This window comes from Streptomyces sp. NPDC033131 (assembly GCF_055578365.1).
This window is the reverse complement of record NZ_JBVIPA010000037.1, coordinates 57,672-103,289: the sequence shown is the minus strand read 5'-3', so window position 1 is coordinate 103,289 and position 45,618 is coordinate 57,672. Positions and strand designations below refer to the sequence as shown.

At 70.8% G+C, this 45,618-nt stretch carries 32 protein-coding genes (1 of these 32 cut by a window edge); 25 read left to right on the top strand and 7 right to left on the bottom strand.

What is annotated here, in order from left to right; translation table 11 throughout:
• Positions 1-131: 131 nt before the first annotated feature.
• Positions 132-698 carry an NADAR family protein gene (locus tag ACZ5XS_RS35190; RefSeq protein ID WP_468658275.1) on the bottom strand — a complete coding sequence of 189 codons (567 nt, stop codon included), beginning with the start codon at positions 696-698 and terminating at the stop codon, positions 132-134.
• Positions 699-915: 217 nt separating this feature from the next.
• Between ACZ5XS_RS35190 and ACZ5XS_RS35185 the strand changes: the two genes are divergently transcribed.
• The 7 genes from ACZ5XS_RS35185 to ACZ5XS_RS35155 all read left to right on the top strand — a co-directional run bounded on the left by ACZ5XS_RS35185 (position 916) and on the right by ACZ5XS_RS35155 (position 8,670).
• Entirely contained in the window at positions 916-2,451 is a 1,536-nt protein-coding gene (locus ACZ5XS_RS35185; protein ID WP_468658273.1) for a gamma-aminobutyraldehyde dehydrogenase, read from the top strand.
• A 60-nt stretch (positions 2,452-2,511) separates the two neighbouring features.
• The gene (locus ACZ5XS_RS35180; RefSeq protein ID WP_468658271.1) at positions 2,512-3,759 is read left to right on the top strand and encodes a polyamine ABC transporter substrate-binding protein; all 1,248 of its coding nucleotides are present in this window, start codon (positions 2,512-2,514) and stop codon (positions 3,757-3,759) included.
• Positions 3,756-4,919 (top strand): ABC transporter ATP-binding protein, encoded by a 1,164-nt coding sequence (locus ACZ5XS_RS35175; RefSeq protein ID WP_468658269.1) that lies wholly within the window; start codon positions 3,756-3,758, stop codon positions 4,917-4,919. Before ACZ5XS_RS35180 ends, ACZ5XS_RS35175 begins: the two co-directional genes overlap by 4 nt.
• Positions 4,919-5,848: an ABC transporter permease gene (locus tag ACZ5XS_RS35170; RefSeq protein WP_468658267.1), complete on the top strand. Its 930-nt coding sequence runs from the start codon at positions 4,919-4,921 to the stop codon at positions 5,846-5,848. Before ACZ5XS_RS35175 ends, ACZ5XS_RS35170 begins: the two co-directional genes overlap by 1 nt.
• Positions 5,849-6,649, top strand: coding sequence for an ABC transporter permease (locus ACZ5XS_RS35165; RefSeq protein ID WP_468658265.1), 801 nt, complete (start codon positions 5,849-5,851; stop codon positions 6,647-6,649).
• A gap of 29 nt (positions 6,650-6,678) precedes the next feature.
• Entirely contained in the window at positions 6,679-8,097 is a 1,419-nt protein-coding gene (locus ACZ5XS_RS35160) for an NAD(P)/FAD-dependent oxidoreductase (protein ID WP_468658263.1), read from the top strand.
• 120 nt (positions 8,098-8,217) lie between these two features.
• Positions 8,218-8,670 (top strand): bifunctional DNA primase/polymerase, encoded by a 453-nt coding sequence (locus ACZ5XS_RS35155; protein WP_468658261.1) that lies wholly within the window; start codon positions 8,218-8,220, stop codon positions 8,668-8,670.
• 9 nt (positions 8,671-8,679) lie between these two features.
• On the opposite strand, the gene ACZ5XS_RS35150 is transcribed toward ACZ5XS_RS35155, so the two are convergent.
• Both ACZ5XS_RS35150 and gabT read right to left on the bottom strand, forming a co-directional pair.
• On the bottom strand, positions 8,680-9,576 hold the full coding sequence (locus tag ACZ5XS_RS35150) for a phosphatase PAP2 family protein (protein WP_468658259.1): 897 nt from the start codon (positions 9,574-9,576) through the stop codon (positions 8,680-8,682).
• Between the two features lie 187 nt (positions 9,577-9,763).
• Positions 9,764-11,098 (bottom strand): 4-aminobutyrate--2-oxoglutarate transaminase, encoded by a 1,335-nt coding sequence (gabT, locus tag ACZ5XS_RS35145; protein WP_468658257.1) that lies wholly within the window; start codon positions 11,096-11,098, stop codon positions 9,764-9,766.
• A gap of 246 nt (positions 11,099-11,344) precedes the next feature.
• Here gabT and ACZ5XS_RS35140 point away from each other — a divergent pair, with 246 nt between their 5' ends.
• From ACZ5XS_RS35140 to ACZ5XS_RS35130, 3 genes are all read left to right on the top strand, one after another.
• Entirely contained in the window at positions 11,345-13,474 is a 2,130-nt protein-coding gene (locus ACZ5XS_RS35140; RefSeq protein ID WP_468658255.1) for a type IV secretory system conjugative DNA transfer family protein, read from the top strand.
• Positions 13,475-13,592: 118 nt separating this feature from the next.
• Complete coding sequence (locus ACZ5XS_RS35135; protein ID WP_468658253.1) at positions 13,593-15,275, top strand: PucR family transcriptional regulator; 1,683 nt, start codon at positions 13,593-13,595, stop codon at positions 15,273-15,275.
• Positions 15,276-15,456: 181 nt separating this feature from the next.
• Positions 15,457-16,902, top strand: coding sequence for an aldehyde dehydrogenase family protein (locus ACZ5XS_RS35130; RefSeq protein WP_468658251.1), 1,446 nt, complete (start codon positions 15,457-15,459; stop codon positions 16,900-16,902).
• A gap of 97 nt (positions 16,903-16,999) precedes the next feature.
• Here the strand turns inward: ACZ5XS_RS35130 and ACZ5XS_RS35125 are convergent, their stop codons facing one another.
• Positions 17,000-19,837 carry a glycoside hydrolase family 3 C-terminal domain-containing protein gene (locus tag ACZ5XS_RS35125; protein ID WP_468658249.1) on the bottom strand — a complete coding sequence of 946 codons (2,838 nt, stop codon included), beginning with the start codon at positions 19,835-19,837 and terminating at the stop codon, positions 17,000-17,002.
• 342 nt (positions 19,838-20,179) lie between these two features.
• On the opposite strand from ACZ5XS_RS35125, the gene ACZ5XS_RS35120 reads away from it, so the two are divergent.
• The 7 genes from ACZ5XS_RS35120 to ACZ5XS_RS35090 all read left to right on the top strand — a co-directional run bounded on the left by ACZ5XS_RS35120 (position 20,180) and on the right by ACZ5XS_RS35090 (position 31,222).
• A complete protein-coding gene (locus ACZ5XS_RS35120; RefSeq protein WP_468658247.1) occupies positions 20,180-21,868 on the top strand; it encodes an extracellular solute-binding protein in 1,689 nt (562 codons plus the stop codon).
• A 4-nt stretch (positions 21,869-21,872) separates the two neighbouring features.
• Positions 21,873-22,961: an ABC transporter permease gene (locus tag ACZ5XS_RS35115; RefSeq protein WP_468658245.1), complete on the top strand. Its 1,089-nt coding sequence runs from the start codon at positions 21,873-21,875 to the stop codon at positions 22,959-22,961.
• Positions 22,958-23,908 (top strand): carbohydrate ABC transporter permease, encoded by a 951-nt coding sequence (locus ACZ5XS_RS35110; RefSeq protein ID WP_468658243.1) that lies wholly within the window; start codon positions 22,958-22,960, stop codon positions 23,906-23,908. Before ACZ5XS_RS35115 ends, ACZ5XS_RS35110 begins: the two co-directional genes overlap by 4 nt.
• Before the next feature lie 155 nt (positions 23,909-24,063).
• Positions 24,064-26,274 carry a 1,4-beta-glucanase gene (locus ACZ5XS_RS35105; protein WP_468658241.1) on the top strand — a complete coding sequence of 737 codons (2,211 nt, stop codon included), beginning with the start codon at positions 24,064-24,066 and terminating at the stop codon, positions 26,272-26,274.
• Entirely contained in the window at positions 26,274-28,241 is a 1,968-nt protein-coding gene (locus ACZ5XS_RS35100) for a beta-galactosidase (RefSeq protein WP_468658239.1), read from the top strand. The genes ACZ5XS_RS35105 and ACZ5XS_RS35100 overlap by 1 nt, the downstream gene beginning before the upstream one ends.
• Positions 28,238-30,448, top strand: coding sequence for a glycosyl hydrolase family 95 catalytic domain-containing protein (locus ACZ5XS_RS35095; protein WP_468658237.1), 2,211 nt, complete (start codon positions 28,238-28,240; stop codon positions 30,446-30,448). The genes ACZ5XS_RS35100 and ACZ5XS_RS35095 overlap by 4 nt, the downstream gene beginning before the upstream one ends.
• Positions 30,449-30,496: 48 nt before the next feature.
• Positions 30,497-31,222: a glycoside hydrolase family 12 protein gene (locus ACZ5XS_RS35090; RefSeq protein ID WP_468658235.1), complete on the top strand. Its 726-nt coding sequence runs from the start codon at positions 30,497-30,499 to the stop codon at positions 31,220-31,222.
• A gap of 73 nt (positions 31,223-31,295) precedes the next feature.
• Here the strand turns inward: ACZ5XS_RS35090 and ACZ5XS_RS35085 are convergent, their stop codons facing one another.
• The gene (locus tag ACZ5XS_RS35085) at positions 31,296-33,356 is read right to left on the bottom strand and encodes a glycoside hydrolase family 31 protein (protein ID WP_468658233.1); all 2,061 of its coding nucleotides are present in this window, start codon (positions 33,354-33,356) and stop codon (positions 31,296-31,298) included.
• A 70-nt stretch (positions 33,357-33,426) separates the two neighbouring features.
• On the bottom strand, positions 33,427-34,446 hold the full coding sequence (locus ACZ5XS_RS35080) for a LacI family DNA-binding transcriptional regulator (protein WP_468658231.1): 1,020 nt from the start codon (positions 34,444-34,446) through the stop codon (positions 33,427-33,429).
• Between the two features lie 606 nt (positions 34,447-35,052).
• Here ACZ5XS_RS35080 and ACZ5XS_RS35075 point away from each other — a divergent pair.
• The 8 genes from ACZ5XS_RS35075 to ACZ5XS_RS35040 all read left to right on the top strand — a co-directional run bounded on the left by ACZ5XS_RS35075 (position 35,053) and on the right by ACZ5XS_RS35040 (position 44,814).
• Entirely contained in the window at positions 35,053-36,984 is a 1,932-nt protein-coding gene (locus ACZ5XS_RS35075) for an acyl-CoA dehydrogenase family protein (RefSeq protein ID WP_468658229.1), read from the top strand.
• A gap of 97 nt (positions 36,985-37,081) precedes the next feature.
• Positions 37,082-38,338 (top strand): 1-deoxy-D-xylulose-5-phosphate reductoisomerase, encoded by a 1,257-nt coding sequence (gene dxr / locus ACZ5XS_RS35070; protein ID WP_468658227.1) that lies wholly within the window; start codon positions 37,082-37,084, stop codon positions 38,336-38,338.
• A gap of 8 nt (positions 38,339-38,346) precedes the next feature.
• Positions 38,347-39,639 (top strand): M50 family metallopeptidase, encoded by a 1,293-nt coding sequence (locus ACZ5XS_RS35065; RefSeq protein ID WP_468658281.1) that lies wholly within the window; start codon positions 38,347-38,349, stop codon positions 39,637-39,639.
• A gap of 169 nt (positions 39,640-39,808) precedes the next feature.
• A complete protein-coding gene (gene ispG / locus ACZ5XS_RS35060; protein ID WP_217234578.1) occupies positions 39,809-40,966 on the top strand; it encodes a flavodoxin-dependent (E)-4-hydroxy-3-methylbut-2-enyl-diphosphate synthase in 1,158 nt (385 codons plus the stop codon).
• 194 nt (positions 40,967-41,160) lie between these two features.
• On the top strand, positions 41,161-42,009 hold the full coding sequence (locus ACZ5XS_RS35055; RefSeq protein WP_468658225.1) for a GNAT family N-acetyltransferase: 849 nt from the start codon (positions 41,161-41,163) through the stop codon (positions 42,007-42,009).
• A 40-nt stretch (positions 42,010-42,049) separates the two neighbouring features.
• Positions 42,050-42,580, top strand: coding sequence for a GNAT family N-acetyltransferase (locus tag ACZ5XS_RS35050; RefSeq protein ID WP_468658223.1), 531 nt, complete (start codon positions 42,050-42,052; stop codon positions 42,578-42,580).
• 89 nt (positions 42,581-42,669) lie between these two features.
• Complete coding sequence (locus ACZ5XS_RS35045; protein ID WP_468658221.1) at positions 42,670-44,379, top strand: proline--tRNA ligase; 1,710 nt, start codon at positions 42,670-42,672, stop codon at positions 44,377-44,379.
• 231 nt (positions 44,380-44,610) lie between these two features.
• On the top strand, positions 44,611-44,814 hold the full coding sequence (locus tag ACZ5XS_RS35040) for a hypothetical protein (protein WP_468658219.1): 204 nt from the start codon (positions 44,611-44,613) through the stop codon (positions 44,812-44,814).
• A 15-nt stretch (positions 44,815-44,829) separates the two neighbouring features.
• Here ACZ5XS_RS35040 and ACZ5XS_RS35035 read toward each other — a convergent pair whose 3' ends face one another.
• Positions 44,830-45,618 carry the 3' portion of an aminoglycoside phosphotransferase family protein gene (locus tag ACZ5XS_RS35035; protein WP_468658217.1) on the bottom strand. 120 nt of this gene lie beyond the right edge of the window, so the window shows 789 of its 909 coding nt (coding positions 121-909); its start codon lies beyond the right edge, outside the window; its stop codon occupies positions 44,830-44,832.

Here is a 45,618-nt window from a genome sequence, read left to right as displayed (position 1 = left end):
CCCGCGGACGTCGAACTCGCCGCATAACCCCACCAAGACCGAATCACCCCAAACCCGACAGGGGTGCCTTGACGAAGGACATAGAGGCACCCCCCGCCGAACCCGGGACCCGCTCACCCTCGATACGCGCCCTACCCCCGCAGCCGCTCCCGTGCCTCCATCAGCGCGAACCCCAGCAGGTTCGGCCCTCTCCACCGCTCCGGATCCCTCGCCGCCTCGTCGTCCGCGGCGAGGCCGATGCCCCACACCCGGTCCACAGGGCTCGCCTCGACCAGCACGCGCTCGCCCGTGCCCAACAGGAAGCCGCGCAGTTCGGGGGCCGAGGCGAACTTGTGCACGCTGCCCTCGACCACGATCCCGAAGCGCTCGCGCTGCCATATCGCCTCGTCGAAGCCGCGGACCAGCCGCCCCGCCTTCTTCGCCTCGGCGGGATGCCCGGCCGCCAGCACTCGCCGCTCCGCCTCCGCGTCGTCGAAAAGCCGCGCCTTGCCGGCCATCATCCAGTGCTCGGCGGTCGCGTAGGCCACACCGTCCACCACGAACGGTGACGGCCACCACTGGCTCAGACAGCTCGCGCCCACACGCCCGTCGGGCCGCGGCCGGTGGCCCCAGAAATGCAGATACTTGATCTTCGCGCCCGCCCGGGCCTCTCTGACCAGCGCTTCCCGTGAGTCGATCTTCCCCGTGGTTCCTTCCATGCACGCGAGTCTGGCAGCCACCACTGACAGTCCGTCCCTCCTTTTCCATGCCGAATCGACACCTGGTCGACAGATTCCGTCGCGTAACCAAAAGGCAACAACGGAATCACTTGTTGAGTGCCCTCTGCTCTGTCAGGATCGGCACTCAATTCGAGCTGGAGCTACGCCACCCGCCTGCGATGTACGCGGGGCGACGGCGGAGGAGAGCGAGAGCGACATGCACAACCCGGTCAATGCCACCCCGGAACGCTTTCCGGCCCAGGACCGCTTCGCGGACGGCGCGCAGTTCATCGCGGGGCGCCTGGCCAAAGGCACCTCCGGCCTCACGTACGCGGTCGTCGACCCCTCGACCGGCGCGGAGGTGTACACGTACGAGTTGGCGGGCGCCTCGGACGTGGACGCGGCCGTCGCCGCCGCCCGTGCGGCCTTCCCGGGCTGGTCCTCGGCCACCCCGGGCGACCGCTCCGACGCCCTGCACCGCTTCGCCGCCGTGCTCGCCGGCCGCGCGGAGGACTTCGCCCGCGCCGAGTCCCTCCAGTGCGGCAAGCCGCTCAAGCTGACCCGCGAGTTCGACGTCCCGGGGACGGTCGACAACACCGCCTTCTTCGCCGGTGCCGCCCGCCACCTCCAGGGGCAGTCGGCCGGCGAGTACTCCGGCGACCACACCTCGTACGTACGCCGTGAACCCATCGGCGTCGTCGGCTCCATCGCGCCGTGGAACTACCCCCTCCAGATGGCCGCCTGGAAGATCCTCCCGGCGATCGCCGCGGGCAACACGATCGTCCTGAAGCCCGCCGAGCTCACCCCGCTCACCTCCCTGCTCTTCGCCCAGGCCGCCACCGACGCCGGGATCCCGGACGGCGTGATCAACATCGTCTCCGGCACCGGCAAGGAGGCCGGCGAACACCTCGTCGGCCACCCGGACGTGGCGATGGCCTCCTTCACCGGCTCCACCGCCGTCGGCAAGCGGGTCGCCGAGGTCGCCACCGCGACCGTCAAGCGCCTCCACCTGGAGCTCGGCGGCAAGGCGCCCTTCGTGGTCTTCGACGACGCCGACCTGGAGGCCGCCGTCCACGGTGCGGTGGCGGGCGCGCTCATCAACACGGGGCAGGACTGTACGGCCGCCACGCGCGCGTACGTACAGCGGCCCCTCTACGAGGCGTTCGTCGAGCAGACGGCCGCCCTCATGGAGACCGTCCGGCTGGGCGATCCGTTCGCGCCGGGCACCGACCTCGGCCCGTTGATCTCGCACGCCCAGCGCGACCGGGTCGCCGGGTTCGTCGACCGGGCGCGCGGCTCCGCGCGCGTGGTGACCGGAGGGGAGGCTCCGCAGGCGGATCTGAAAAACGGTGCCTACTATCGCCCCACCCTGGTGGCGGACGCCGCCCAGGACAGCGAGATCGTCCAGTCCGAGATCTTCGGCCCGGTCCTGGTCGTCCTGCCGTTCGACAGTGACGACGAGGGCATCCGGCTGGCCAACGACACGCCGTACGGTCTCGCCGCCTCCGCCTGGAGCCGGGACGTCTACCGGGCGAACCGCGCCACCCGGGAGATCAAGGCGGGCTGCGTATGGATCAACGACCACATCCCGATCATCAGCGAGATGCCGCACGGCGGGTACAAGGCATCCGGCTACGGCAAGGACATGTCCGCGTACTCGTTCGAGGAATACACCCAGGTCAAGCACGTCATGTTCGACAACACCGCGATGCCGCGCAAGGACTGGCACCGCACGATCTTCGGGGACCGATAGCCGCATTCGGGCCGCCTGACCCGCGGCCGCCCACCATCCTCCCGAAAGGGCACCACGCGCATGGAGCAGTACGAGCCCGACCGCCTGTCCCCGGCCCAGGTGGCCGCCATGCGGCGCAGCTTCAGGAACGGCAGGGCCGCCCTCACTCGCCGTTCGCTGCTGCGCGCCTCCGCGGGCGGCGCGCTCGCGGCCGGCGGTCTCGGGGCGCTGAGCGCCTGCGGCATCCCCGCCGCGGGCAAGACGCAGGGCGGCGTCTCCGCGGACGACCGCTCGGCGAAGGAGAAGACCGTCGCCTTCTCCAACTGGACCGAGTACATGGACGTCGACGACAGCGGCAAGCACCACCCGACGCTGGAGCAGTTCACGAAGCGGACCGGCATCAAGGTCAAGTACACCGAGGACATCAACGACAACAACGAGTTCTTCGGCAAGATCAAGCCGCAGCTCGCCGCGGGCCAGGACACCGGCCGGGACATCATCGTCCTGACCGACTGGCTGGCCGCCCGCCTCATCCGCCTCGGCTGGGTCCAGAAACTCGACCCGTCGAACCTCCCGCACGCCTACGCCAACCTGTCGGCGCAGTTCCGCGACCCCGACTGGGACCCCGGCCGCGCCTACTCGTACGTCTGGCAGGGCATCTCCACGGTCATCGCCTACAACAAGAAGGCGCTGGACGGCGTCGAGGTGAAGTCGGTCTCCGACCTGCTCGACAACCCCAAGCTCAAGGGGCGGGTCGGCTTCCTGTCGGAGATGCGCGACAGCATCGGGATGACCCTGCTCGACATGGGCAAGGACCCGGCGAACTTCACCGCGGACGACTACGACGCGGTGATCGCCCGGCTCCAGAAGGCCGTCGACAAGGGGCAGATCCGCCGCTTCACAGGCAACGACTACACCTCCGACCTGACCAGCGGTGACTTCGCCGCCTGCATCGCCTGGGCCGGTGACGTCGTCCAGCTGAAGGCGGACAGCCCCGACATCGACTTCATCATCCCGGACAGCGGTTACATGACGTCGACCGACAACCTGCTGGTCCCCAACAAGGCGCGTCACAAGACGAACGCCGAACGGCTCATCGACTTCTACTACGAGCCGAAGCCGGCCGCCGAACTCGCCGCGTACATCAACTACGTGTGTCCCGTCGACGGAGTGAAGGCGGAGCTGGAGAAGATCGACGCGGATGCGGCGAACAACCCGCTGATCATCCCCGACAAGGCCATGGCCGAGAAGTCCCACGCCTTCCGCTCACTGAGCTCGAAGGAAGAGACGGCCTTTGAAGAGAAGTTCGCGAAGCTGACTGGGGCGTGATCACCGTGACGACGAACAAGACGGACCACGGAGGCGACGTCCGCCTCTCGGGAATCAGCAAGACCTACGGCTCCTTCACCGCCGTGCACCCGCTCGACCTGACCGTTCCGCAGGGCTCCTTCTTCGCCCTGCTCGGCGCCTCCGGCTGCGGCAAGACCACCACCCTGCGCATGATCGCGGGCCTGGAGGAACCTTCCTCCGGCACCGTCTTCCTCGGCGACCAGGAAGTCACCCACCTGCCGCCGTACAAGCGGCCGGTGAACACGGTCTTCCAGTCCTACGCCCTCTTCCCGCACCTCGACATCTTCGAGAACGTTGCCTTCGGCCTGCGCCGGCGCGGCATCAGGTCGGTGAAGAAGCAGGTCGAGGAGATGCTCGACCTCGTCCAGCTCGGCGAGCAGGCCCGCAAGAAGCCGCACCAGCTCTCCGGCGGCCAGCAGCAGCGCGTCGCGGTCGCCCGCGCCCTGATCAACACCCCCAAGGTGCTCCTCCTCGACGAACCCCTCGGCGCCCTCGACCTCAAGCTGCGCCGGCAGATGCAGCTGGAGCTCAAGCGCATCCAGACCGAGGTCGGCATCACCTTCGTCCACGTCACGCACGACCAGGAGGAGGCCATGACCATGGCCGACACGGTCGCCGTGATGAACGCGGGCCGCGTCGAACAGCTCGGCTCGCCCACCGACCTCTACGAGAACCCGCACACCACCTTCGTCGCCAACTTCCTGGGGACCTCCAACCTCATCGAGGCCGAGGTCGACTCCAGGAGCGGCGACGAGATCGTGCTGAAGGCGGGCGCCGGCAAGCTGGTCCTCCCCGAGGCGCGGTGTTCGGCGCCCACACAGGCCGGCGGCAAGGTGCTGGTCGGCGTCCGCCCGGAGAAGATCTCCCTCACCCACGCCGACGACGCGGGTGAGATCCCGGCCGGCCGCAACTGCATCACCGGCACGATCGCGAGCAGCAGCTTCATCGGCGTCTCCACGCAGTACGTCGTCGACAGCCCGGTCTGCCCGGAGTTCGAGGTCTACGCGCAGAACATCGACCGCGACACGCGCCTCGTGCCCGGTGCCGACGTCGTCCTGCACTGGAGCCCGGCCCACACCTTCGGCCTGGACGCGGCACAGGACATCGACGCGGGCACCGACGAAGTGGTGGCCGCCTGATGTCGACGCTCACGGAGGCACCCCCGCCTCTCGCCCCTACGGCCCCGGAGAAGAAGCCCCCGCGCAAGCGGGGCCGCCTCACGCCGTACTGGCTTCTGCTGCCCGGCATCCTCTGGCTGCTGATCTTCTTCGCGCTGCCGATGATCTACCAGGCCTCCACGTCCGTGCAGACGGGCTCCCTGGAGGAGGGCTACAAGGTCACCTGGCACTTCGCCACCTACTGGGACGCCCTGTCCGAGTACTGGCCGCAGTTCCTGCGCTCGGTCGCCTACGCCGCCGCCGCGACCGTGCTGTGCCTGCTGCTCGGTTACCCGCTGGCCTACCTCATCGCCTTCCGCGCGGGCCGCTGGCGGAACCTGATCATGATCCTGGTGATCGCGCCGTTCTTCACCAGCTTCCTGATCCGTACGCTCGCCTGGAAGACGATCCTCGCGGACGGCGGCCCGGTCGTCGGCGCCCTCAACACCCTGCACGTCCTGGACGTCACCAGCTGGCTCGGCTGGACCTCCGGCGACCGCGTGCTGGCCACGCCCCTCGCCGTCGTCTGCGGCCTGACGTACAACTTCCTGCCGTTCATGATCCTGCCGCTCTACTCCTCGCTGGAGCGCATCGACGGCCGCCTGCACGAGGCGGCGGGCGACCTGTACGCGCGGCCGGTCACGGTCTTCCGCAAGGTCACCTTCCCGCTGTCGATGCCGGGCGTGGTCTCCGGCACGCTGCTGACCTTCATCCCGGCGGCCGGCGACTACGTCAACGCGGACCTGCTCGGCTCGACCGACACCCGCATGGTCGGAAACGTCATCCAGAGCCAGTTCCTGCGGATCCTCGACTACCCGACGGCCGCGGCACTGTCCTTCATCCTCATGGCCGCGATCCTCGTGATGGTCACGGTCTACATCCGCCGGTCCGGAACGGAGGACCTGGTCTAAATGGCCTTCGTCACCTGGCTCAAGCGCCGTCTCGTCGTCATCGCGGGACTGCTGACGCTCGGATATCTCCTGCTGCCGAACATCGTCGTCACGGTGTTCTCCTTCAACAAACCGAAGGGGCGCTTCAACTACGAATGGCAGCAGTTCTCCACGGACGCCTGGCAGGACCCGTGCGGGGTCTCCGACCTGTGCGGCTCGCTGTCACTCAGCCTTCAGATCGCCTTGTGGGCCACGCTCGGCGCCACCGTCCTCGGCACGGCGATCGCCTTCGCCCTGGTCCGCTACCGCTTCCGGGCGCGGGGTGCCGTGAACTCGCTGATCTTCCTGCCGATGGCGATGCCCGAAGTCGTCATGGCCGCCTCCCTGCTCACCCTGTTCCTCAACATGGGCGCGCAGCTGGGCTTCTGGACGATCCTCATCGCCCACATCATGTTCTGCCTCAGCTTCGTCGTGACGGCGGTCAAGGCACGCGTGATGTCGATGGACCCGAAGCTGGAGCAGGCCGCACAGGACCTGTACGCCGGCCCGTTCCAGACCTTCGTCCGGGTCACCCTGCCGATCGCGGCACCGGGAATCGCGGCGGGCGCGCTGCTCGCCTTCGCGCTGTCCTTCGACGATTTCATCATCACGAATTTCAACGCGGGCTCGACCGTCACCTTCCCCATGTTCGTCTGGGGTTCGGCACAGCGCGGAACACCCGTGCAGATCAACGTCATCGGTACGGCCATGTTCCTGGTCGCCGTACTGCTCGTCCTGACCTCGATGGTCGTAGGAAGCCGCCGCACCAAGCACGAGGCGTAGCCGGCCACACCCTGTAGGGAGTTGACATCATGGCCCCGAGCGCCATGAGCCGTTGGACGAAGTCCCTTTCCGACGTCCAGCCGGTCCCGTACTGGCTGGACGACCCCGGCAAGCCCCACCCCGAACCCGCCCTCACCGGCGCCGAGACCTGTGACCTGCTGGTCGTGGGCGGCGGATACAGCGGACTGTGGACCGCGCTCCTCGCCAAGGAGCGCGACCCGCAGCGTGAGGTCGTCCTGCTGGAGGGCCGCGAGGCGGGCTGGGCCGCCTCGGGCCGCAACGGCGGCTTCTGCGCCGCCTCCCTCACCCACGGTCTGTCCAACGGCCTGACCCGCTGGCCGGACGAGATCCACCGGCTCCAGGAGCTGGGCGCCCGCAACCTCGACGAGATCGAGCGGGCGGTCGCCCGGCACGACCTCGACTGCGACTTCGAACGCACCGGCGAGATCGACGTGGCGACCGAGCCGTACCAGGCACGGGAACTGCGGGACCGGCACGAGGAGATGAAGCGCGCCGGTCTCGCCGACGGCGTGGAGTTCCTGGACACGGAAGCCGTACGCGAGCAGGTGGCCTCACCCACCTTCCGGGCCGGCCTCCACGACCGCCGGGGCGTCGCCCTGCTCAACCCGGCGAAGCTCGCCTGGAACCTGAAGCGGGCGTGCCTGAGGCTCGGCGTCCGCGTCCACGAGCACACTCCCGCCTTCACCCTGAAGCCGTACGGCGCCGGGATGGCCGTACGCACCCCGTACGGCTCGGTCCGCGCCCGCAAGGTCGCGCTCGGCACCAACATCTTCCCGAACCTGGTCCGACGGGTCCGGGCGTACACCGTCCCGGTCTACGACTACGCGCTGATGACCGAGCCGCTGACCGCCGCCCAGTCGGCGTCGATCGGCTGGAAGAACCGACAGGGACTGGGGGACAGCGCCAACCAGTTCCACTACTTCCGCCTCTCCGCGGACAACCGCATCCTCTGGGGCGGCTACGACGCGGTCTATCCGTACGGCGGCCGGGTGCGCGCCGAGTACGACGACCGACCGGAGACCTACGCCAAGCTCGCCGAGCACTTCTTCACCTGCTTCCCGCAACTGGAGGGCGTCCGCTTCACGCACGCGTGGGGCGGCGCGATCGACACCTGCTCGCGCTTCTCGGCGTTCTACGGCACGGCCCACCACGGGAAGGTGGCCTACGCGGCGGGCTACACGGGCCTCGGGGTCGGAGCCACCCGCTTCGGTGCCGAGGTGATGCTCGACCTGCTGGCGGGGCGGACCACGGAGCGCACTTCGCTCGACATGGTCCGCAGGAAGCCGCTGCCCTTCCCGCCGGAGCCCTTCGCGTGGACGGGCATCGCCCTCACCAAGTGGTCGCTGGCGCGGGCGGACGCGCACGGCGGGCGGCGCAACCTGTGGCTGCGGACGATGGACCGGTTCGGGCTGGGCTTCGACAGCTGACCTGCCCCACGCGATCCGGTTCACTCCAACGTGGTGCCGGAACCCGCGTAATGCCGGCCGGGAACCTCCCTCTCTCCAGTGACGCGACCCGCGTCCACGACGAAGCAGGGAGGTCCCTTCATGACCGGGGTGAAATCGGCGGTCGACTGGCTCGCATCCGTGGCGCCGGATCCCGAGGCCTGCCGCTGGGAATGGGAACGCCACCCCCACGGGGTCGCACTACTTCCCGCCGGCAAGGCCTGGGACGTGCTGATCCTGCCGGGTGAGCTCGGCTACCCCACGCTCGACGTCCTCACCCGCATCATCGACCAGCCGGGCCCGGTGCTGGTCGACTTCGGTGACGCCCGGATGGGCTTCTTCGTGCCGCCGGGCACCGCTGCCCGCTGGCTCGGCACCGGTATCCGTACGGCGGGGGCGGGCACCTGGATCGTGGTGCCGTACCCGGGCCGCTCCACCGGCGGAGTGCGCTGGCTGTTCCCTCCGGACGGCTCCGGCACCCTCACGGACCCGGCGCTCCTCGAACTGGCGATGCACGACGCGGCGGCGGGCCTGGTGAGGGACGAGGGCGACTAGGGGCACCAGCTACGCGGTCGTACGCCGCATCCGGTAACTCGCCGTCCGCCGACTCGTCGGCCGCCCGTGCGGCCGACGCGGAAGGCCTCTGCGGACCCTTTGTCCGGGCTCGCCGTCGGGCGTCCCCCGCCCGAGGAACAGCCACAGCGACGAGAGCAGCACCGCACACAGACACCAACTGGCCACGACATCCAGGGGCCAGTGGTAGCCGCGGCGGACCAGGCCGAAACCCACGCCGAGGTTGACGGCCGCGCAGGCGGCGAAGAGCGCACGGCGGGCGCAGGCCGTGCCCAGCCATGGGGCGAGCAGCATGGTCGCGGCGCCGTAGGCGATGGCGGCCGTGGCGGTGTGGCCGGAAGGGTAGTAGCCGGTGCCCGGGGGCATGACCGGGGTGCCCGGGCGGGCCGTGAGTTCCTTGAGCGGGATGATCAGCGCCGGGACCAGAGCCATGAGCACGGCCGCGGCGGTGGCCGGAAGCCACCAGCGGTCTGTACCAATGCGGCGGGCCCGCAGGGCGGCATACCCGAGCACGACGGCGAGGACCGGGACCGCGACCTGGACGTTCCCCAGGTCGGCGAGGAGTCCGGAGACGCGGTCCGGGTGGACCAGGGCACGGCTGACGCGTTCGTCCACGCGCAGCAGCAGGCCGTCGTCGACGACCTGCCAGGTGATCAGCGCGAAGAGGAGGGCCGGAAGCCCGAGGAGGAAGAAGAAGGAGGTCGGCCGCCCCGGAACAGGGGGGGTGGTTCCGGGGCGGCCGATCAGATCGGATGGTCGCGCGCCCCGGGGGGTTTGGGGCGAGCGACTGTCCGATCGGTGAGGAGATCCAGAGCCGGAGGCTCCGGTTGTGTGCGCGAGGGCACGACCAGGTCGAAGCTGGGGAGGCCCCGGCCTGATGTCGCCCACAGTCCCCTGTGGGCGGGGTGTATCTCTCATCTGGGTAGAACCTACGACAGGCGACGGGCCGAAGACAGGCGGAATCGCGTCCTGACAGCCACCTCGCACACCTTCTTCACACGCTCTGCCGCTCCCCACCGCAGCACCGGAATCCGCGGTGAACTCCGGGGGTGGGACAGGTGTGACTCCTGTGACGTCAGATGCGCGCGAAGGCCTGCTCGATGATGTCGAGGCCTTCGTTGAGGAGGTCGTCGCCGATCACCAGCGGGGGCAGGAAGCGCAGCACGTTGCCGTAGGTGCCACAGGTCAGGACCAGCAGGCCCTCCTGGTGGCAGGCCTTGGCGAGCGCGGCGGTCGCCTCCGGGTTCGGCTCCTTGGTGGCACGGTCCTTGACCAGCTCGATGGCGATCATGGCGCCCCGGCCGCGGACGTCGCCGACGATGTCGAACTTCTCGGCCATGGCGGTGAGGCGGGCCTTCATGACGGCCTCGATGTGCTTCGCCCTGGCGTTGAGGTCCAGCTCCTTCATCGTCTCGATCGAGCCGAGCGCACCGGCGCAGGCGACCGGGTTGCCGCCGTAGGTGCCGCCGAGGCCGCCCGCGTGCGCGGCGTCCATGATCTCGGCGCGGCCGGTGACGGCGGCGAGCGGGAGGCCGCCCGCGATGCCCTTGGCGGTGGTGATCAGGTCGGGGACGATGCCCTCGTCCTCGCAGGCGAACCACTGGCCGGTGCGGCAGAAGCCGGACTGGATCTCGTCGGCGACGAAGACGATGCCGTTGTCGGCGGCGAACTCGCTGATGGCCGGAAGGAAGCCCTTCGCCGGCTCGATGAAGCCGCCCTCGCCGAGCACCGGCTCGATGATGATCGCCGCCACGTTCTCCGCGCCGACCTGCTTGGTGATCTGGTCGATGGCCTGCGCGGCGGCCTCGGGGCCGGCGTTCTCCGGACCGGTCGGCCAGCGGTAGCCGTACGCCACCGGAACGCGGTAGACCTCGGGCGCGAACGGGCCGAAGCCGTGCTTGTACGGCATGTTCTTCGCGGTCAGCGCCATCGTGAGGTTGGTGCGCCCGTGGTAGCCGTGGTCGAACACAACGACCGCCTGGCGCTTGGTGTACGCGCGGGCGATCTTGACCGCGTTCTCGACGGCCTCGGCGCCCGAGTTGAACAGCGCGGACTTCTTGGCGTGGTCGCCCGGCGTCAGCTCGGCGAGGGCCTCGGCGACCTCCACGTACCCCTCGTACGGCGTGACCATGAAACAGGTGTGGGTGAAGTCGGCGAGCTGGGCCGCGGCCCGGCGCACGACGGCCTCGGCGGAGGCGCCGACGGACGTGACCGCGATACCCGAGCCGAAGTCGATGAGACGGTTGCCGTCGACGTCCTCGATGATTCCGCCGCCCGCGCGCGCGGTGAACACGGGCAGCACGGAGCCCACACCCTGCGCGACCGCGGCCAGGCGGCGGGCCTGAAGCTCCCGCGACTTCGGGCCGGGGATGGCGGTGACGACGCGTCGCTCCTGCGGAAGTGCGGTCATGGGGGGCTCCTGAGGTGTTGCTCGTGCCGACTGTTGCCTTCTCTTTCCTCGCAGGCTAAGGCGGGGACCGGGGGGCGGGCATGCTCCATGTGGGCGTTGTCGGCCGCCCCGGTTGTCCGCGGTGGACATGGCGTCACGGTCACGGGTCACTGCCCGTCCGGCCGCGTAAGCGGTGAACTCCCCAGGCGAGGGCGTTAGATTGACTCGCTGACGGTGGACGGAACGGCTGGTCAAGGGGCGAGGGCGATGGACAGCGACGGGACGCGGGACGCGCGGGGTACGCATGCGAATCCTGTGCCACGTCCGGCAGGGCCACCCGAGGTCCCGGCGATGCCGCCGCGGCCGACCGCGGCCCCGGCCCCGGGCGTGCCGCCGATGCCGGACGGATCGGCCTTCCTCGCGTGGCTGAGGGCACCCCGGCCGGAGGCGGCACCGGGCGTGTGGCGGTTCGGGCACAGGCCGCGACCGGAGGAGGAGCCCGAGCAGATTCCTACGCGGCAGCTGCTGAGCGGGGCGGTGATCGCGTTCCTCTGCGGATGGCTGCTCTGCTCGCTGCTGTGGAACGGCTACCTGGGCGGCTTCTGGCAGTGGCCGTGGTACGTGTTGGCTCCGGATTCCTGGACGCAGGGACGGTCCGAGCTGGGAGGTTCGCTGTCGTACGTCTACTCCGGTCTGGTGTTCGCGGCGATCTTTGCGGTCTTCGGGAAAGTCGGCCGATGGGACGAGATCTGGCGCCGCTACGGCCCGCCCGCCTGGCGGCGCACCGCGCCGACGGCGACGGAACGGCCGCCCGCCCCCGAGCAGGACCCCGCCGAGTGGCCCCACCTGCGGGCCGCCGGAGCCGTCGACGCCGCCGAGCGGCTCGCCGCCGAGGCCCGGGCCGGACTGATGCGGGACGTCGACCACGCCCGGATCGACCGCGCCTGGCAGGGCGTGCGCAGCGGCCGGCACAGCCTCGCCACCTTCACCGGTGCGGTGCTCGGCGAAGGCGCCGCAGCCTGCGCGCACCCCTCCGGCGAGCGCGACCTGTCGACCCGGCTCGCCCGGCACGACCTGGTCACCGGCCAGGTGCGCCTCGGCACCACGGCCGACGACGCCCGCAACCCGTACGCCTACCGCGGCACCGGCCTCGGTCTCGGCCCCGAGCTGCTCGGCACCTCGCTCCTCGCCGTCGGACCGCCCGGCTCCGGCAAGACCGGCACCGTCGTGAACCCGATCGCCGAGTCGCTGTGCCTGCACGCGCTCGCCGGGCGCGCCGCCGTCGTGGTGGTCGGCGCGGCGGGCGCCGGGCTCGGCCCCGCCGACGCCTACGACGTCGTCGTACGGATCGGGAATCCGGAATCGGTGTACGACCTCGATCTGTACGGCGGGACGACGGACCCGGACGAGGCCGCCGCGGTGCTCGCCGAGGCGCTCGTCGGCGACCTCGCCGAGCCGCACCAGGGCGGGGACACCCGGCGTTCCACGACCGTCCTCGCCCAGCTCCTCGGACCGTTCCACGCGGTCCACGGACGTTTCCCCTCCGTACCGGAGCTGCGGCAGCTGCTCGACGGCGCGCCCGCGCCGCTGGCCGCGCTGCGCAAGGGCCTCGAGGACGCCCGGCAGGAGGCGCTGCTGCGCGAACTGGACGCGCGGGAGCGGCAGCTGGGACACCCGGGGGACGTGGGCGGAGTGCTCGCGGACCGGGTGGCGCTGCTCGACCGGCCGGCCTTCGCGGGGTTCTTCGACACGTCCGGACAGTCGCGGCCCTTCTCGCTGAAGGCCCTGGACCACCCGGTGCGGGTGCGGATCGACCTGCCGCAGCGCGGGCACGCCGACGCCTCGCGGATGCTGGCCCGGCTGGTGCTGGCCCAGTTCACGGCGAGCGTGGCGGTCCGGGAGGACCGGTCGCTGTTCGCCTGCCTGGTGCTGGACGACGCCACCGGCGTGGTGACGCCCGAGGCCGTACGGGGCATCCAGCGGCTGCGGTCGGGCAACGCCGGGGTCGTGCTGACGCTGCGCACCCTGGACGACGTGCCGAGGCCGCTGCGCGGGCCGCTGCTCGGGGCCACCGGGTGCCGGATGGCGTTGTCCGGGCTCACCCCGTGGGACGGGCAGGACTTCGCCGAGGTCTGGGGCAAGGAGTGGATCGAGGCGCGGGACGTCACCGACCGGCAGATCATCGCCGAGACTCCGGCCGGCAAGGTGCTGCACGCGGTACGCCGGGTGATCACCGGCAAGGCGCCGACCGCGCGGGCGGTGACCGTGCGGCAGGTCGAGCGGGAGCGCTGGTCGGCGTCCGAGCTCGCCCACGTGCCGCCGGGGCACGCGGTGCTGTCGCTGACGAGTGTGCGGGGGGAGCACGCGCCGCCGCTGCTGGTGGATCTGCGGCGCTGACGTACGGGGATGACGTCACGGGGTGACCGTACGGTGAGGCAGAATCGGCACAGGCCGTTCATACGGTTCGGCCAAAAGATCACAAAGATCACGACGGTCACACATACCTGAAGGCCTCATGCCCCCCACGCTCGCCTCGCTCGTCCATCACTCCGCACTGAAGCTGACCGTGCGGGCTGGCGGGGACCGCCTGGACGTGCCGGTCCGCTGGGCACACGTCAGCGAGCTCGCCGACCCCGTGCCCTACATGGAGGGCGGGGAACTGCTGCTGATCACCGCCCTGAAGCTGGACGTGGGGGACGCGGAGGCGATGGCACGCTACGTGAAGCGGCTGGTGGAGGCGGGGGTGGTGGGGCTCGGCTTCGCCGTGGGGGTCACCTACGACGAGGTCCCCCAGGCGCTCGTCGACGCCGCCGAACAGGAGGGGCTGCCGCTCCTCGAGGTGCCGCGCCGCACTCCCTTCCTCGCCATCAGCAAGGCCGTGTCCGCGGCGATCGCCGCGGACCAGTACCGGGCGGTGACCGCGGGCTTCGCGGCGCAGAGGGAACTGACCAAGCAGGCACTGACGGACGGCCCGGAGGGGTTGCTGAGTTCACTCGCCTCGCAGGTCGACGGGTGGGCGGCGCTCTACGACGCCTCCGGCGCCGTCGTCGCCACCGCGCCGGAGTGGGCGGGGCGGCGGGCCGCCCGGCTCACCGCGGACGTCGAGCGGCTGCGGGAGCGGCCCGCGCCCGCCTCCTCGGTCGTGGGCGGCCCCGAGCACGAGGACCGGGTCGAGCTGCACTCGCTGGGCACCGGGCGACGGCCGCGGGCTGCGCTGGCCGTGGGGACGGCCGCGACCCTCGGTACGGCCGAGCGGTACGCCGTCCACTCGGCCATCGCCCTGCTGACCCTCACGACGGAACGCTCACGCTCCCTGCACGCGGCCGAGCAGCGGATCGGCACGGCGGTGCTGCGCATGCTGCTCGCCGGGGAACCGGACCACGCGCGGACGGTCGCCGGGGATCTGTACGGCGCTCTGCTGGACGCCCCCTTCCGGATGATCGTCGCCGAGTCGGCCTCCGCGGCGTCGGCCGCGCGAGTGCAGACCGAGGGCCCCGCGCGTGTGCCGCTCGGCAAGCCGACCGCCGCGACGCTCGCCGCGGCCGACACCAACGGTGATCCGCTGGGCGCACTCACCGAGGTCGTGGAGTCGGCCGCGGCCCGCTCCGGAGAGGCCGTACTGGTCGTGCCGGAGAACGAGGGAGGCGAGGGGCAGCGGCTGGTGGTGCTGGCCACGGACGGCGGTGCCGCGGTGGCCGCGTGCTCGGAGTACGCGGCCGCGCTGGAGGCCGCGCGCGCGGGGGTGCGGGAGCAGACGGCCGGCGGTGACGTGGACGAGCTGGTCGTGGGGCTGTCGACGCCGGTCGGGCCGATCGCCGCGGCGGCCGCGTACAAGCAGGCCGAGCAGGCGTTGTCGGTGGCTCGGCGGCGGGGGCGGGTGCTGGTCGAGCACGAGCAGGTGGCGGCGGGGTCCGTGCTGCCGTTGCTCGCGGACGACGCGGTGAAGGCGTTCGCGGACGGGTTGCTCCGGCCGCTGTACGAGCATGACGCGACCGGGCGGGGGGATCTGGTGGCCTCGTTGCGGGCGTGGTTGTCGCGGCACGGCCAGTGGGATGCGGCGGCCGCGGATCTTGGAGTGCACCGGCATACGCTGCGGTATCGGATGCGGCGCGTCGAGGAGATCCTGGGGCGGTCGCTGGACGATCCGGATGTGCGGATGGAGCTGTGGCTGGCGTTGAAGGCGACGTCGGCGGAGTAGGACGGACGCCGGGGTGGTGGTGCGCCGGAGTTCCGCCCCCAGACCCCCGGCCCGCGCCCACCCACCACCCGACTCGCCCCGATGGACGGCGACCCACCCTGCCAATCCGGCGCACCCCCCATCCCCACCACTCCACCCCGGCCAAACACCCTCGACCCTCCCCACCCCTACCGTCGGACACATGACTTCCACCCACGCCTTCTGGCTCGCCGGCCGCCAGGCCACCGGCGAGGACAGCTTCGACGTCACCTCGCCCTGGGACGGTCGCCTCGTCGGCAAGGTCGCCATGCCGAGCGACGCGCAGATCGAGGAGGCCGTGGCCGCCGCGCACGCCGTACGGGACGAGTTCGCCGCCACCCCCGCCCACGTCCGCGCCGCCGCCCTGGACCACGTCAGCAGGCGGCTGGCCGAGCGCACCGAGGAGATCGCCCAGCTCATCTCCGCGGAGAACGGCAAGCCGATCAAGTGGGCCCGCGGCGAGGTCGGCCGGGCCGTCTCCGTGTTCCGGTTCGCCGCCGAGGAGGCCCGCCGGTTCAACGGCGGTGAGGCGCAGCGCCTCGACACGGACGCCGGCGGGCAGGGCCGTCTCGCCCTCACCCGCCGCTTCCCGAAGGGGGTCGTGCTCGGCATCGCGCCGTTCAACTTCCCGCTGAACCTGTGCGCCCACAAGATCGCCCCGGCGATCGCGGCCGGCGCCCCGATCATCCTGAAGCCGGCGCCCGCCACCCCGCTCTCCGGGCTGGTCATCGGCGAGCTGCTCGCCGAGACCGAGCTGCCGGCCGGCTCCTGGAGCATCCTTCCGGTGCCCAACGACCGGATGCCCGCCCTCGTCCAGGACGAGCGTCTGCCGGTCATCTCCTTCACCGGTTCCGAGAAGGTCGGCTACGCGATCATGGACTCGGTGCCGCGCAAGCACTGCACCCTGGAGCTGGGGGGCAACGGCGCCGCGGTCGTCCTCGGGGACTACGCCTCCGACGCCGACCTCGACTGGGCCGCCACCCGCATCGCCGCCTTCTCCAACTACCAGGGCGGCCAGTCCTGCATCTCCGTCCAGCGGGTCGTCGCGGACGCCTCCGTCCACGACCGGCTGCTGCCCCGCGTGGTCGCCGCCGTCGAGGCCCAGGTCACCGGTGACCCGTCCGACGACAAGACCGACGTCGGGCCGCTGGTCAGCGAGGACGCCGCCAAGCGGGTCGAGGCGTGGGTGCGGGAGGCCGTCGAGGCGGGAGCGCGGCTCCACACCGGCGGCGAGCGCGACGGCGCCTCCTACGCGCCGACCGTCCTGACCGACGTACCGGCGAGCACCACCATCTCCTGCGAGGAGGTCTTCGGGCCGGTCCTCACGCTGCAGAAGGTGGACGGCGAGGCCGCGGCCTTCGCCGCCGTCAACGACTCCAAGTACGGCCTGCAGGCAGGCGTGTTCACCCACGACCTCCAGGCCGCCTTCCGTGCCCACCGCGCCCTGGAGGTCGGCGGTGTCGTCATCGGCGACGTGCCCTCCTACCGGGCCGACCAGATGCCGTACGGCGGGGTCAAGCAGTCCGGTGTGGGCCGCGAGGGCGTGAAGTTCGCGATGGACGACTACACGTACGAGCGGGTCCTGGTCCTGACCGGCCTGGCCCTCTAGCTCATGGGAACCATTTTCATATAGGCTCCCCGAAGGGGTCCGGCACCGATGCCTTCCGGTGCCGGACCCCTTCTCTGTGCCGGTCTTCCCCGGACCCTCAACCGGAGAAGCCGACATGCGCGAGCCGCACCGGGCCGCGCAGCCTGAGATGGACGTCGTGCACGCCGTCGGCGACGACGCCGGCGCCGAGCGTGGTGTAGGCGTACGGCCCGGAGTCGGACGCCCCCGACGTCAGGGTGGCGAGCACCGCACCGCCGTCGAGAGAGAACTCGACCACGCCCTCGCCGCACACGGTCACCCGCACCTCCGTGACCCCGGAGCCGAAGTCGCAGCCGCGGTACGCCAGTTCACCGGTCCGGCCCTCCGTCGCCGTCACCGCGTCGCCCGACGTCTTCGTACGGTCGACGATCTCGACACCGCTCTGTTCGTCGAAGCCGGCCGCGTCCAGGCCGCGTTCGCGCACGGGACGGGGGGCCGAGGGCTCGCCGTCCAGCAGGACGGTCGTACGGAGGCGGACGTCCTCGCTGGAGGCGCCGGCCAGCAGCGCGCAGGGGCCCGGCTCTCGGCGCAGGCGGCCCTGGGCCACGTCCCAGAAGGCGAAGGCGCCCAGCGGGACTTCGAAAGCCAGCTCGGCCTGGGCGCCCGGCGCCAGGGTCACGCGCTCGTGCGCCAGCAGTTCGCGGCGCGGGCGCGGGACCACCGGGTCCACGGCGCGGGTGTAGAGCTGGGCGACCTCGTCGGCCGTGACGTCCCCGGTGTTCGTGACCGTGAAGGAGACGTGCAGCGTCTCGCCCTCCGTGCGGGAGGCGAGATCGCCGTACGAGAACGTCGTGTACGACAGGCCGTGGCCGAACGGGAAGAGGGGCGTGCCCTCGAAGTAGAGGTACGTCTGGCGACTGCCGATCACGTCGTAGTCGAGGAGGCCGGGCAGGTCGGCGTCGTCGGCGTACCAGGTCTGCGGGAGGCGGCCGGCGGGGGACACGTCGCCGGCCAGGACGCGGGCGAGCGCGGTGCCGGCCGCCTGGCCGCCGTGGGCGGTCCACAGTGCCGCCCGGAGGTCGGAGGTGTCGACCGCGTAGGGGTAGGCGGAGGTCAGCACCAGGACGGTGTTCGGATGGGCGGCGCGGGCGGCGCGCAACAGACGCTCCTGCTGGGCGGGCAGGCGCAGGGTCGTGCGGTCCTCGGTCTCACGGCCGTTGATGTGCGGGTCGTTGCCCGCGACCACCAGGACCACATCCGCCTCGGCGGTAACCCTGGTCACTGCGTCCTCGCCGCGTTCGACGACGATGAGCTCGAACGTTTCCGGATTCTCGTCGGCAACCTTCACCCCGTCGGCGGCGACAGAGACGTGGCGACCCGTGCCGACGTGCTTGAGGAGGTGTCCGCTCCCGTGCGGTTCCAGCCGGAAGGTCTCCTGGACGACCCAGCCGCCGGGCTGGTCGGCGGAGGCGCGTACGTAGCCGTCCTCGGCGACCGAGAGGTACCGGCCGTCGGGCGCGCGCAGGGTCAGCACGCCCTCGCCCCAGTCGACGAGCGCGAGTTCGGTGCCGACGGCTGCCGCGGCGAGCGGGGGGAGGTCGGTACGGCCCGCGAGGAGGGCCGGGTCCAGCGCGCCCTCGGCGCCACGCGCCTCGTCGGCCACGCCTTCGGCGGAGGGCACCTGGAGGAACGTACCCGCCGAGGTCTTCAGCAGGACCCGGTCCACTCCCTCCGCGAACTCGACGCGCTCGGCGCCGAACCGCTCGTACAGGCCCTCCAGCGGGGTCGAGCGGTGGATGAGGGTGCCGCTGTACCAGTCGAGCTTGCACTCGTCGGCGAGCAGGCCCACCACGGCGATCCGGGTGTCCGGGGCCAGCGGCAGCACGCCGTCGTTCTTGAGCAGAACCACGGCCTGCTCGGCGGCCTCCTGGGCGAGCGCGCGGTGCGCCGGCGTGTCGAAGTCCTTGGTGTCCGCGTGCGGGTCGTAGTGCGGGTCGAACTCGCCGAGGCGGAAGCGCACCGAGAGCTGGCGGCGTACGGCGGCGTCGATGTCGGCCTCGGTCAGCAGGCCCTGTTCCAGGGCCCCCTTGATGCGTGCGACGATCTGCGAGCTGTCCGTGCCGTGGTCGGTGAAGCTGTCGACGCCGGCGAGGATCGCGGCCGCGGTGGCCTCCTCGTGGGTGTCGAAGTAGTGCTCGGAGTCGACCAGGTTGGAGGGCGCCCCCGCGTCCGAGCAGACCAGCAGCTCCTCGTCGGTCCAGGCGCGCAGGTGCTCGCGCAGATGGGGCGAGACGTGGTTCGGACGGCCGTTGACCAGGTTGTACGCCGGCATCACCCCGGCCGTGGCGCCCGCCTCGACCGTCTCGCGGAAGGCGGACAGGTCGTACTCGTGCAGCACCCGCGGGCGGACCGAGCTCGACGCGGTGGCCCGGTCCGTCTCGTTGTTGTGCGCCAGCCAGTGCTTGAGGACCGGCGCCGTGCGCCAGTACGTCGGATGGTCGCCGCGCAGGCCGTGCGTGTAGGCGGTGGCGATGGCCGAGGTGAGCTTCGGGTCCTCCGAGTAGCCCTCCTCGTTACGGCCCCACAACGGGTGCCGGAGCAGGTTGACCGTCGGCGCCCAGATGTTGAGGCCCACGCGGTCGTCGCGGGCGCGCATCGCCCGGACCTCCTTGGACACCGCCTCGCCGACCCGGCGTACCAGATCGGTGTTCCAGGTCGCGCCGAGGCCCACGGCCTGCGGGAACACGGTGGCCGGGCCCATCCAGGCCACGCCGTGCAGGGCCTCCTGGCCGGTGCGGAACCCGGCGACGCCCAGCCGCTCGACGGCGGGCGCGAACTGGTGCAGGAAACCGACCTTTTCGTCGAGGGTCAGCCGCGACAGCAGGTCGTCGATGCGCTTCGCGAACGGCAGGCGCGGATCGCGGAAAGGCGTCGTAGGCGGCGTTTGTGCGGTCACGTGGGGATCCCCTTGCGATGGAGCGGCGAAGCGCTTTCGAAGCGCTTCGATGCTCATTCGATCCGGGGGCGGGTGTCAAGACACCCCAAGGCAACAACTCCGACTCCCGACCGACATTTCAAGTCGCACAAGAGGCCGGTCCGATCCTCTGTACCTCGGAGGAATCTTGGGAACGACCCTTGTGCACCATGGGGTGTTCACTTAACCTCGCAGCAACATCGAAGCGCTTCGACTACTTCGACTAGTCGCTACGACCGCTTCAGCTCAGCCAGTTCCACTCAAGACACCGCAGCCGACGGCTCCACCGCCGGGTGTCCTGGTGCGCCATGAAGGGTTGACGCAATGACGCCGAACGCCGCTTCCGCCTCCTCCGGGCCCAGCCGGAGAAGCTTCCTCGCCTCCACTGCGGTCGCCACCGCAGCGGTGGCGGGCGGGATGCCGTTGCTTGCCGCCTGCGGCGGCTCGGACAGCGGGTCCAAGGAGGGCACGACCTCGGGCAAGGATGCGAAGAAGATCCTTCCCGCCTTCGTGGCGCAGAACGTGGTGACGCCGGACATCCCGTCGAAGAACGGCTCCTCCGTCGGGTTCACGAGCAAGCTCGTCCTGGACGATCTGAAGACCTCGGTGCCGCAGAAGCTCGGCAAGGGCAGCACCATCAAGATCATGTCGCCGTTCTGGGGATCGCCGCCGAGGGGCGACAACCCCTACTACAAGGCGATGAACGAGAAGATCGGCGTCAACGTCGTCTGGCAGAACCAGGATGGCAACACCTACGACGAGAAGCTGGGCGCGGTCCTCGCCTCCAGCGACATGCCGGACGTCGTGGTCATCCCCGGCTGGAACATGGGCGGCAAGATACCGAGCGCCATCATCAGCAAGATGGCCGACCTGGGGCCCTACCTCTCCGGCGACAAGGTCAAGGAGTTCCCGAACCTCGCCGCCATCCCGACCGACGCCTGGCAGCGCTCCATCTTCGGCGGCAAGCTGCGCGGCCTGCCGATGCCCAGCTCGTACGTCCCCAACATCGTGCCGTACTACCGCAAGGACATCTTCGACGCGAAGGGCTACGAACTCCCCACGTCGGCGGACGAGTTCCTGGCCCTGGCCAAGGAGATCACCAACGCCAAGGCGAAGGTGTGGGCCTGCGACGACATGAAGTGGACGGCCTTCAGCAGCTTCGGTGTGCTGTCCGGCAGCGAGAAGGCGCTGGGCTGGAACCTCGTCGACGGCAAGCTGATCTACCGCGTCGAGACCGACGAGTACCTCGAAGCGCTGGAGTGGGTGCGCAAGCTGTACGCGGCGGGGGTCGTCCACCCGGACGCCAAGGCGCAGAACCAGGGCGACGCCGGTCTTCGCTTCACCTCGGGCGAGGTCCTGTTCTTCAACAACGACATCTCCAGCTGGTGGGGCAAGACCGCCGAGCAGGCCACCCAGAACCCGGACTTCCGGATGGGCGGCATGGACATCTTCGGCCACGACGGTGGGGACCCCACGCTGTGGGCCGGAGCGCCCGCCAACATCTACGCCTTCGTCAACAAGAAGGCGTCGAAGACCGTGATCCACGACATCCTCGCCGCCGCGAACGTCACCGCCGCCCCGTACGGCACCGAGGAGTACATGCTCACCAACTACGGGGTCGAGGGCACGCACTACACGGTCAAGGACGGCACGCCCACCAAGAACGACAAGGGCAACCAGGAGGTCCTGAACGCCTTCGTGATGCTCGCGAGCCCCGCCTCGACGATCGCGCACCCCGACCTCCCGGAGATCGCGAAGGCACAGGTCGAATGGCAGCAGCGGATGGGTGCCTTCACCAAGAAGTCCTCCTTCTACGGTCTCCAGATCATCGAGCCGACCCGCTACACGAACCTGTCCAACGACTTCGAGCAGTTGGAGGACGACGTCGTCCGCGGCCGCAAGAAGATCAGCGACATGCAGCAGGCGGTGTCCGACTGGAAGAGCAAGGGCGGCGACAAGCTGCGGGACTGGTACCAGAAGCTGCTGGACGACAGCGGATCCGCGCAGGGGTGACGAAGTGGCACACAGCACCACTCCGGGCGCCGCCGCGCGCACCGCGCCGTCGCCGACGACCGACGACACCGCCGACCCCTCCGCCCGAGAGCGCAAATCCGCCAAGGCCGCCAAGCCCCCGGGGGTCTCCAAGGCCGAGAAGAAGGCACTGAGGAAGGCCGCGAACGGCGGCACCCTCAGGACCCGCCTCAAGCGGGACCGCACGCTGATCCTGATGACCCTGCCGGCCGTCCTGCTGGTCCTGGTCTTCAACTACATACCGATCCTGGGCAACGTCGTCGCCTTCCAGGAGTACGACCCGTATGTCAGCGACAACGGTTTCGTCGCCATCTTCCACAGCCCCTGGGTGGGTTTCGAGCAGTTCTCGCGGCTCTTCGAGGACTCGGCGTTCTGGGACGCCGTCCAGAACACCTTCGTCCTGTTCTCCCTCCAGCTGCTGCTCTTCTTCCCCGTCCCGATCCTGCTCGCGCTGCTCATCAACAGTGTGATCAGGCCCAGGGTGCGGGCGGTGTCCCAGGCGATCCTCTACCTGCCGCACTTCTTCTCCTGGGTGCTGGTCATCACCGTCTTCCAGCAGATCTTCGGCGGCGCCGGCATCATCGCGCAGACCCTGCGCCGGCACGGCTACGAGGGCTTCGACCTCATGACCGACCCGGGGATCTTCAAGTTCCTGGTAACGGCCGAGGGAGTCTGGAAGGACGCCGGCTGGGGTGTCATCGTTTTCCTCGCGGCCCTGGCCTCCGTCAGTCCCGACCTGTACGAGGCCTCGGCAATGGACGGGGCCGGACGCTGGCGCCGGATGTGGCATGTCACCCTGCCCGCGCTGCGCCCGGTGATCGCCCTGCTGCTGGTGCTGCGCGTCGGTGACGCCCTCACCGTCGGCTTCGAACAGATCCTGCTGCAACGGGACGCCGTCGGGCCGGGCGCGGCGGAAGTCCTCGACACCTATGTGTGGTGGAACGGCGTCCGCAACCAGGACTTCAGTTACGCGGCCGCGGCGGGCCTGATCAAGGGCGTGGTCAGTCTCGGGCTCGTCCTCGCCGCGAACAAGGTCGCCCATCTCATGGGCGAGCAGGGGGTGTACAAGAAGTGAGTGCCGTGACCGAAGAACGGCCGAAGGCCCCCGGTACGAAGGTACCCGGACGCTGGGCCGCCCCGCCGAGGCCCGTCTGGGACGAGGAGCCGCACAAGGCCGGGCTCGCGGGCAAGGGCATCGTCCTGGCCGGCGCCTGCATCGCCGTCCTGTTCCCCCTGTGGATCGTCGTCGTCACCAGTCTGTCCACGAAGCAGGCCATCACCGACGCCGGCGGCCTGGTGGTGATCCCCAAGGACATCACCTTCATCGCCTACCAGGAACTGCTGAGCGGCGGCCAGGTCACCCGCGCCTCCCTCGTCAGCCTGGGCGTCACGTTCGCCGGCACACTGTTCTCGATGACGGTGTCCATCCTCTCGGCGTACGGGCTCTCCCGTATCGGGTCCGTCGGCCACCGATGGTTCCTGATGATCCTGCTCGCGACGATGTTCTTCGGGGCCGGCCTCATTCCCACGTATCTGCTGGTGCAGTCCCTGGGGTTGACCGACACGTATCTCGCGCTGATCCTTCCGAGCGCGATCAGCGTCTTCAACATCCTGGTGCTGCGGGCGTTCTTCATGGGCATCTCGCCGGAGCTCACCGACAGCGCGCGGATCGACGGGGCAGGGGACTGGCGGATCCTGTGGCAGATCGTGATGCCGCTCTCCCGCGCGGTCATCGCGGTGATCACGCTGTTCTACGCCGTCGGCTACTGGAGCGCCTGGTTCAACGCGTCGATCTACCTGAGCGACCAGGACATGATGCCTTTGCAGAACGTCATGATCCAGCTCGTCCAGAAGCAGGAGCCTCCGGTCGGCATGGGCCAGGCCATCAAGACGGGCCAGTTGTCCGCGCTCGGCGTCCAGATGGCGGTCATGGTGCTGGCGCTGCTGCCCGTCGCCGTGATCTCGCCCTTCGTGCAGCGGCACTTCAAGAAGGGCATGCTGACCGGCGCGGTGAAAGGCTGACGTCCGAGCGGTGGGCGTGAGTGGGGGGTTCTGTGGTCTTCCGGCTGCGGGTCCGTCGTGGCTGGTCGCGCCCACGCGGCGGAGCCGCAGAATGTCACCGCCCCGCGCCCCCAGGCAGGTATCCCACTCCCCTTTCGTAGATCGAGGTAAGTGTCATGCACGCGTCCAGCCTGAGCAGACGTGCCGTTCTCGCCGGAACCGCGGCCGCCGCCGCGCTCACCGCGATTCCCGTAGGCCAGGGGCGTGCGTACGGCGCCGAGGCCCAAGTGACCCCCGCCTACCGCTGGCGCAACGCCGTCCAAGGCGGCACCGGCTTCGTCACCGGCATCCTCTTCCACCCCTCCGTCCGCGGCCTCGCCTACGCCCGTACCGACATAGGCGGCGCCTACCGGTGGGACGACCGCACCGCGAGCTGGGTCCCGCTGACCGACCACCTCGGCTGGGACGACTGGAACCTGCTCGGCGTCGAGGCCATGGCCGTCGACCCCGCCCACCCGAACCGCCTCTACCTCTCCCTCGGCACCTACGCCCAGTCCTGGGCCGGCAACGGTGCCGTCCTGCGGTCCGAGGACCGCGGTGCCACCTGGGCCCGTACCGACCTCGAGGTGAAGCTCGGCGCCAACGAGGACGGGCGCGGCGCCGGCGAGCGGCTGGTCGTCGATCCGCGCGACAGTGACGTCCTGTGGCTGGGCACCCGGCACGACGGGCTGCTCAAGTCCACCGACCGGGGCGCCACTTGGAAAGCGGTGAGCTTCCCCGCCACCCCCAGCGGCACCGGCCAGGGCGTCACCCTCCTCGTCGCCGCCGGGCGCACGCTCTACGCCGGCTGGGGTGACGGCGACGGCACCACCGCCAACCTGTTCCGCACCACCGACGGCACCACCTGGAAAGCCGTCCCCGGTCAGCCGTCCGGCGCCGCCGCCAAGGTGCCGATCCGCGCCGCCTACGACCGGGGCACCAGCCACCTCTACCTGACGTACGCCAACGCGCCCGGCCCCAACGGCCAGTCCGACGGCAGCGTGCACAAGCTGTGCACCCTCAACGGCAAGTGGACCGAGGTCACGCCCGTCAAGCCGGGCGGCACCACCGCCGACGGCTCGGCCGACACCTTCGGCTACGGCGGTGTCGCCGTCGACGCCCGCCGGCCCGGCACGCTCGTCGTCTCCACCAACAACCGGTGGGCGGCGGTCGACACGGTGTTCCGCAGCACCGACGGCGGACGCACCTGGACGTCCCTGAAGGACACGGCCGTCCTCGACGTCTCCGAGACGCCCTACCTCAAGTGGGGAGCGGACAAGCCGAAGTTCGGCTGGTGGATCCAGGCCCTCGCCCTCGACCCGTACGACTCCCGGCACGTCCTCTACGGCACCGGCGCGACCATCTACGGCACCCGGGACCTGAAGAACTGGGCCCCGCGGATCCGCGGCCTGGAGGAGGCGTCCGCCCGCCAGCTGATCTCGCCCCCGACCGGAACGGCACACCTGATCAGCGGCAACGGGGACATCGGCGTGATGTACCACGAGTCGCTCACGGCGTCCCCCTCGCGCGGCATGGCGTCGAACCCGATCTTCGGGTCGGCGACGGGACTCGCGCAGGCCGCGGCCAGACCGGCGTACGTGGTCCGCGCGGGCTGGGGCGACAACGGCAACGGCGCCCACTCGAACGACGGCGGGCAGACCTGGGCACCCTTCAAGGCCCAGCCCGCGATCGCCAAGGACGCACCGGGACCGATCGCCACCAACGCCGACGCCAGCGTGCTGCTGTGGTCCTTCGTGCACTGGGACGGCACGAAGTACCCGGCCCACCGCTCGGCGGACAACGGTGCCACCTGGACCGAGATCCCCTCCTTCCCGAAGGGCGCCACGCCGGTCGCCGACCCGGCCGACCCGGCGCGCTTCTACGCGTACGACACCGACACGGGAACGCTGTTCGCCAGCACTGACGGTGGCCTGTCGTTCACGGCGCGTGCGACCGGACTCCCCTCCGGCGACACTCAGTTCGAGCTGGTCGCCGCCCCCGGCAGGTCGGGCGACCTGTGGCTCTCCACCAAGACCAACGGCCTCCACCGGTCCACCGACGGCGGGGTCACCTTCGCCAAGTCCGACAGCTGCTGGGCCTCGCACGCCCTCGGCTTCGGCAAGGCCGCCGAGGGTGCCGACTTCCCGGCGGTCTACCTGGTCGGGTCGACCGAGGCCATCACCGCCGTCTACCGCTCCGACGACGAGGCCAGGACCTGGGTGCGGATCAACGACGACCAGCACCAGTGGGGCTGGATCGGCGAGGCGATCACCGGTGACCCGCGCGTGTACGGCCGTGTCTACCTCGCCACCAACGGGCGCGGTGTCCAGTACGGGGAGCCCGTCTGATGCCAGGGCTCGCCGACGCCACCCGCGGCCGCATCCTCTACGGCGGCGACTACAACCCCGAGCAGTGGCCCGAGGAGACCTGGCTCGACGACGTCCGCCTGATGAAGGACGCCGGCGTCAACTCCGTCACCCTCGGCGTCTTCTCCTGGGCGAAGCTCGAACCCCGCCCGGGGGAGCGGGACTTCGGCTGGCTGGACCGGCTGATGGACCTCATGCACGACAACGGCATCGGGGTCGTCCTGGCCACGCCCACCGCGTCGCCCCCGCCCTGGATGGGGCACCTCCACCCCGAGACCCTGCCCGTCGACCAGGACGGCCGTACCGAGTGGTGGGGCGGCCGCCAGCACTTCTCGCACTCCAGTGCCGTCTACCGCCGGTACGCCGCCGCCGTCACCGAGGACCTGGCCGCCCGCTACGGCGGCCACCCGGCCCTCACCATGTGGCACATCAACAACGAGTACTGCACCTACGACTGGAGCGACGAGGCCGCCGCCCGCTTCCGCGACTGGCTCCGACAGCGGTACGACACGCTCGACGCCCTCAACGAGGCCTGGGGCACCGCCTTCTGGAGCCAGGGCTACGGCGACTGGGCGGAGATCCACACGCCCCGGCACGCCCACTACCTGAAGAACCCCACCCAGGTGCTGGACTTCAAGCGGTTCACGTCCGACATGCTTCTGGAGTGCTACGCCGTCGAGCGCGACATCGTCCGCCGGGCCACCCCGCACCTCCCCGTCACCACCAACTTCATGCCGCTGTGGGTGGGCCAGGACGCCTGGCGCTGGGCCGAGGAGGAGGACGTCGTCTCGGTCGACCTCTACCCCGACCCGCGCGACCCGTTCGGCGCCCAGAACGGCGCCCTCGTCCAGGACATGACCCGCTCCCAGGCGCGCGGCCCCTGGATGCTGATGGAGCAGGCGGCGGGACCGGTCAACTGGCGGGGCGTCAACCACCCCAAGCCGCGCGGCCTCAACCGCCTCTGGTCCCTCCAGGCCGTCGCCCGAGGAGCCGACGCCGTCTGCTACTTCCAGTGGCGGCAGTCCCGGCAGGGCTCGGAGAAGTTCCACTCCGGGATGGTCAGTCACGCGGGGGAGGAGGGCCGTACCTACCAGGAGGTCAAGCAGCTCGGCGCGGACCTCGCGAAGATCGGCGCAGAGGTGACGAGCAGTCACTCGCCCCACCACATTGCCGTCCTGCACGACTGGCACGCCTGGTGGGCCGGCGCCCAGGACGGCCGCCTGTCCACGCGAGTCGACCACCCCGACGTCCTGCGAGCCTGGCACCGAGCCCTCTGGGAAGCCCACCTCACGACCGACTTCGCCCACCCCGAGCACGACCTGAGCGCCTACCGGCTCGTCGTCGTCCCCCAGCTGTACGCCCTCACCGACGCGGCGATCGAGAACCTGCTCGGGTACGTCCGCGGCGGCGGCACCCTCGTCTCCGGCTTCCTCACCGGCGTCGCCGACGAGGACGACCGGGTCCGGGCCGGAGGCATGGACGCCCGCCTGCGCGACCTGTTCGGCATCCGCACCCTGCACGAGTGGTGGCCCCTGGACGCGGGCGAGAGCGTCGAGTGCGACGGCTTCCGCGGCACCCTGTGGTCGGAGGAGATCGAGCAGACCGAGGACGGCGAGGTCGAGGCCGCGTACAAGGGCGGGGAGCTCGACGGGCTGCCGGCCGTGCTCCGCAAGGGACGCGCCTGGTATCTCTCGACGCTCCCCGAGCCGGACGCGATGCGCGACCTGCTCGCCCGGCTCGCCGCCGACGCGGGCGCCCGCCCCGTGCTCGACGCGCTGCCCGCCCAGGTCGAGGCGGTCCGCCGCGGTGATCTGCTCTTCCTCCTCAACCACGGCCGCGAGTCCGTGACGGTCGAGGTGCCGGGCACCCACCGGGACCTTCTGACGGACGCGGACGTCATGGACGAGCTCACCCTCGGCCGCTACGGAGTGGCGGTGCTGAGGCCATGAGTACCGGACCCGTCCACGGCACCTGGGAGCCGCGGCCCGCCGCCCGCTGGGAGGACGCCTTCCTGAGCGGCAACGGCCGGCACGGCGCCATGGTGTTCGGCGACCCGAACGACGAGCGGGTCATCGTCACGCATCACACCCTCGTCCGCCCGAACGGCGCCGAGCACGCCCGCCCGCCGGAGCTCGCCGCCGAACTCCCCGCGCTCCAGGACCGGTTGCTCGCCGGAGAGCGGAGCGCCGCCGAGACGTTCACGGACGGCCGCGCCCTCCAGTGGGTCCAGCCGTTCCACCCGGCCTTCCAGATACGGCTGCGCAGGACGACCGAGGACGAACCGCGCGCGTACCGCCGCTGCGTCGACTTCACGACCGGCGTCGCCACCGCCGAGTGCGCCGACTGGAGCAGCAGGGTCTTCGTCTCGCGCGCCGACGACGTCATCGTCCAGCAGGTCACCGCCACCGACCTGGAGATCTCCCTCGACCACCGGCTCCCGGGCGCACCCGACGACCTCGCCGTCGGCCACGGCGCCGTCCTCACCCCCGAGGGCGCCCTGCTCACCCTGCGCGCCCGCTACCCCGGCAGCGTTCGCGCGTACACCGGCGTGACGCTCGTCGCGGTCACCGGCGGCCGTACGACGCTCACCCCTCCCGGTCTGCGGATCACCGGCGCCGAGTCCGTGCTCCTGCTCACCCGCGTCCTACGGCACACGGACGCGCCCGACACGCCCGATCCGGACGCCCTGGCCCACGCCCGCGCCGTCGGCGACCTGATCCCGGACGACGGCGACCCGTACGCCCGCCTCCTGGACCGCCACACCGAGCGGCACCGCACGGCCTACGAGCGCGTCACCCTCGATCTCGGCGCGGACCCAGCCGAACGCGCCCTGACCGGCGCGGAGTTGCTCACCCGCCCCGACAGCCCCGCCCTCCTGGAACGCCTCTTCGCCGCCGGCCGCTACCACCTGCTCTCCGCCAGCGGACTGCTCCCGCCCCGCCTCGTCGGCCTGTGGACCGGCGACTGGGACACGGCGTGGGCGGGCGCGTTCACCAACGACGCCAACCTCAACCTCCAGACCTCGTCCGCCGCGGCCGCGGCTCTGCCCGAAGTCACGGAAGCCCACGCCGCCCTGATCCACCGACAGCTCGACGACTGGGCCGACAACGCCCGCGCGATCTTCGGTGCCCGCGGTGTGGTCGCCCCGCCCCACAGCGACGGCGAGACCGGGCTGACCTACCACTTCAGCCGCGAATTCCCGCTCCACCTGTGGACCGCCGGCGCCGACTGGCTGCTCAAGCCGCTCGTCGACCACGACGAGACCCGCGGCGAACGCGACCCGCGCACCGCCCATGCCCTCGCCCAAGTAGCCACGTTCTACGCGGACTTCCTCACGCGGACGGACGCCGACGGCCACCTGGTCGTCGTCCCCTCCTACTCGCCGGAGAACCGCCCGGCGAACGCGAGCTGGGGCGCGATCAACGCGGCCATGGACCTCTCGGCCGCCCGTCACGCCCTGCACACCGCCGCCGACTACCACCCGGAACGGGCGGACGGCTGGCGTGCCCTCGCCGACCGGCTCCCGCCCCACCGGATCAACGCCGACGGCGCGCTCGCCGAGTGGGCCTGGCCCGGCCTCGACGACACCTACGAACACCGCCACCTCAGCCATCTCTACGGCGTCTGGCCGCTCGACCAGATCAACCCCTACGACACCCCGGACCTCGCGGCAGCCGCGTACCGGGCCCTCGAACTGCGCGGCGCCGAGAACGACTCCGCGCACGGCCACCTGCACCACGCCCTGATCGCCACCCGCCTGCGCGACGGCGAACGGGTCGCGCACGCCCTCGGCCAGGTCCTCGAGGGGGACTTCTTCCACGCCTCGCTGATGAGCGCGCACTACCCGAACCGTGACGTCTACAACGCGGACGCCGCGCTCACCCTGCCCGCCGTGCTCGTCGAGATGCTCGTGCAGTCGACCCCGGACCGGCTGGTCCTGCTGCCCGCGCTGCCGCCGGCGTACCCGAAGGGCGAACTGCGCGGCATCCGCACGCGGTTCGGGGCCGAGATCGACCTCACCTGGAACCAGCGCGAAGCGACCGCGGTGATCCGCCCCACCCGGACCCACCGCGTCGAACTCCGGACTTCCTCCGGCCCCGAACCGCTCCACCTCGTCGCCGGAGAAGACCACGTCCTCACTCTCGGGGCGTGGTAACCCCCCAAAAAATCCCCCGCATTTCCCCCCACCCATGGAAGGGACACCATGGCATCACGCACCCTCGGCAGGATCAGCAAGGTCCTGCTGGCCCCCGCCCTCGCGCTCGGCGTCACCGTCGGCGTCGCCTCCGCCCCCGCCTCCGCCGCCGTCTGGAGCACCTGCGACCAGTACGGCAACACGAACCTGAACGGCTACACGCTCTACAACAACATCTGGGGCGGCACCCCGTCCGCGCCGGCCGGAAGCCAGTGCACCTGGGCCAACTCCGGCACCAACTGGGGTACCTGGGCCGACCACCCCAACACCGGCGGCATCAAGTCCTACCCCAACGCCAAGAAGGTGATCAACAAGTCGATCACCTCGCTGGGTTCGCTCTCCAGCAGCTACAACGTCAGCGTCCCGTCGTCCGGCGCGTACAACACGTCGTACGACATCTGGGACACGGACTACGACTACGAGATCATGCTCTGGGTCAACAAGACCGGAGCCGTCGGCCCCCTCGGCACCTCGCAGGGCAATGTGACGCTCGGCGGCCACACCTGGACCGTCTACAAGGGCAACAACGGCGCCAACGAGGTCTTCTCGTTCATCCGCACCTCCAACTCCAGCTCCGGCACCGTCAACATCCTGCCGATCCTGAAGTGGATCAAGGACGCCAAGGGCTGGATGGGCAACGAGACCATCGGTGACGTCCAGTTCGGCTTCGAGATCACCTCGTCGGCCGGCGGTCTGGACTTCACCACCAACAACCTGACGGTCGGCAGCAGCTGACCCCCGCCTCCCCGCAGGACAGTGCGGCCGGTCCTCCCCCACGGGACCGGCCGCACTTCCGCGTCCCGCGCGCCTACTCCGCCACGGGCAGCCGTGCCCCGTCCCTCAGGAACAGCGGGATGCGGTCCAGGGGGGCGTCGACCGTCACGGCCGTACCGCCCTCGTACGTCTCACCGGTCCACGCGTCCGTCCAGGTCGCGCCCGCCGGGAGATACGTCGTGCGGGCCGTGGCACCCGCGGTGAGCACCGGGGCGACCAGCAGGTCCCCGCCGAAGAGATAGGCGTCGTCGACCGACCAGGCCGCCTGGTCCTCGGGGAACTCCAGGAACAGCGGGCGCATCACCGGCAGGCCCTCCTCGTGGGCCTCGCGCATGACCTTCAGGACGTACGGCTTGAGGCGCTCGCGCAGCCGCAGATACCGCTCCATGATCGTCCCGGCCTCCTCGCCGTACGACCACACCTCGTTGGGACCGCCGGTCATCTCCGGGCCCAGCGGCATGCCGGGGTCGCGGAAGCCATGCAGGCGCATCAGCGGGGACAGCGCCCCGAACTGGAACCAGCGGATCATCACCTCGCGGTACGCCGGGTCGTCCGGGTCGCCGCCGTGGAAGCCGCCGATGTCGGTGTTCCACCACGGGATGCCCGACAGGGCGGTGTTGAGACCGGCCGCGATCTGGCTGCGCAGGGTCGGGAAGTCGGTGCCGATGTCGCCGGACCACAGGGCGGCGCCGTAGCGCTGGCTGCCCGCCCACGCCGAGCGGTTGAGGGAGATGATCTCGTCCTCGCCGGTCGCCAGCAGGCCCTCGTAGAAGGTGCGGGCGTTCTCGGCCGGGTACATGTTGCCGACCTCCAGGCCCGGGCCCGCCCAGTAGCGCAGGTTCTCCGAGAAGCCCGGCTTCAGCTCCGGCTCGCAGGCGTCCAGCCAGAAGGCCGTGATGCCGTACGGCTCCAGGTAGTTGTGCTTCACCCGCGACCACAGGAAGTCGCGGGCCTCGGGGTTGGTGGCGTCGTAGAAGGCGACCTGGACGGTGGAGGCGACCTCCTTGTCCGGCCAGTCGGCGTGCGCCATCGGGCCGTACTGGGTGCCGATGAAGTAGCCGCGCTGCTCCATGAGCTGGTGGTTCTCGCTCAGCGGGGACACCGACGGCCACACGCTCACCACCAGCTTGACGCCGAGCTCCTCCAGCTCGCGCACCATCGCCGCCGGGTCGGGCCACTCCGACAGGTCGAACTTCCAGTCGCCCAGGTGCGTCCAGTGGAAGAAGTCGCAGACGATCACGTCGAGCGGCAGTCCGCGCCGCTTGTACTCCCGGGCCACACCGAGGAGTTCGTCCTGCGTGCGGTAGCGCAGCTTGCACTGCCAGAAGCCCGCCGCCCACTCGGGGAGCATCGGGGTGCGGCCGGTGACCGCGCTGTAGTGCCGCTGGGCGTCGGCCGGGGCGCCCGCGGTGATCCAGTAGTCGAGCTGGCGGGCCGAGTCCGCCACCCAGCGGGTGCCGTTGCCGGCCAGCTCGACGCGGCCGATCGCCGGGTTGTTCCACAGCAGCGTGTAGCCGCGGCTGGAGGTGAGCACCGGGATGCCGACCTCGGCGTTGCGCTGGACCAGGTCCACGACCAGGCCCTTCTGGTCCAGCCGGCCGTGCTGGTGCTGGCCCAGGCCGTACAGCTTCTCGTCGTCGTAGGCGGCGAAGCGCTGCTCGAGGCGGTGGTGGCCGTTGCCGACGGCGGTGTAGAGACGCGAGCCCGGCCACCAGAAGTGCGCGCGGTCCTCTGCCAGCACCTCGGAGCCGTCCGCGGTGCGCAGGAAGCGGATCAGGCCCTCGGCGCTGACCTCCACCGTCAGCGAGCCGACGGTCAGCAGACCCTGCCCGTCCTCGATCTTGACGGTGGACTCGGTGGCGGGCGGCTCGTCGAGCAGCGCGCCCGGCAGCCCGTCGAGGACCGGACCGCCGAGCCGGGCGCGGACCCGGACCGCGTCCGGACCCCACGGCTCGATGCGCACGGTCTCCTGGCGGCCGCTCCACTCCAGCGCGCCGTCCCGCTCGCGGAACGAGCCGACGGTGGGAGACGACTGCGCGAGGCTGACCTTGGGCTGGCCCCCGGCCTGGGGCTGGGTTTCGGCAGGCTGATTCACGTGGAGTGCTCCTTGAAGGAGTGCGGGCATGGCGGTGCCCCGGCAGGGCGTGGCGGGGGCGGGTTCGGCGTCAGGATCCGGACAGGGCCGGGGCGGGCCCCGTGCTCGTCCGTACCGTCAGCTCGGGGGCGATCAGCACGACTTCGTCGGCTCCGTGGCCGTCGAGCTTGGCGACCAGCCGCTCCACGGCGTGCCGGCCCATGTCCTGCGCGGGGATGGCGACCGACGTCAGCCGCACCGAGGCCTGGACGGCGACCTGGTCCGGGCAGATCGCGACCACCGACACGTCCTCGGGGACGGCCCGCCCCTGCTGGCGCAGCAGGGCGAGCAGCGGCTCGACGGCCGACTCGTTCTGCACGACGAACCCGGTGGTGCCCGGCCGCTCGTCGAGGACCCGGGCGAGGGTCACGGCCATCGCGTCGTACCCGCCCCCGCAGGGCCGGTGCAGCAGTCGTACGCCCAGCTCCTGGGCGCGGGACCGCAGTCCGTCGAGAGTGCGCTCGGCGAAGCCGGTGTGCCGTTCGTAGACGGCCGGGGCCTCGCCGATGACGGCGATGTCGCGGTGGCCCAGCTTCGCCAGGTGCTCGACGCACAGCGCGCCCGTCGCCCTGAAGTCGAGGTCGACACAGGTCAGTCCGGAGGTGTCGGCGGGCAGCCCGATCAGCACGGACGGCTGGTCGGTGCCACGCAGCAGCGGCAGCCGCTCGTCGTCGAGTTCCACGTCCATCAGGATCATCGCGTCGGCCAGCCCGCTGCCGGTGACGCGGCGCACGGCGTCGGGGCCCTCCTCGCCGGTGAGCAGCAGCACGTCGTAACCGTACGTGCGGGCCGTGGTGGCCACCGCGATGGCGATCTCCATCATCACCGGCACGTAGATGTCGGTGCGCAGCGGGATCATCAGCGCGATGATGTTCGACTTGCTGCTGGCCAGGGCGCGGGCGCCCGCGTTCGGGTGGTAGCCGAGCTCGCGGATGCTCTGCTCCACCCGCTGCCGGGTGGCTCCGGAGATGGACCGCTTGCCGCTGAGGACATAGCTCACCGTGCTCGCCGAGACTCCGGCGTGCTGGGCGACCTCGGCGAGGGTGACCATCCAGCTCTCCAAGCTTTGTGAAGCGCTTCGACAGTGCGCGTTGCGAATAAGGGCGGGTGAGGGTGGTTCGACAGTAGCTCCACCGGGGGTGGGTGTCCATAGGTTGTCGAAGCGCTTCGACTGCGACTTGCGGACGAGGGGCCGTAGGGGTGCCGGTCCCTGACCGACCCGCTGCCGCCCGGCCGTCCGGAGGTGGAGGTTCCTGCCTACCACGACCGGGGGTGGCGGGCCATGGAACGGGGAGGACCGTGATGCGAGGCCGGGCAACGCCTCCTGCCCCCGACGGCACCCCTTGGCCGGCCGGCGGCCACTGACGCGACGAGCGCGAGCACCCCTCCACGTTCGCCGGCCCGCCCCTGGGACGTCACCCGGACACTCGTCCGGCGCAAGCTCCTGACGGACGACACGTACGCCTCCGGCATCGGCCCCGGCACGAGGCCCGCAAGGGCACGGGACGCCCGGACGTGAAGTCCTGCGCGGCCGACAACGGCTGAACGGACGCGCGAGGGGTGGTGGGGGCGGCCCGGATCGGGTACATACGATCGGGTAGCACCCGTCGGTAACCAAACGGCCCCAAGATCCCGATTCGCGGCGAGGTGAGCCTCAATGTCCGCAGCACCCACCCAACCCACCGTCACCGAGCGTGAAGCGCGCCAGGTGGCGGAGGCCGCCCGGGAACAGGACTGGCGCAAGCCCAGCTTCGCCAAGGAACTGTTCCTCGGCCGCTTCCGGCTCGACCTCATCCACCCCCACCCGATGCCGCCCGACGAGGACGCCCAGCGCGGCGAGGAATTCCTCGCCAAACTCCGCGACTTCTGCGAGACGAAGATCGACTCGGCGCGCATCGAGCGGGACGCGCAGATCCCCGACGAGACGATCAACGGGCTCAAGGAGCTCGGCGCCCTCGGCATGAAGATCGACACCAAATATGGCGGCCTCGGCCTCACACAGGTCTACTACAACAAGGCCCTCGCCCTGGTCGGCTCCGCGAACCCGGCGATCGGCGCCCTGCTGTCCGCCCATCAGTCGATCGGCGTACCGCAGCCGCTGAAGATGTTCGGCACCCAGGAGCAGAAGGAGACGTTCCTGCCGCGCTGCGCCCGCACGGACATCTCGGCCTTCCTGCTCACCGAGCCGGACGTCGGCTCCGACCCCGCTCGCCTGGCCACCTCGGCCGTCCCCGACGGAGACGACTACGTCCTCGACGGCGTCAAGCTCTGGACGACCAACGGCGTCGTCGCCGACCTCCTCGTGGTCATGGCGCGCGTGCCCAAGTCCGAGGGGCACAAGGGCGGCATCACGGCGTTCGTCGTCGAGTCCGCCTCCGAGGGCGTCACGGTCGAGAACCGCAACGCCTTCATGGGCCTGCGCGGCCTGGAGAACGGCGTCACCCGCTTCCACCGGGTCCGCGTCCCCGCCGCCAACCGCATCGGCCCCGAGGGCGCCGGCCTCAAGATCGCCCTCACCACCCTCAACACCGGCCGCCTCTCGCTGCCCGCCATGTGCGTCGGCGCCGGAAAGTGGTGTCTGAAGATCGCCCGCGAGTGGTCGGCGGCCCGGGAGCAGTGGGGCAAGCCGGTCGCCTTCCACGAGGCGGTCGGCTCGAAGATCAGCTTCATCGCGGCGACGACCTTCGCCCTGGAGGCCGTACTGGACCTGGCGTCCCAGATGGCGGACGAGGACCGCAACGACATCCGTATCGAGGCCGCCCTCGCCAAGCTCTACGGCTCCGAGATGGCCTGTCTGATGGCCGACGAACTGGTCCAGATCAGGGGCGGCCGGGGCTTCGAGACGGCCGAGTCGCTGGCGGCCCGCGGCGAGCGCGCGGTGCCCGCCGAGCAGATCCTGCGCGACCTGCGCATCAACCGCATCTTCGAGGGCTCCACCGAGATCATGCACCTGCTGATCGCCCGCGAGGCCGTCGACGCCCACCTCTCGGTCGCGGGCGACCTGATCGACCCGGAGAAGTCCCTCTCGGACAAGGCGAAAGCGGGCGCCCAGGCCGGCGCCTTCTACGCCAAGTGGCTGCCCAAACTGGTCGCGGGACCAGGCCAACTCCCCAACTCCTACAACGAGTTCAAGCACGAGGTCGACCTCTCCCCGCACCTGCGCTACGTCGAACGCGCCGCCCGCAAACTCGCCCGCTCCACCTTCTACGCCATGTCCCGCTGGCAGGGCCGGATGGAGACCAAACAGGGCTTCCTCGGCCGGATCGTCGACATCGGCGCCGAACTGTTCGCGATGAGCGCGGCCTGCGTACGCGCCGAACTCCTGCGCACCACCGAGGACCACGGCCGCGAGGCCTACCAACTCGCCGACGTCTTCTGCCGCCAGTCCCGCATGCGCGTCGAGGAACTCTTCGGCCGCCTGTGGACCAACACCGACGATCTCGACCGCACGGTCGTCAAGGGCGTGCTCTCGGGCACGTACGAGTGGCTGGAGGAGGGCGTCGTCGACCCGTCGGGCGACGGGCCGTGGATCGCCGACGCGACACCGGGGCCGAGCCGGAAGGAGAACGTGCACCGTCCGATCCGCTGACCGGCCCACCGGCAGGGAGTCCCCCTCGTTCCCCCCGTCCGGGGGACGAGGGGGACTCCCTGTCCTCACACACCGTCCTTACGGCCACAATGGAGGGATGACCGACAGTCCAGCCCCTCTCGCCGACCCGCACCTCGTCTACGACCCGGTCGCGGGCGACGGGCCGAAGGACGTGGTGATCCTCGGCTCCACCGGCTCGATCGGCACCCAGGCCATCGACCTCGTGCTGCGCAATCCCGACCGGTTCCGGGTCACCGGGCTCTCGGCCAACGGCGGCCGGATCGCCCTCCTCGCCGAACAGGCGCACCGGCTCCGGGCGAGGACCGTCGCCGTGGCCCGCGAGGACGTCGTACCGGCCCTGCGCGAGGCCCTGAGCTCCCACTACGGCACCGGCGAAGCGCTCCCCGAGATCCTCGCCGGCCCCGACGCGGCCGCGCAGCTCGCCGCCTCCGACTGCCACACCGTCCTGAACGGCATCACCGGCTCCATCGGCCTCGCCCCGACCCTCGCCGCCCTGGAGGCGGGCCGCACCCTCGCGCTCGCCAACAAGGAGTCGCTCATCGTGGGCGGCCCGCTGGTCAAGGCCCTCGCCAAGCCAGGACAGATCATCCCGGTCGACTCCGAGCACGCGGCGCTGTTCCAGGCCCTCGCGTCCGGCACGAGAGCGGACGTACGCAAGCTCGTCGTCACGGCGTCCGGCGGCCCCTTCCGCGGCCGCACCAAGGCCGAGCTGGCTCAGGTGTCCGTCGAGGAGGCCCTCGCGCACCCCACCTGGGCCATGGGCCCGGTGATCACGATCAACTCCGCGACCCTCGTCAACAAGGGCCTGGAGGTCATCGAGGCACACCTGCTGTACGACATTCCCTTCGAACGCATTGAGGTGGTCGTGCATCCGCAGTCGTATGTCCACTCGATGGTTGAGTTCACGGACGGATCCACGATCGCGCAGGCGACGCCCCCCGACATGCGGGGGCCGATCGCCATCGGTCTCGGCTGGCCCGAACGCGTCCCCGACGCGGCCCCCGCCTTCGACTGGAGCAAGGCGTCGACCTGGGAGTTCTTCCCGCTCGACCACGAAGCGTTCCCGTCCGTCGGCCTCGCGTGCCACGTGGGGCGGCTCGCGGGCACGGCCCCGGCGGTGTTCAATGCCGCCAACGAGGAGTGCGTCGAGGCCTTCCGGGCCGGCGCGCTGCCGTTCAACGGGATCATGGAGACCGTGACCCGGGTGGTGGACGAGCACGGCACCCCGCGTACGGGAACCTCGCTCACTCTCACGGACGTCCTCGAAGCGGAGACCTGGGCGCGGACCCGGGCCCGGCAACTGGCGGCACAGACGGCGGAGGCCCGTGCATGACGACACTGATGTTCATCCTCGGCATAGTGATCTTCGCGGCCGGCCTGCTGATCTCGATCGCGTGGCACGAGCTGGGGCACCTGTCCACCGCCAAGCTCTTCGGCATCCGCGTGCCGCAGTACATGGTCGGCTTCGGCCCGACGCTCTTCTCGCGCAAGAAGGGCGACACCGAGTACGGCATCAAGGCCATCCCGTTCGGCGGCTACATCCGCATGATCGGCATGTTCCCGCCCGGCGCGGACGGCCGTCTGGAGGCCCGCTCCACCTCACCCTGGCGCGGCATGATCGAGGACGCCCGCTCGGCCGCCTTCGAGGAGCTCAGGCCGGGTGACGAGAAGCGCCTCTTCTACACGCGCAAGCCCTGGAAACGGGTCATCGTGATGTTCGCGGGCCCCTTCATGAACCTGATCCTCGCGGTGGCGCTGTTCCTCACCGTCCTCATGGGCTTCGGCATCTCGCAGCAGACCAACACGGTCAGCTCGGTCTCCCAGTGCGTCATCGCCCAGAGCCAGAGCCGCGACGAGTGCAGGAAGTCCGACCCGCCCTCCCCGGCCGCGGCCGCCGGCCTCAAGGCGGGCGACGAGATCATCTCCTTCGCCGGCGTGAAGACCGACGACTGGAACCGGCTCTCCGACCTCATCCGCGCCAACCCCGACAAGGAGGTGGCGATCGTCGTCGACCGCAAGGGCGAGCAACTCACCCTGCACGCGAAGATCGCCTCCAACCAGGTCGCCAAGAAGGACTCCAGCGGCCAGTACGTCCAGGGTGAGTACGTCACCGCCGGCTTCCTCGGCTTCAGCGCCGCCACCGGCATCGTCAAACAGGACTTCGGCGACTCGGTGACCTGGATGGGCGACCGCGTCGCCGACGCCGTCGACTCCCTCGCCGCCATCCCCAGCAAGATCCCCGCCCTGTGGGACGCGGCCTTCGGCGACGGCGTACGGGAGCCGGACTCCCCGATGGGCGTGGTCGGCGCGGCCCGCGTGGGCGGCGAGATCTTCACCCTGGACATCCCCCCGACCCAGCAACTGGCCATGGCCCTGATGCTGGTCGCCGGCTTCAATCTCTCCCTGTTCCTCTTCAACATGCTCCCGCTGCTGCCCCTCGACGGCGGCCACATCGCGGGCGCCCTGTGGGAGTCCCTGCGCCGCAACCTGGCGAAGGTGCTGCGGCGTCCGGACCCCGGACCGTTCGACGTGGCGAAGCTGATGCCGGTCGCCTATGTGGTGGCGGGGATCTTCATCTGCTTCACGATCCTGGTCCTCATCGCGGACGTCGTTAACCCGGTGAGAATCTCCTAGTCACGAGGAGTTCCCGGCGGCCCGGCATCCTCGATGCCGGGCCGCCCTCCATCGAGTGGGTTTACGGTCGTGATGTGCTCGCGCCTGGACATGTGCCGTAATCTCGAAGCCTGGAGCCCGCCGCTGACGGGACCTGGACCTTGATCCACGACTTGGGGTTGCACAGCAGATGACTGCGATTTCTCTCGGCATGCCGTCCGTTCCGACCAGGCTCGCCGAGCGCCGCAAGAGCCGGCAGATCCAGGTCGGAACCGTGGCGGTCGGCGGCGACGCCCCGGTGTCCGTGCAGTCGATGACCACGACCCGCACGTCCGACATCGGCGCCACCCTCCAGCAGATCGCCGAGCTCACCGCCTCCGGCTGCCAGATCGTCCGTGTGGCCTGCCCCACCCAGGACGACGCCGACGCGCTCGCGACCATCGCCCGCAAGTCGCAGATCCCGGTCATCGCCGACATCCACTTCCAGCCGAAGTACGTCTTCGCCGCCATCGAGGCCGGCTGCGCCGCGGTCCGGGTGAACCCCGGCAACATCAAGCAGTTCGACGACAAGGTGAAAGAGATCGCGCGGGCCGCGAAGGACCACGGCACGCCGATCCGCATCGGGGTGAACGCGGGCTCGCTGGACCGGCGCCTGCTCCAGAAGTACGGCAAGGCGACCCCCGAGGCGCTGGCGGAGTCCGCCCTGTGGGAGGCGTCCCTCTTCGAGGAGCACGACTTCCGGGACATCAAGATCTCCGTGAAGCACAACGACCCCGTCGTGATGGTCGAGGCCTACCGCCAGCTCGCCGCCCAGTGCGACTACCCGCTGCACCTGGGTGTGACGGAGGCGGGTCCCGCCTTCCAGGGCACGATCAAGTCGGCTGTCGCCTTCGGGGCGCTGCTGTCGCAGGGCATCGGCGACACGATCCGTGTGTCCCTCTCCGCGCCCCCCGTCGAAGAGGTCAAGGTCGGCAACCAGATCCTGGAGTCGCTGAACCTCAGGCAGCGCGGCCTGGAGATCGTCTCCTGCCCGTCCTGCGGTCGTGCCCAGGTCGACGTCTACAAGCTGGCCGAGGAAGTCACCGCCGGCCTGACCGGCATGGAGGTCCCGCTCCGCGTCGCCGTCATGGGCTGCGTGGTCAACGGCCCCGGCGAGGCCCGCGAGGCCGACCTCGGTGTGGCCTCCGGCAACGGCAAGGGCCAGATCTTCGTGAAGGGCGAGGTCATCAAGACCGTCCCCGAGTCCAAGATCGTCGAGACCCTCATCGAGGAGGCCATGAAGCTGGCCGAGCAGATGGAGGCGGACGGGGTGGCGTCGGGCGAGCCGTCGATCTCCGTCGCGGGCTGACCCTTCAGCCCGTCCGGCGACCGAGGACGAGGCCCTTCGGGCCGAAAGCGGGGGTCCGGGGGGCGGCAGCCCCCAGGGAGGGGACCGCAGCCGACGGTCACCGGCAAACAGGCGGCACCGGACACAGGGCGGCGCCGCTCAGCTTCCGCAGGTACAGTGCGGGGACCAGCAGACCCCAGTGTGAGGCCCCGCCCGTGTTGACCCAGACCACCTCCCGGGTCCTCGAACCGAGCGACCTGGACGCCGCGCTCGCCGTCCTCGACCGCGAGCCGGTCGCGAACGCCTTCGTGACCTCCCGGGTGCAGGTCGCCGGACTCGACCCGTGGCGGCTCGGCGGCGAGATGTGGGGCTGGTACGAGGACGGCATGCTGACGTCCCTGTGCTACGCCGGCGCCAACCTGGTCCCGATCTGCGCGACCCCGAGGGCCGTCCGCGCCTTCGCCGACCGTGCCCGCAGGGCCGGCCGCCGCTGCTCCTCCGTCGTCGGCCCCGCCGAACCCACCGCCCAGCTCTGGCGGTTGCTGGAGCCGAGCTGGGGGCCGGCCCGCGAGGTCCGCTCCCAGCAGCCCCTCATGGTCACCGACCGCGTGTCCACCACCGTCGCCCCGGATCCCTATGTCCGTCGCATCCGCAAGGACGAGGTGGACACGATCATGCCGGCGTGTGTGGCGATGTTCACCGAGGAGGTCGGCGTCTCGCCGATGGCCGGCGACGGGGGCCTCCTCTACCAGGCCAGGGTCGCCGAACTCGTCGGCGCCGGCCGCTCCTTCGCCCGTCTCGACGCCGACGGCAAGGTCGTCTTCAAGGCCGAGATCGGCGCCGCGACCGACCGCGCCTGCCAGATCCAGGGCGTGTGGGTGGCCCCCGAGTACCGGGGGAGGGGCCTGGCCGCTCCGGGCATGGCGGCGGTCCTGCGTTACGCGCTGGCGGACGTGGCCCCGGTGGTGAGCCTGTACGTGAACGACTTCAACACGGCGGCGCGAAGGACGTACAGGAGGGTCGGCTTCCAGGAGGTCGGCGCCTTCATGAGTGTCCTGTTCTAGCGGCCCCACCTCAACCGGGACCCCCCTGTAGGCTCCCCGCATGGACCTCGTCATCGGCCCCTTGGACCTCTCAGCCCACGTAGACGAGGCCCTGGCCGTCCAGGCCGTCGCCTTCGGACTCGGCCCCGACGAGGTCGCCGTACGCCGCCAGATCGTGCTGCGCCACATGATCTATCCGGGCGCGAGGGCCTTCGGCGCGACCGCCGGCGGCAGCCTTGTCGGGTTCGTCTACGGCATGCCCAACGACCGCGCCCACTGGTGGTCGACGGTCGTGGAGCCGTACCTCCGCGCACGGCACTGTGACGACTGGCTCGACGACTCCTTCGTGATCACCGAGTTGCACGTCCACCCGCACCACCAGAACCGCGGTATCGGCCGCACCCTGATCACCACGATCACGGACACCGCCGCCGAACCCCGCTCGATCCTGTCCGCGATCGACCAGGACAGCCCGGCCCGCGGCCTCTACCACTCCCTCGGCTACCAGGACCTCGCCCGCCAGGTCCTGTTCCCCAGCGCCCCCAAGCCGTACGCCGTGATGGGCGCCCCGCTGCCGCTGCGCCGCCGTTAACCGATTTCCACCGGGATCGGCCGCCCGGATAACCTCCTGCCATCACCCTCCCCCAGAGGGGGCACCCCAGCAGCAGGAGTACGAGAACCATGGCCAAGGCACCGGTCCAGCGCATGTCCCAGTTGATGGCGAAGACGCTGCGCGACGACCCGGCGGACGCCGAGGTCCTCAGCCACAAGCTCCTCGTCCGCGCCGGTTACGTCCGCCGCACGGCGGCCGGTATCTGGAGCTGGCTGCCGCTCGGCAAGAAGGTCCTCGCCAACGTGGAGCGGATCGTGCGCGAGGAGATGGACGCGATCGGCGCCCAGGAGGTACTGCTCCCCGCGCTGCTGCCGCGTGAGCCGTACGACGCGACCGGCCGCTGGGACGAGTACGGCCCCGAGCTGTTCCGACTGCAGGACCGCAAGGGCGGCGACTACCTCCTCGGCCCTACCCACGAGGAGATCTTCACGCTGATCGTGAAGGACCAGGCGTCCTCCTACAAGGACCTGCCGGTCATCCTCTACCAGATCCAGCACAAGTACCGCGACGAGGCCCGCCCCCGCGCCGGCATCCTGCGCGGCCGCGAGTTCCTGATGAAGGACTCCTACTCCTTCGACACCGAGGACGAGGGCCTCGCCCAGTCCTACGCCCTGCACCGCCAGGCCTACCAGAAGGTCTTCGAGCGCCTCGGCCTCGACTACCGCATCTGTGCCGCGACCGCGGGGGCGATGGGCGGCTCGAAGTCGGAGGAGTTCCTCGCCCCGGCCGAAGCCGGTGAGGACACCTTCGCGGACTGCCCGAACTGCGACTTCGCGGCCAACACCGAGGCGATCACGTACGAGCTGAAGACGGTGGACGGCTCCGGCGTCCCGGCCGCCGAGGAGATTCCGACCCCCGACACCCCGACCATCGAGACCCTCGCCGCCTCCCTCGGCGTCCCGGCCTCCGCCACCCTGAAGAACCTCCTCGTGAAGGTCGACGGCGAGATCGTGGCCGTCGGCGTCCCCGGCGACCGCGAGGTCGACCTGGGCAAGGTCGAGGCCCACTTCGCCCCGGCCACCGTCGAGATGGTCACCGAGGCGGACTTCGCGGGCCGCCCGGACCTGGTCCGCGGCTATGTCGGGCCGCTCGGCCTGGAGAAGGTCCGGTACATCGCCGACCCGCGCGTGGCGCCGGGCACCGCGTGGATCACGGGCGCCAACAAGGAGCACACGCACGCGAAGAACGTCGTCGCGGGCCGTGACTTCGAGGTCGGCGAGTACGTCGACGTCGTCGTGGTGCAGGAGGGCGACCCCTGCCCCGCGTGCGGCACCGGCCTCAAGCTGGACCGTGCCATCGAGATCGGCCACATCTTCCAGCTGGGCCGCAAGTACGCCGACGCCCTCAAGCTCGACGTCCTCGGCCAGAACGGAAAGCCGGTCCGCGTGACCATGGGCTCCTACGGCATCGGCGTCTCCCGCGCGGTCGCCGCCCTCGCCGAGCAGACCGCCGACGACAAGGGCCTGTGCTGGCCGGCGGAGGTCGCCCCGGCCGACGTGCACGTCGTCGCCGCGGGCAAGGCCCTGCAGACCGAACTCGCCCTCGACGTCTCCGACAAGCTGGCCGCGGCCGGCCTCCGCGTCCTGGTGGACGACCGGGCCGGGGTCTCCCCGGGCGTGAAGTTCACGGACTCGGAGCTGATGGGCGTACCGCAGATCCTGGTGGCCGGACGGCGGTCCGCCGAGGGCGTGCTGGAGCTGAAGGACCGCCGGACCGGTGAGCGCGAGGAGCTGACGGTCGAGGAGGCGATCGCCCGCCTGACCGCGACGAACGCGTGACGTAAGGGGCAATTCCTCAGGGCCGTACCCGACGGAGTACCTGACGCAGCGTCAGCAGGACTACGAAGGGTACGGCCATGACGCCGCCACGGTGCCGGCTGGTTCCGCTCCGCCGGGACACCGGCCCAGCCGGGCAGTGCCTTGTGCACCGTCCACGTGCCGGGACGTGAAGTCCGGGCCGGGAAAGAGCCGTTCGGCATCCCGCCCGCCGGCCGCTGACGCCTCGACGGCGTGTGCGCCGTCCCGAACGGCGGCTACCACGGCACCTGGATCCCGGCCGTCGAGGCCGCCCGCTTCTGCCCGGACGCCGGCCTCATGGGCGTCGGCGTGCTCTCGCCGCACTCCCCGCCGACCGCTGCGGTCTCGCCGACACCGCCCGCGTCCTGCGCCGGCCGGCCCTGCGATCAGCCGGCCGGTGCGGCGGCCCCTGCCTGACGTCGACGCGAGCAGTCAGAGCCAGCCCGCGAACTCCAGCAGCAGCTCCGCGTCCTGCGGCCGTCCGACCCGTCGCGCCCGCACCCCCGACTCCACGGCCCGGAACAGCGTCCACCCCCGCAGCCGTTCCTGGTCGACGTCCAGGGACTCCGCGAGCCGTTTCACCCGGCGCCGGGTCGTCGCCGCTCCGGACGGCGAGGCGATCAAATCCTCCACCCGGTCCCGGACGAGCCGCGCCAGATCGAACGCGCACTCGCCGACCAGCGGGTCCGGCCCCACGGCCAGCCACGGCGACCGCTCACCGGCGAGCACCTTGCTCTGCCGGAACGTCCCGTGCAGCAGCCGGTCCTCGGGCGGCGCGGCCAGCAGCTCCTCACGGGCCGCGAGCGCCGCGTCCACCAGGGCGGTCACCTCCGCGTCGGCACCGGCACTCGCCCGCATCACCTCGGCCTGCCGTCCGGTCCGCTCGGCCACCGTCTCGAAGACGTGCGCGCCCTCGTCGGCGGGGGGCTCCACCCACAGCCGCCGCAGCGTCCCGGCGGCCTCCAGCAGCGCCTTCGCCTCCGGCAGCGACCGCACCGACACGTCCGGATGCAGCCGCTCGAGAAGCAGGACGCCCGTTGCCGCGAAGGGTTCGAGGAGCTGTACGGCGCCCAGGCCGCCCCAGTGCGCGAGCGCGGCGCGTTCGCTCTCCGGGCGGGCCCGGGTCGGGGCCAGCTTGAGCACGGCGGGCGTCCCGTCCGGCCGCCGCACCAACACCACCAGGCTGCTGCGCCCGCCCGGCAGCTGCACCCGCTCGACGGT

What these genes read in the sequence shown, in the direction of transcription:
- ACZ5XS_RS35090 (WP_468658235.1), top strand. Translation starts at nt 30,497, where the DNA reads ATGGCATCACGCACCCTCGGCAGGATCAGCAAGGTCCTGCTGGCCCCC.
- ACZ5XS_RS35160 (WP_468658263.1), top strand. Translation starts at nt 6,679, where the DNA reads ATGGCCCCGAGCGCCATGAGCCGTTGGACGAAGTCCCTTTCCGACGTC.
- ACZ5XS_RS35105 (WP_468658241.1), top strand. Translation starts at nt 24,064, where the DNA reads ATGCACGCGTCCAGCCTGAGCAGACGTGCCGTTCTCGCCGGAACCGCG.
- ACZ5XS_RS35185 (WP_468658273.1), top strand. Translation starts at nt 916, where the DNA reads ATGCACAACCCGGTCAATGCCACCCCGGAACGCTTTCCGGCCCAGGAC.
- gabT (WP_468658257.1), bottom strand. Translation starts at nt 11,098, where the DNA reads ATGACCGCACTTCCGCAGGAGCGACGCGTCGTCACCGCCATCCCCGGC.
- ACZ5XS_RS35130 (WP_468658251.1), top strand. Translation starts at nt 15,457, where the DNA reads ATGACTTCCACCCACGCCTTCTGGCTCGCCGGCCGCCAGGCCACCGGC.
- ispG (WP_217234578.1), top strand. Translation starts at nt 39,809, where the DNA reads ATGACTGCGATTTCTCTCGGCATGCCGTCCGTTCCGACCAGGCTCGCC.
- ACZ5XS_RS35140 (WP_468658255.1), top strand. Translation starts at nt 11,345, where the DNA reads ATGGACAGCGACGGGACGCGGGACGCGCGGGGTACGCATGCGAATCCT.
- ACZ5XS_RS35100 (WP_468658239.1), top strand. Translation starts at nt 26,274, where the DNA reads ATGCCAGGGCTCGCCGACGCCACCCGCGGCCGCATCCTCTACGGCGGC.
- ACZ5XS_RS35180 (WP_468658271.1), top strand. Translation starts at nt 2,512, where the DNA reads ATGGAGCAGTACGAGCCCGACCGCCTGTCCCCGGCCCAGGTGGCCGCC.
- ACZ5XS_RS35095 (WP_468658237.1), top strand. Translation starts at nt 28,238, where the DNA reads ATGAGTACCGGACCCGTCCACGGCACCTGGGAGCCGCGGCCCGCCGCC.
- dxr (WP_468658227.1), top strand. Translation starts at nt 37,082, where the DNA reads ATGACCGACAGTCCAGCCCCTCTCGCCGACCCGCACCTCGTCTACGAC.
- ACZ5XS_RS35165 (WP_468658265.1), top strand. Translation starts at nt 5,849, where the DNA reads ATGGCCTTCGTCACCTGGCTCAAGCGCCGTCTCGTCGTCATCGCGGGA.
- ACZ5XS_RS35065 (WP_468658281.1), top strand. Translation starts at nt 38,347, where the DNA reads ATGTTCATCCTCGGCATAGTGATCTTCGCGGCCGGCCTGCTGATCTCG.
- ACZ5XS_RS35120 (WP_468658247.1), top strand. Translation starts at nt 20,180, where the DNA reads ATGACGCCGAACGCCGCTTCCGCCTCCTCCGGGCCCAGCCGGAGAAGC.
- ACZ5XS_RS35050 (WP_468658223.1), top strand. Translation starts at nt 42,050, where the DNA reads ATGGACCTCGTCATCGGCCCCTTGGACCTCTCAGCCCACGTAGACGAG.
- ACZ5XS_RS35045 (WP_468658221.1), top strand. Translation starts at nt 42,670, where the DNA reads ATGGCCAAGGCACCGGTCCAGCGCATGTCCCAGTTGATGGCGAAGACG.
- ACZ5XS_RS35170 (WP_468658267.1), top strand. Translation starts at nt 4,919, where the DNA reads ATGTCGACGCTCACGGAGGCACCCCCGCCTCTCGCCCCTACGGCCCCG.
- ACZ5XS_RS35190 (WP_468658275.1), bottom strand. Translation starts at nt 698, where the DNA reads ATGGAAGGAACCACGGGGAAGATCGACTCACGGGAAGCGCTGGTCAGA.
- ACZ5XS_RS35155 (WP_468658261.1), top strand. Translation starts at nt 8,218, where the DNA reads ATGACCGGGGTGAAATCGGCGGTCGACTGGCTCGCATCCGTGGCGCCG.
- ACZ5XS_RS35135 (WP_468658253.1), top strand. Translation starts at nt 13,593, where the DNA reads ATGCCCCCCACGCTCGCCTCGCTCGTCCATCACTCCGCACTGAAGCTG.
- ACZ5XS_RS35075 (WP_468658229.1), top strand. Translation starts at nt 35,053, where the DNA reads ATGTCCGCAGCACCCACCCAACCCACCGTCACCGAGCGTGAAGCGCGC.
- ACZ5XS_RS35080 (WP_468658231.1), bottom strand. Translation starts at nt 34,446, where the DNA reads ATGGTCACCCTCGCCGAGGTCGCCCAGCACGCCGGAGTCTCGGCGAGC.